The organism is Xylanibacter brevis P6B11 (assembly GCF_000621825.1).
Taxonomy (GTDB): domain Bacteria; phylum Bacteroidota; class Bacteroidia; order Bacteroidales; family Bacteroidaceae; genus Prevotella; species Prevotella brevis.
The window spans coordinates 173,015-230,685 of sequence record NZ_JHXG01000008.1 but is presented as its reverse complement, the minus strand read 5'-3'; the positions used below and the strand labels follow the sequence as shown (position 1 = coordinate 230,685).

At 46.6% G+C, this 57,671-nt stretch carries 44 protein-coding genes (2 of these 44 running past the window's edge); 15 read left to right on the top strand and 29 right to left on the bottom strand.

The window, feature by feature from the left end; translation table 11 throughout:
- The 4 genes from T496_RS0105105 to galE all read left to right on the top strand — a co-directional run.
- Window positions 1-1,326, top strand: the 3' portion of a protein-coding gene (locus T496_RS0105105) for a HAMP domain-containing histidine kinase (protein WP_027449793.1). The gene continues 588 nt to the left of window position 1, outside the view; the window shows 1,326 of its 1,914 coding nt (coding positions 589-1,914); its start codon lies beyond the left edge, outside the window; its stop codon occupies window positions 1,324-1,326.
- Window positions 1,327-1,493: 167 nt separating this feature from the next.
- Window positions 1,494-2,816: a PDC sensor domain-containing protein gene (locus tag T496_RS0105100; protein WP_027449792.1), complete on the top strand. Its 1,323-nt coding sequence runs from the start codon at window positions 1,494-1,496 to the stop codon at window positions 2,814-2,816.
- Entirely contained in the window at window positions 2,809-4,731 is a 1,923-nt protein-coding gene (locus T496_RS0105095) for a sensor histidine kinase (RefSeq protein WP_027449791.1), read from the top strand. Before T496_RS0105100 ends, T496_RS0105095 begins: the two co-directional genes overlap by 8 nt.
- A 158-nt stretch (window positions 4,732-4,889) precedes the next feature.
- Window positions 4,890-5,930 carry a UDP-glucose 4-epimerase GalE gene (gene galE, locus T496_RS0105090; protein ID WP_027449790.1) on the top strand — a complete coding sequence of 347 codons (1,041 nt, stop codon included), beginning with the start codon at window positions 4,890-4,892 and terminating at the stop codon, window positions 5,928-5,930.
- Window positions 5,931-6,037: 107 nt separating this feature from the next.
- Here galE and porD read toward each other — a convergent pair whose 3' ends face one another.
- The 4 genes from porD to dnaN form a co-directional block, all read right to left on the bottom strand.
- Window positions 6,038-6,967, bottom strand: a complete 930-nt coding sequence (porD, locus tag T496_RS0105085) for a type IX secretion system protein PorD (RefSeq protein ID WP_044110658.1) — start codon at window positions 6,965-6,967, stop codon at window positions 6,038-6,040.
- A gap of 12 nt (window positions 6,968-6,979) precedes the next feature.
- The gene (gene coaBC, locus T496_RS0105080) at window positions 6,980-8,212 is read right to left on the bottom strand and encodes a bifunctional phosphopantothenoylcysteine decarboxylase/phosphopantothenate--cysteine ligase CoaBC (protein ID WP_027449788.1); all 1,233 of its coding nucleotides are present in this window, start codon (window positions 8,210-8,212) and stop codon (window positions 6,980-6,982) included.
- Between the two features lie 10 nt (window positions 8,213-8,222).
- Complete coding sequence (locus T496_RS0105075) at window positions 8,223-9,083, bottom strand: 3'-5' exonuclease (protein WP_027449787.1); 861 nt, start codon at window positions 9,081-9,083, stop codon at window positions 8,223-8,225.
- A gap of 126 nt (window positions 9,084-9,209) precedes the next feature.
- A complete protein-coding gene (gene dnaN, locus T496_RS0105070; RefSeq protein ID WP_027449786.1) occupies window positions 9,210-10,334 on the bottom strand; it encodes a DNA polymerase III subunit beta in 1,125 nt (374 codons plus the stop codon).
- A gap of 163 nt (window positions 10,335-10,497) precedes the next feature.
- Between dnaN and T496_RS0105065 the strand changes: the two genes are divergently transcribed.
- Complete coding sequence (locus T496_RS0105065; RefSeq protein ID WP_027449785.1) at window positions 10,498-10,902, top strand: DUF3127 domain-containing protein; 405 nt, start codon at window positions 10,498-10,500, stop codon at window positions 10,900-10,902.
- 61 nt (window positions 10,903-10,963) lie between these two features.
- Here T496_RS0105065 and T496_RS0105060 read toward each other — a convergent pair whose 3' ends face one another.
- The 15 genes from T496_RS0105060 to ligA all read right to left on the bottom strand — a co-directional run bounded on the left by T496_RS0105060 (window position 10,964) and on the right by ligA (window position 34,076).
- Window positions 10,964-11,872, bottom strand: coding sequence for a putative 2-dehydropantoate 2-reductase (locus T496_RS0105060; protein ID WP_027449784.1), 909 nt, complete (start codon window positions 11,870-11,872; stop codon window positions 10,964-10,966).
- A 27-nt stretch (window positions 11,873-11,899) separates the two neighbouring features.
- Window positions 11,900-12,253, bottom strand: coding sequence for a hypothetical protein (locus T496_RS13510; protein ID WP_052342084.1), 354 nt, complete (start codon window positions 12,251-12,253; stop codon window positions 11,900-11,902).
- A 422-nt stretch (window positions 12,254-12,675) separates the two neighbouring features.
- The gene (locus T496_RS0105050; protein ID WP_231478006.1) at window positions 12,676-13,659 is read right to left on the bottom strand and encodes a zinc ribbon domain-containing protein; all 984 of its coding nucleotides are present in this window, start codon (window positions 13,657-13,659) and stop codon (window positions 12,676-12,678) included.
- Entirely contained in the window at window positions 13,652-15,511 is a 1,860-nt protein-coding gene (locus T496_RS0105045; RefSeq protein ID WP_027449782.1) for a peptidase U32 family protein, read from the bottom strand. Before T496_RS0105045 ends, T496_RS0105050 begins: the two co-directional genes overlap by 8 nt.
- Window positions 15,511-16,428: a homoserine O-acetyltransferase MetA gene (gene metA / locus T496_RS0105040; RefSeq protein ID WP_027449781.1), complete on the bottom strand. Its 918-nt coding sequence runs from the start codon at window positions 16,426-16,428 to the stop codon at window positions 15,511-15,513. Before metA ends, T496_RS0105045 begins: the two co-directional genes overlap by 1 nt.
- Window positions 16,429-16,444: 16 nt before the next feature.
- Entirely contained in the window at window positions 16,445-17,191 is a 747-nt protein-coding gene (locus T496_RS0105035; RefSeq protein ID WP_027449780.1) for a PP2C family protein-serine/threonine phosphatase, read from the bottom strand.
- A gap of 8 nt (window positions 17,192-17,199) precedes the next feature.
- Entirely contained in the window at window positions 17,200-17,805 is a 606-nt protein-coding gene (locus T496_RS0105030) for an FHA domain-containing protein (RefSeq protein ID WP_081778512.1), read from the bottom strand.
- The gene (locus T496_RS0105025) at window positions 17,802-21,116 is read right to left on the bottom strand and encodes an AAA family ATPase (RefSeq protein ID WP_044110657.1); all 3,315 of its coding nucleotides are present in this window, start codon (window positions 21,114-21,116) and stop codon (window positions 17,802-17,804) included. Before T496_RS0105025 ends, T496_RS0105030 begins: the two co-directional genes overlap by 4 nt.
- A gap of 2 nt (window positions 21,117-21,118) precedes the next feature.
- Window positions 21,119-24,235 carry a serine/threonine protein kinase gene (locus T496_RS0105020; protein WP_081783554.1) on the bottom strand — a complete coding sequence of 1,039 codons (3,117 nt, stop codon included), beginning with the start codon at window positions 24,233-24,235 and terminating at the stop codon, window positions 21,119-21,121.
- Complete coding sequence (locus T496_RS0105015) at window positions 24,232-25,149, bottom strand: double zinc ribbon domain-containing protein (RefSeq protein WP_027449776.1); 918 nt, start codon at window positions 25,147-25,149, stop codon at window positions 24,232-24,234. The genes T496_RS0105020 and T496_RS0105015 overlap by 4 nt, the downstream gene beginning before the upstream one ends.
- Window positions 25,150-25,275: 126 nt before the next feature.
- On the bottom strand, window positions 25,276-27,315 hold the full coding sequence (locus T496_RS0105010; RefSeq protein ID WP_027449775.1) for a M13 family metallopeptidase: 2,040 nt from the start codon (window positions 27,313-27,315) through the stop codon (window positions 25,276-25,278).
- A 28-nt stretch (window positions 27,316-27,343) separates the two neighbouring features.
- Window positions 27,344-29,308: a ribosomal protection-like ABC-F family protein gene (abc-f, locus tag T496_RS0105005; RefSeq protein WP_027449774.1), complete on the bottom strand. Its 1,965-nt coding sequence runs from the start codon at window positions 29,306-29,308 to the stop codon at window positions 27,344-27,346.
- A 1-nt stretch (window position 29,309) separates the two neighbouring features.
- Complete coding sequence (locus T496_RS0105000) at window positions 29,310-31,400, bottom strand: glycoside hydrolase family 43 protein (protein WP_027449773.1); 2,091 nt, start codon at window positions 31,398-31,400, stop codon at window positions 29,310-29,312.
- 16 nt (window positions 31,401-31,416) lie between these two features.
- A complete protein-coding gene (locus T496_RS0104995; RefSeq protein ID WP_027449772.1) occupies window positions 31,417-32,082 on the bottom strand; it encodes a B3/B4 domain-containing protein in 666 nt (221 codons plus the stop codon).
- Window positions 32,079-34,076, bottom strand: coding sequence for an NAD-dependent DNA ligase LigA (gene ligA / locus T496_RS13505; protein ID WP_044110656.1), 1,998 nt, complete (start codon window positions 34,074-34,076; stop codon window positions 32,079-32,081). The genes T496_RS0104995 and ligA overlap by 4 nt, the downstream gene beginning before the upstream one ends.
- 244 nt (window positions 34,077-34,320) lie before the next feature.
- On the opposite strand from ligA, the gene T496_RS0104980 reads away from it, so the two are divergent.
- The gene (locus tag T496_RS0104980) at window positions 34,321-35,175 is read left to right on the top strand and encodes a patatin-like phospholipase family protein (RefSeq protein ID WP_027449771.1); all 855 of its coding nucleotides are present in this window, start codon (window positions 34,321-34,323) and stop codon (window positions 35,173-35,175) included.
- A 2-nt stretch (window positions 35,176-35,177) separates the two neighbouring features.
- The gene (trmD, locus tag T496_RS0104975; protein WP_027449770.1) at window positions 35,178-35,858 is read left to right on the top strand and encodes a tRNA (guanosine(37)-N1)-methyltransferase TrmD; all 681 of its coding nucleotides are present in this window, start codon (window positions 35,178-35,180) and stop codon (window positions 35,856-35,858) included.
- Between the two features lie 99 nt (window positions 35,859-35,957).
- Here trmD and T496_RS0104970 read toward each other — a convergent pair whose 3' ends face one another.
- The 10 genes from T496_RS0104970 to T496_RS0104925 form a co-directional block, all read right to left on the bottom strand.
- Window positions 35,958-37,124 carry a DUF3078 domain-containing protein gene (locus T496_RS0104970; protein WP_027449769.1) on the bottom strand — a complete coding sequence of 389 codons (1,167 nt, stop codon included), beginning with the start codon at window positions 37,122-37,124 and terminating at the stop codon, window positions 35,958-35,960.
- Window positions 37,121-37,708, bottom strand: coding sequence for a sigma-70 family RNA polymerase sigma factor (locus T496_RS13500; protein ID WP_052342083.1), 588 nt, complete (start codon window positions 37,706-37,708; stop codon window positions 37,121-37,123). The genes T496_RS0104970 and T496_RS13500 overlap by 4 nt, the downstream gene beginning before the upstream one ends.
- Before the next feature lie 20 nt (window positions 37,709-37,728).
- Window positions 37,729-38,607: a glycoside hydrolase family 25 protein gene (locus T496_RS13495; RefSeq protein ID WP_044110024.1), complete on the bottom strand. Its 879-nt coding sequence runs from the start codon at window positions 38,605-38,607 to the stop codon at window positions 37,729-37,731.
- Window positions 38,608-40,245 carry a diphosphate--fructose-6-phosphate 1-phosphotransferase gene (locus T496_RS0104955; RefSeq protein WP_027449768.1) on the bottom strand — a complete coding sequence of 546 codons (1,638 nt, stop codon included), beginning with the start codon at window positions 40,243-40,245 and terminating at the stop codon, window positions 38,608-38,610. It abuts the gene before it with no gap.
- Window positions 40,246-40,360: 115 nt separating this feature from the next.
- Window positions 40,361-42,685, bottom strand: a complete 2,325-nt coding sequence (gene feoB, locus T496_RS0104950; RefSeq protein ID WP_027449767.1) for a ferrous iron transport protein B — start codon at window positions 42,683-42,685, stop codon at window positions 40,361-40,363.
- A gap of 202 nt (window positions 42,686-42,887) precedes the next feature.
- Window positions 42,888-43,946, bottom strand: a complete 1,059-nt coding sequence (locus T496_RS0104945) for a UDP-N-acetyl glucosamine 2-epimerase (protein WP_027449766.1) — start codon at window positions 43,944-43,946, stop codon at window positions 42,888-42,890.
- Between the two features lie 16 nt (window positions 43,947-43,962).
- On the bottom strand, window positions 43,963-45,090 hold the full coding sequence (locus tag T496_RS0104940) for a hypothetical protein (RefSeq protein WP_052342082.1): 1,128 nt from the start codon (window positions 45,088-45,090) through the stop codon (window positions 43,963-43,965).
- Between the two features lie 75 nt (window positions 45,091-45,165).
- Complete coding sequence (locus T496_RS0104935) at window positions 45,166-46,410, bottom strand: tetratricopeptide repeat protein (RefSeq protein WP_081783553.1); 1,245 nt, start codon at window positions 46,408-46,410, stop codon at window positions 45,166-45,168.
- A gap of 21 nt (window positions 46,411-46,431) precedes the next feature.
- The gene (gyrA, locus tag T496_RS0104930) at window positions 46,432-48,939 is read right to left on the bottom strand and encodes a DNA gyrase subunit A (protein ID WP_394331339.1); all 2,508 of its coding nucleotides are present in this window, start codon (window positions 48,937-48,939) and stop codon (window positions 46,432-46,434) included.
- Between the two features lie 202 nt (window positions 48,940-49,141).
- On the bottom strand, window positions 49,142-49,924 hold the full coding sequence (locus tag T496_RS0104925) for a DUF5715 family protein (protein ID WP_231478005.1): 783 nt from the start codon (window positions 49,922-49,924) through the stop codon (window positions 49,142-49,144).
- A 565-nt stretch (window positions 49,925-50,489) separates the two neighbouring features.
- On the opposite strand from T496_RS0104925, the gene T496_RS0104920 reads away from it, so the two are divergent.
- The 8 genes from T496_RS0104920 to prfA form a co-directional block, all read left to right on the top strand.
- Window positions 50,490-51,440: a PhoH family protein gene (locus T496_RS0104920; RefSeq protein WP_027449761.1), complete on the top strand. Its 951-nt coding sequence runs from the start codon at window positions 50,490-50,492 to the stop codon at window positions 51,438-51,440.
- Window positions 51,441-51,536: 96 nt separating this feature from the next.
- Window positions 51,537-52,493, top strand: coding sequence for a phosphoribosylaminoimidazolesuccinocarboxamide synthase (locus tag T496_RS0104915; RefSeq protein ID WP_027449760.1), 957 nt, complete (start codon window positions 51,537-51,539; stop codon window positions 52,491-52,493).
- Window positions 52,472-53,203 carry a bifunctional demethylmenaquinone methyltransferase/2-methoxy-6-polyprenyl-1,4-benzoquinol methylase UbiE gene (gene ubiE / locus T496_RS0104910; RefSeq protein ID WP_027449759.1) on the top strand — a complete coding sequence of 244 codons (732 nt, stop codon included), beginning with the start codon at window positions 52,472-52,474 and terminating at the stop codon, window positions 53,201-53,203. The genes T496_RS0104915 and ubiE overlap by 22 nt, the downstream gene beginning before the upstream one ends.
- Window positions 53,204-53,218: 15 nt before the next feature.
- Complete coding sequence (locus T496_RS0104905; protein WP_027449758.1) at window positions 53,219-53,968, top strand: shikimate dehydrogenase family protein; 750 nt, start codon at window positions 53,219-53,221, stop codon at window positions 53,966-53,968.
- Window positions 53,969-53,980: 12 nt separating this feature from the next.
- Entirely contained in the window at window positions 53,981-55,231 is a 1,251-nt protein-coding gene (locus tag T496_RS0104900) for a TPM domain-containing protein (RefSeq protein ID WP_081783552.1), read from the top strand.
- Window positions 55,232-55,257: 26 nt separating this feature from the next.
- Complete coding sequence (locus tag T496_RS0104895) at window positions 55,258-55,833, top strand: LemA family protein (protein WP_027449756.1); 576 nt, start codon at window positions 55,258-55,260, stop codon at window positions 55,831-55,833.
- 19 nt (window positions 55,834-55,852) lie between these two features.
- A complete protein-coding gene (locus T496_RS0104890) occupies window positions 55,853-57,016 on the top strand; it encodes an AIR synthase-related protein (RefSeq protein ID WP_027449755.1) in 1,164 nt (387 codons plus the stop codon).
- Window positions 57,017-57,114: 98 nt separating this feature from the next.
- A protein-coding gene (prfA, locus tag T496_RS0104885) for a peptide chain release factor 1 (protein WP_027449754.1) crosses the window boundary here: on the top strand, window positions 57,115-57,671 show its beginning. It continues 559 nt past the right edge of the window; the window shows 557 of its 1,116 coding nt (coding positions 1-557); it begins with the start codon at window positions 57,115-57,117; its stop codon lies beyond the right edge, outside the window.

The following is a 57,671-nucleotide window of genomic DNA, read 5'->3' as shown; positions in this document are numbered from 1 at the left end:
GACCTATCCATGAATCTGCTCTCGGAGAAGATTGCTAAGATCAAGCCCTATCCACACTCGTACTTCATGATACTCGACGAGGACGGACACTACCTCATACACCCCGACTCTACCCGACTGATGAACAAGACCATTTTCAGCGAAAAGACGCCTGAAAATGACGCCGATATCATCGCACTGGGACACGAAATGACCAAAGGGGCCACAGGGCGCATGAACATCGAGATAGACGGCGAAAAAGCACTGGTGTGCTATCAACCTGTGCCCGGCACCACGTGGACATTGGCCGTGGTGTGCCCCGAGCGCGACATACTAAAGAGCTACACACAGTTGAAACACATCGTGACACTGCTGCTGCTCGTGGGCCTCTTCATCACAGCACTGACCTGCCACCGTGTGGCCAAGCGCAGCATGCGACCACTAAAGAAAATGCTGAAGAAAGTCAACGAGATCACCAATGGCAACATGGAGGTGCACATCGGCAAGAGCAACCGCACAGACATCATTGGCGAACTGCAAAACAGCTACAGCAAGATGCTGAACTCGCTGAATTTCTATATGGGCAGCGTGCGCTATACCACCGAACAAACCGAAAAGCGCAACAAGGAACTGGAGAAGGCCACCGAAAAGGTGCTGGAGGCCGACCGCCAGAAGACAAAGTTCATACAGAACATGACACACCAGGTGCGCACGCCGCTGAACATCATCATGGGATTTGCACAGGTGCTCAACACTGAGACCAACCACAAACAGCCTACCATCACCCCCGATGAGATCAGAAAGATAGCCGACACGATGTATAAAAACTCGAAGTGCTTGATCCGCATGATGCTGATGCTCTTCGACAGTTCTGACACCGGCAAAGAGGCCCTGAAGAACACGACCATCGATGAGATGGTGAACCCCAACGAGATGTGCCACGAGATTATAGACTTTGTACGAAAGGTCTACGACTACGTGCCCATCGCTTTCAAGACCGAGTTGCCAGCCAAGTTCTATATCAAGGCCAACGAGATGAAACTGAGATACAGCGTGTCTGAGATGCTGCAGAACGCCATACGACACTCAGACGGAAAGAACATCCTAATGGACATACGCTTGGTGAATGAGCACGTGCAATTCATCGTGCAAGACACCGGCAAAGGCATCTCGGCAGACGACCAGCAGCGCATCTTCAAATTCTTCGACAAGGTGGACGAGTTCACCGATGGATTGGGCTTAGGTCTGCCGCTAATCAAGATGCACGCCAAACAAATGGGAGGCGACTTCTGGCTGGATACCAACTACACCGATGGGTGCCGTTTCATCCTCGAAATGCCCTTGTAGTCAGCGCAAAGCCACACACGCCAACACCATCGAAGAGAAAAATAATTGCCTTTTTATTTGGTAGAAAAGTAGAATCTTTGTATATTTGCCATTGAAATATGCAAAGAATTACTAACCTTGTGAAAAAAAACTTATCACTTAAGATAAGTGTGATAAGCGTGTTATCTATGGGTATACTGCTCATGGCATCACTAGTTTTGATTCTGCATTACTCAAAAAGAGAAGTCAGAAACGACACCATACAGAAGGCTTCTCAGACACTCGATGCCACCATCTCAAGCATAGACAACGTGATGCTGACAGTGGAACAAACCACTGGCAACATCTACATCGCCCTACAACCCTTCATTGACAACCCAGAGAAGGTGCGCGAATACGCACAGAAAATCGTGGACACCAATCCTTGCGTCATCAGTTGCAACATCACGTTCGACAAAGACTATCTGCAACAAGACTGGCTCAGCGTGCCCTTGCAGACAGGACTGCCTACATGGAAAAACCGCCGCACCGAGCGAGACGAAAACAAAGAACCCATCATCACCTATATCATGCCTATGACAGACCGTCAGGGCGTGATCACGGTGGACATGTCTCTCAATCTCCTGTCGAAAATCGTGCTGGAAGCCAAGCCCTCAGAACACTCGTACTGCATCCTCCTGGATAGCGACGGCTCATTTATCGTGCACCCCAACAACCAGTTACTGAACAACGAGACGGTATTCGACATCTACGAACATTCGGCAGACAAACATATCAGCGAGGCGGCCCACAAGATGGTGACGGGCGAAAGCGGATACATGCCCTTCAGCATCGACGGCACACGCTTTTTTGTATTCTACAAACCCTTTGAACGCAGCTATCTGCCACACCTCTACAACGACGATATGAACTGGAGCGCAGGCATCATCTATCCCGAAGAAGACATCTATGGCGAATACGACACGCTGAAAATCGAGACAATAGCCATCGCCATCATAGGACTTATCATGATGTTCCTCTTCTGCTACGCCATCATCAACCAACAATTGAAGCCGCTGCAGATGCTGACGGAGAGAGCCGAAAGTCTGGCAAAGGGAAAATACGACGAACCCATACCCGACACGCATCATCACGACGAGATAGGACGACTGCAAAGCAACTTCCAGCAAATGCAGAAACGACTGGCTATGCATACAGAAGAGGTGGAACAGCTGACCAACAACTATCGTAAACACGGTGAAGAACTGAGCGACGCCTACGACCGAGCTAAAAAGGCCGATCAAACAATGACGGACTTCATGCACAACATGACCAACCAGATGATTCCGCCGGCACACGCCATCTTCAACGACGTGAAAGAACTATCCGACTTCCGACAGAACAAGGGAAGTAAAAGCCTAGACGAAATGGCTAGCGACATAGAACACAACAGCCAAGTCATTACCGAACTGCTGAGTAACCTGCTCTATAAGTCGGACAACGACAGAAGAAAGGAGGCCCCCGATGAATAGAATACGCAAATCCTTCTCGGCCAAACTCTGCATCACACTGCTGCTGCTGGGTGTGCCTATCTTCTTGACCACACTTGGCGTGCTGTTCACCAAATCACACAACATGGTACGCAACGAGGCCATCGGACGCGCCAACAGTATCCTGTCGGCCACGGTGCAAAAACTGGAACGCCAGCTGATGGCCATCGAGACCGCCACACACGCCTATCAATGGATGGTGAAACGCCACTCGAACACCGACTCACTGCTGGCCATCACCAACCGCGTGGTAACACTGAACCCACGCGTGGACGGATGTTCCATCAGTGCTGAGCCCTATGAATACAGCAATTTTGGGAAATACATGTCCGTTTACACCATCAGGAAAAACGACACCATACAGTCGGTTTATGAAGAAGACTACGACTACCACAGCCAGAAATGGTACTCCTCTCCTAAGACAAAAGGGCCTCGCTGGGTGGCTTACTCCGATCAAGACGACACACTGGGATTGACACTCGACGGCATGATAGCATCCTACGGCATGCCGCTCTACGACAACGACAGCACCATTTGGGGCATCATCTCCAGCGACCTGTCGCTGCTCAGGTTGTCTATCATGATGCAGAAAGAGAAGCCCTACCCCAACTCCTACGTGATGATGATAGACGAGGACGGACGCTACTTCGTGCATCCCAACACGTGGCTGCTGTTCAAACACACCATCTTCGAGAATATCGACAAAGAAGAGCATGCCGACATCATTGCATTGGCCTACAAAATGACCAACGGCAAGGAAGGCAACATGAACGTGACTATCGACGGTGAGCGTTGCCTGGTGTGCTATAAGCCCGTGCCGGGCACCACATGGAGTCTCGCCATCGTTTGTCCAAACAACGAAATTCTGGCAGGCTATCACCAATTGACAGCCATCGTCATCGCACTGATTATCTTCGGGCTCATCATCATCATGACACTGAGCTACAAGACAGCATCCGAAGCCATGAAGCCCCTGCATGCATTGCTGGAGAAAACACAATGCATTGCCGACGGCAATATGGAGGTATTTGTGTCGAAGAGCAAGTCAACCGACATCATTGGCCAATTGCAAAACAGCTTCGCCACGATGGTGCAATCAATGAACATACACATGGGCATCGAACAATACACCATAGAACAAACCGCCAAACGAAACGAAGAACTGTCGAAAGCCATCGAACAAGCACAGGAGGCCGAAAAACAGAAAACCATCTTCATACAGAACGTGACACATCAGATACGCACGCCACTGAACATCATCGTAGGTTTCATTCAGGTGTTGAGCGATACGACCATCAACACAAGCGACACTCCCTTGAACGACGACATATCGGAAGAAGACGCCAAAAGCATCATCAACACCATGTTTCACAACGCCGTAATGCTCTATCGTATGGTATTAATGCTCTACGACAGCTCAGACACCGGTATGTCTCAAGAATTGATGACCACCGCACGTCATGAAACCGTGAACTGCTACACCTTGGCACAGGAAACAATCAAGTATATCTCACGTTCATTCCCAGAGTCTCACATCGACATTGTGATGAATGTGCCACAAAATCAGACCATTCGCACAAACCACCTGTTTATGATGCGCACCTTACGAGAGATTATCTATAACTCAGCAAAATACTCCGATGGTCAGCACATCAAATTGATTATAGAGCAAACCGACACCACCGTCAAATTCATCGTAGAAGACATCGGAAAAGGCATCAGCGAAGAAATACGCGAGCAGATGTTCAAGTTCTTCACCAAAGTTGACGTACTGTCCGAAGGTCTTGGACTGGGGCTGCCCCTTGCTAAGCGACATGCCCAGAACCTAGGTGGCGACCTGACACTCGACACCACCTATACCGAAGGATGCCGCTTCGTCATCGAAGTACCAAAATAGAAAAAAAGGCATTGGAAGTCTTATAAGCCACACATCATCCTCCCCACCGAGGGGAAGGCGGGGCACAGACTTCATATATCACCCAAAAATTTGGTGGAAAACAAAAGTTTTTGTACCTTTGCACTAAACTTAATAAACTATAGTTTTAGGAAACATACATGAAACAGACCATCCTCGTTACTGGCGGAACCGGATTCATCGGTAGCCACACCACCGTAGAGCTGCAAGAAGCAGGCTACGAAGTAGTTATCATCGACAACCTGTCGAACTCTAATGCTAATGTCGTTGACGGCATCGAAAAGATCACAGGCAAGCGCCCTGCCTTCGAGAAGGTAGATTGCTGCGATATGGAAGCACTGGAAGGCGTATTCAAGAAATACCCCAACATCGAGGGTATCATCCACTTTGCTGCATCGAAAGCCGTGGGCGAAAGCGTAGAGAAGCCCCTGCTCTACTATCGCAACAACTTGAGTAGCTTAATCAACCTGCTGGAACTGATGCCAAAGTACAACGTGAAGGGCATCATCTTCTCTTCATCATGCACCGTCTATGGTCAGCCTTCAGAAGAGAACCTGCCCGTGACAGAGAATGCTCCTATCCAAAAAGCGCTGTCACCCTACGGCAACACCAAGCAAATCAACGAGGAGATTATCCAAGACTATATTCACAGCGGCGCGCCCATCAAGAGCATCATCCTGCGCTACTTCAACCCCATCGGTGCACACCCATCAGCTCTGATCGGTGAACTGCCCAATGGAGTACCCATGAACCTCATTCCCTTTGTCACACAGACAGCTATCGGCATCCGCCAGCAGCTGAAGATCTTCGGCAACGACTATGGCACACCCGACGGCACCTGCATCCGCGACTACATCTACGTGGTTGACCTGGCTAAGGCACACGTTAAGGCTATGGAGCGCGTACTCGACAAGCCCGAGACAGACGCCGTAGAGGTGTTCAACATCGGTACCGGCAAGGGATTGTCAACACTTGAGGTTGTACAGGGCTTTGAGAAGGCCACTGGCGTGAAACTGAATTGGACCTATGCACCACGTCGCGAAGGTGACATCGAAAAGGTATGGGGCAATGTAGATAAGGCCAACAAGGTGCTTGGTTGGAAGGCCGACACCCCAACAGAAGAGGTACTGAAGACCGCTTGGCGCTGGCAGCAGAAGCTGCGCGAAGACGGCATTCAATAAAAGAAACAGTCGTCTATAAAAGGACACTGATTTTGTGTTTGTGTTGTGATGGGTCCCGATGAGAATCGAGACCCATTTTATTTTGTGTCAACACAAAAACGTCTGCCTTATTGCTTAATCTTCTCCCAAGAATTATTCTGAGAAGCATTGATACCAAAAAGGATATCATAGACACTTTCCTTCTCCTTCTGAGTGCCTTTACCCTTATAGATATTGGCCAACTCATCCTTCTTATAGTCGGTCCATATCTGAGGTAACAAGCTAAGAGGCTTGTTGTCGTGAGCCTTCTTTAAGCAGTTTGCAAGAGCAGTGGTCACATTGCCACGACCACGCTCTACGTTGGATGCCATTTCGTCGAGGCCCATACGATAGTAGTCGTACTGAAGTTGGCGGAAAGGCTTGAGCGCTTCGTCCAAATAATCGTTCACGATAGCAAAACGATTGCGTGAATCCTCAAACGACTTCCACCCAGTAAAGCCCAAATCCTGAGCATTATTAACCAAGTTCATACAGCGCTGCAGCACGTCGGTACCACCCATAGGCGAGAAGCTGTCGAGGTCGATGCCAATGATCAGGAAGGCATAGTAGCCCATCAGCGCCACCAACTGATTGTCGATCACCTCCTCGTTGAAGTTCAACTGGTCGAACTGAACAAAGTCGAAATCGAAGTTCTTGTCGCGGTTACTATAAAGCGTGGTGGTATATGCCGAATTATATACCGGTCGATTGGCTTGTATCATGGCCGTACAAGTAAAACGATTATTTGAGGCGTCATACTTGGTGACAGAGATATTGAACGAGCAATCAATACGCTCATTCTCCTGAAACTGAAGGTCTGTCCACTGGCGTTCGTTCATGAATTGCTCCAACGTCTGTTTCAGATTATCAAACACAGATTTATCTGTGCCCTGCACCTGCTGCGAGTTGATATTGATGCGCACCTGCAACTCCTGTGCCGCAGCTGGTACGGAGAGCAGAAACAAGGCAACGATGACGGAGCAGACAAATCTGAAAGACTGCAATATGAAGCACTTCATATACGAAACGAATTAGTGAATACGGTTACATAATTCATCAACGATATCGCTGGCCACAGCATTCTTAGGCTTACGATCGTAATCACGCTTGCCATCACGAGAGATGATAGACACCTGATTCTGGTCACTTTGGAAACAAGTGCCAGCATTACGAAGTGAATTAAGAACTATAAAATCCAGATTCTTCTTCTCAAGTTTGTGCTGAGCATTTTGTTGCTCATCGTTGGTTTCCAAAGCAAAACCTACCAGCACCTGATCAGGCTTCTTCATCTTACCTAACTGGGCAGCAATATCGGGATTGGGCACCAGATGTATATCCATTGTCTGCCCCACTCGCTTGATCTTCTGTTCGGCCACTACTGCAGGACGGAAATCGGCAACAGCAGCACACAGAATGGCTGCCTGACATGATGGGAATGACTCGGTAGCTGCCGCATACATCTGCTGACAACTCTCGACTGATACCACCTTAATACGAGGATGAGACGTTGTAAGCGACACAGGGCCTGAAACAAGAACGACCTCTGCACCTCTGTTGGCACACTCCTCAGCGAGGGCATAACCCATCTTTCCACTAGAGTAATTTCCAATAAAACGCACTGGATCTATCTTCTCATAAGTAGGACCTGCCGTAATAAGAATCTTCTTACCAGAAAGTTCTGCCGTATGCGTGGCACCAGAAGAGGCGGCATTAGAAGGTGTTGCAGAGAAATAATTATCAAGATATGAAACTATCTTCTCGGGATCCTCCATTCGTCCCTTACCCTCAAGACCGGAAGCCAAGAAACCACTCTGCGGTTCAATGATGTGGTTACCAAAACTTTTCAGCGTTTCCATATTCTGCTGAGTGGTGGGATGAGCATACATATCAAGATCCATAGCTGGAGCCACAAATACGGGAGCCTTCATCGACAGATATGTAGTTATCAGCATGTTGTCAGCTACGCCATGAGCCATCTTACCCAACGTAGAAGCTGTGCAAGGCGCAATAAGCATCGCATCGGCCCACAAGCCCAACTTCACGTGAGAGTTCCATGTTCCATCACGCTGAGAGAAGAACTCGCTGACCACAGGTTTCTGTGTCAAGGCTGACAAAGTGATAGGCGTGATAAACTCCTTTCCTGCCGGTGTGATAACCACCTGAACCTCGGCGCCACGCTTCACCAGTTCGCGAATGATGAGACACGACTTATAGGCCGCAATTGACCCAGTGATACCTAGAACTATTTTCTTTCCTTGTAACATGAACTATTGTCTAAATGGAACGCATGCGAATGCGCGTGAGTACCTGTTTGGTGTTATAGGTGAAGTCGCCACCCATAATCCAAGAGTAGTAGCCGGGATCATGCTGCAGAACATCGACCACGGTGCGTCCCTTGTACTTTCCGAAGTTGAAACACTCTACGAGTACAGGCTTTCCATCTTTGTCTAAGATGGTGTTTCCCTGGGCATCCTTAGCCTCGCCCCACACAACACGACCGGCGAAATCAACATTATTATTCGTCTTAGAATACTCTGCCAGACAATCCATATCGTTGGCAAGCACTCGTCCTTCGGTGTCCTCGCCTAACTCGCGCTGATGCTCCTCTGTGTAGTAGTCGAGCTGTCCCATCAGAACACGATAGGTAGCCTCGGTATCTTGATCGGCACGATGCGCTTCGAAGTCATCCTCCATGCGACGACCACAATAGAACTTATAAGCAGAAGCCAGGTTGCGACGTTCCATCTTCTTAAAAATGTTGCAAGCATCAATCAGGCGACATTTTGAAAAGTCGAAGTCGATGCCTGCACGCAGAAACTCCTCTGCCAGCAAAGGTATATCGAAATGATTTGAATTGAAACCTGCAAAGTCGCAACCCGTAAACTTATCGCTCAGGGTCTTTGCCACCTGCTTGAAGGTGGGCTTATCCTTAACATCATCATCCGAGATGCCAGTCAACTCGGTAATGACAGGCAGGATGTGGCACTCGGGATTGATCAGATAGTCGCCACGTTCCTCTTCGCCATTAGGCATCACCTTGATAAAGGAAATCTGGATGATGCGGTCCTTGACTAAATCAAGACCGGTCGTCTCCAAATCGAAGACTATCAATGGTTTTGTTAGATTCAGCTTCATTTTAAATAAGTCCCCTAAGATAGGGGATTAGGGGTCTGAACAAACGACAATCAGACACAATATATAACAAGAATATGGGGGTCTGCGTTTGTTCAGACCCCCATCCCCCTAACTTAGGGGGCTAGATTAATCATTTATCAACATAGGCATCATCAGCATCAAAACGTCCTGGTTCTCGGGCTGTTCGGAAGGAATAACCAAACCTGCGCGACTAGGATCTGCCAACTGTATGATGACCTGCTCGCAGTCGAAGTTATTCAGAATCTCAATGAATGAAGATCCCTTGAAACCAATGCTCATAGGCATGCCGTTGTAGTCGCACGACATTTTCTCTGTAGCTGTCTTCGAGAAGTCATAATCCTCGGCATCGAGCTGCAGCACGCCATTCTCCACGTGGAAGCGAATCAGATTGCTAGAGTCGTTAGAGAAAGGCTGTACGCGACGCAGAGCAGCCAGCAATCCCAGACGATCGACAGTGAGCTGATTGGGGTTGCTCTGAGGAATCACTGAGTTGTAATTAGGATAACGACCTTCAATCAGGCGGCACAGAATGACGCCATCCTCAAAATTGATCTCGGCATTACGCTCGTCGAAACGAATGACAACGTCTCCCCCCTGCTTGCCCAGCACGCCCTTCAGAAGCGAAGCTGGCTTCTTAGGCAGAATGAAAGCAGCAGGTTGGTCACTGCTAATGGTCATAATCTTATTGCGCACCAGCTTGTGGCCATCGCTAGCCACTACTGCCAAACAATCAGGTGTAAGGTCAAAATAGATACCATTCATCACTGGGCGCAACTCGTCTTGAGCTGTGGCAAAGATAGAACGGTTGATATTTTCTGCCAGTAAAGATGTGGGGATATTGATTGTAGTAGCGCTGTCGCTTACCTGTTGTGCCTGGGGGAATTCGTCAGCATTCTCAACGGGCAGCGAGAACATACCGTTCTGATAGCTGATCTTAGCCAATTTCTCTGTCTGATTAACATCGAAAGTGATAGGTTGTTCAGAGATACCCTTAACGGCCTCAAGCAGATCGTGGTTGCCCACGCAGAAGCGTCCGTCGCCATCGGTATCTACCAAGTCGAGCGAGGTCTTCATCATCACCTCGCTATCTGATGCCGTCAGGTTCAGTTTTCCATCAACAATTTCGAAGAGGAAATCACCCAGAATAGGCAAAGAGTTTTTACTATTGATTACTCTTGAAAGAGCTACCAGTCGGCTGCTCAATGCTGTACTTGATATGGTAAATCTCATACTATAAATAATAATGTTTGATGTTTACAGTTTCGGACTACAAAAATACAAAAAAAGTTAGTCAGTAGCAAAATAATTGCTAATTAATTGTGAGATTTCAATCTTTTTTAGTAATTTCGCAAACGAATTTGCAAAAAACCAATTAAAATAATCAACAATAGAAATGGATTTAACAGGAAAAGTGATTGCCATTCTTCAGGCAAACAGCGGTGTTTCTGCTCGTACAGGTAACTCTTGGATGAGCCAGGAGTACGTTATTGAAGTACCCGGACAATATCCTCGCAAAATGATGTTCCGCGTATTTGGCGAGGACCGCATCAAACAGTTCAACATTCAGGCTGGTGAGGAAATTACCGTATCGTTTGACATTGATGCTCACGAGTATAACGGACGCTGGTTCAACGAGATTCGTGCTTACAGCATACAGCGTGGTGCAGCCGGCCAGATTCCCGCCGCAACACCATTCGCACCTCAGGCAGCTCCCGGAGCTGACTCTGCAGCTACAGCTCCCTTCCCCCCTGCTCAGGAACCCGCAGGTGAAGGCACGGCTGATGACCTGCCCTTCTAATTGAAACTATAGTTCTATACGACAATATCGATAAAAGGAAGAGCCCTTTCGGTTCTTCCTTTTATCGTTGTGAATCTATGAATCGGAGTTCTGCCTCGAGCATTTCCAACTTTGGCAATCGGACGCCAGCCTTATGCGCTATTTCGATAGGTCGCGTATAAAGATACTGTATCTCCATAGGACGATGGAAATCGAAATCGAGTTTCATAGAGGGCGAATAGGGTGTCATCTCGTCGGTCATCTGTATCATCTTATCTACAAAGTCTTCACCGATGGCATTGATACCTAGTGCCATAGGGACGCTAATAACCTCCATCATCAAGTCGCGGATGAGTACACGCGTAGAAGGGTTCTTCAACAAGCAGTCGGTTTGCGTATTGAGGGCAACTGTCATGCCGTTGAACGGCATATTCCATACGGCTTTACGCCAACGGGCTTCAGTATAATCCACCACACCGGCTTTGATACCTGCCGAACAAAACTCCTCCACCAGGTTATTAAACATTTGTGCATTGCGACAAGAATAGTTGCCAAAGTTTATCTGTCCATAGCATTGATGATTGACCACACCCGGCTCCGTCTTAGCAGAACAAATAAAAGCCAGACCAGCAACGAGTTGTATGCCAGGAAAGGTTTGCTCAACATCTTGCTCCACACCAACGCCATTCTGTATAAGCACTACGACAGTATTTTCATGAAGCAATGGTGGCAACATCTCTGCTAGTAAATGATTATTAGTGGTCTTTAGTCCCACAATTACCACATCAACCTGGGGCATATCTGCCGTACGCTGATATACATTTACATGAGGTAAATGGAAAGAGCCGTCGCAAGACTGAACACGCAAACCATGTTCACGTACGAACTGATAGTCACTATGCAACAGAAAGTGAACATCCTGTCCACTATATGCTAATTTGGCGCCATAGTAACCACCAATGGCCCCTGTTCCTATGATTGCATATTTCATGATATTCTATAAGGAGATGCGCAAACGTTATTCTACGACCTTAGCAGCATCGGCATGTTTATCCTGTGCCTTCTCGTAAGCTTTACGAGCACTCTCGGCTTTATTAGAAGCTTTCTCAGCAGCCTTCTGAGCTTGTTCAGCTTTCTTGGCTGCCTTTTCAGCTGCCTTTTGTGCTGCTTGATACTTCTTCTGTGCCTTCAAAACTGCAGCCTTAGCCTTCACTTCTGCCTTGATGGCATTTTCTTTCTTCTTCTGTTCTTTGGCTGCCTGTTTCAGTTCCTTGGCAGTCATATTCGAAGCATCTTTAACTGTTACTACGTTTTGGGCCTGAACCGTGCAACATGCCACAGTCATCAGGATCAACATAAATAGTTTCTTCATAATGTTAATAGTAAAGTTTATATAAATACTCTTCGTCCAGTTTTGCTGGCTTTTCAAACATACGAAATTACATTCTGAATAAAAGTAAGTGCGTATTTCTGTTTGCAAAAATAAGCATTTACATCTGAATATGCAAATTAAAGTGTCTCTTTTTTATGCTTTGGAATTTCATGCAAACATCTTCACCTAGTTGGAGCGGCAAGCCATGCTGTCCGTTGAAGTTTCCAGAAGTATCATGACTTGAGAAGAGCTCTTTTCCAACCTAATAATGACACTTTACTGACATAAAAGCACCACTTCGGTAATTCACGACTTAAGTCGAAAGACGCTATAGTGCCACTATTAAGACGGAATAGTGGCACTATCGGCAAACAAAAGTGCCACTATTCAGAACAAATAGCGGCACTTTTAATTGGGATTATTTAGGTATTCATCGCACCACAATGCGGACAGACGCCCTTTTCTTGCAGTCCTGCACCACAACGGCCACAGAAGTACTTTGCCCTGCTGGTGTGAATATAGCACCTGATAGCATAAACATAATATACTACAAGCAATGGGTATCCTATATAATATAAGGTGGAGATGCTGAACACGACATAATCAATGGCACAAACTCCAGCCAAACCTAGGCAGTAGAAAAATGCTTCTGTGGTGGACAGATGTCTACGAATATCATCGAGCGTAGCTAAACCAATGAGCAGCATGGCCCAAACTGAAGCCAGGAAAAGTCCAAGGTGAAGAGGAACGGCAAAGGGATTGAGCGTGGGATGATAGTAGTAGTGGCGCCATGAATCGGGATCGGCTAATTGTATGGTACTATAGAATACGGCCGACGACGCCACCAGGAGTGCAAGAGCGGTGGGATAGAACGAACCTATGTCATTGAAATGCACCAAACGCGCACGTTTGCGATAAAGATGGCGAATAATGAACGTGGCTACCACCAAGGAAAGAAATGCCATAAAGATGAGCAGGTGGGTGTCGGAGAAGGAATCAATAAACTGCGAGATAGGATTATCTGGCTCCACTCCCTTCAGCAGCTCACTCTCGTGTGTCCACCCCATGGTCAGCTGGTCGCGAGCCACCTGAACCCACACAGAATCGATAGAATCTGAAGGCATTGTCATAATATCGGCTACAACCAAGCGATCACCTCTCTTCACAGAGAATGTATCTATCAGCATGCCACTCAGATACTCAGATGGCTGCTGATTGATAAGCTGCACAGAATCGGCCTTCACGAAGAAATTGTAGTTGCGTGTATAATGATGAGTTGTATAGAAGGAGATGGAGTCCAACTGATCGTCGGTCAACTCCCACGCATCAGAGGTTTCCACCTCTTGACGATAACAACTAGTGAACGTCAAAGATAGAACTAGAAGAAGATATACAACCTTACGCATCGGCATAAACATTCATTTGACATTGTACACAATCAAACTCCAATCGGAACTCACGGCCGTCGGACAAGCGTAATCGCAGGGGCTCTTTCCACTCGGGACGCTTACCACCATGCTTGACACAATATCCCATCGAGAATCGAATGCAATGACGACATTGCATCAGTTGGGCATCAGCAGGCTGACGGAGCTCGAAGGCTGGCTCCGGCTTTACACCGCGCTGTTCGTAGAACGAACGAGATAAACTGTTAGATACATTATAAGAGTAGCTACGCTTATAGGGCGGCGGTGGCAGCAAGGGCAGCTCTTTCAACGGTGTGGCAGCTGCTGTGTTCTCACTACGTTGTTGCAACAGGGTTACTGCCTGACGACGCAGATTGGCCAACAAACTACTTGGAATGAAATAGTTGAAGTCATCAGGCAATCGTACCTCTACACACTCATAGGGTGTGCCACCTAGTTTTTCCAGTTGTCGGACAATATTCTCACGTTGTGGTTTCTGTGCCACTTGGAGTTCTGCTTCGATAGTAGCCACCACTTCTTCTTTCGACAAAACATGACCGTTTTCATTAAAAGAAACGACTTCATCCATCGACAAAGAGAAGCCACTATCAGTCGCATGGAGCGACATCACCACAGGTATCTTGCGTTCGGCACTAGGCTTTGCCAAAAGGCGTTCCATCTGCTGATCATTACTACGATAGAGCGCACTTCCTGGCTTCAAGCCACGAGGCATCTTGAGCGGATATAGGCGGTTGCCTTCGGCACGGTTAACACGAAAGCCTTCCAACTCGCGCTGCTCGTTGATGAAACAGAGTCCATCACCATTGGCAAAGGCAGCAACACTTGCTACATTAAATGAATTGCCGCGCAGTTCCTTCACCTTCCCGACATATTCACCAAGTGCCTTGGGGGTATTTGGCGACCATACGGGTTGACGTTTGTCACCAAGGAAATAAGTAGTATAGCCACGATTGAACGTGCGGTTCAAGTCGGGGCGGAAAGTATAGGTACAGCGCCCTTTTGATGCTCGCTGATAGCGCTCAGGATGACGCGTCACCAACTGATTGAGGGCCTCACTATAGGCAGCCGTAACATTCTTGACATACGACAGATCCTTCAATCGACCTTCAATCTTAAACGACGTAGCACCTGCATCAGCCAAGGCCTCAAGGTTAGACAGTTGGTTCATATCCTTCAATGATAGCAAGTGGCGCTGATGCTCCCACTCCACCCCATTGGCATCGACCAAATCGAACTTCATCCTGCAAAACTGTGCACATGCGCCACGATTTGCACTGCGGTCGAAGCAGTACTGCGACGCATAGCAGAGACCTGAGTAACTTACACACAGGGCACCATGAACAAAAACTTCGAGTTCTGTGTCAGGCAACTTCTGATGAATGTTTTCTATATCGCGAAGCGACGACTCACGCGCCAGCACCACGCGACGAAAGCCAAGATCACTAAGCCACTGTACCTTCTCTACCGTTCGGTTGTCGGTCTGCGTAGAGGCATGTACAGCCACCTTAATTGCCTCATCGTGCATGATCTGCAACACGGCCATATCCTGTACCAGGATGGCATCAACACGAGCCTGCTCAAGACCATGCAGCAAAAGTCGAGTATCTTCGATTTCCTGGTCGAAAAGAATCGTATTGACCGTTACATAGACCTTGGCACCATACAAGTGAGCATATCGACAAAGTTCAGCAATGTCTTCCAAACTATTACCAGCAGCCACACGCGCGCCAAAACGACTAGCTCCAATATAAACGGCATCAGCGCCATGATCTATGGCGGCTTTTCCGTATTCCAGATTCTTGGCAGGAGCCAATAGTTCAAGTGCTCTCATTATTTAATTTGATTAATGTCGTATGGCGTCTCTTGATAGACGTAATAGTTGATCCAATTGTTATAGAAAAGATTGGCATGCGCACGCCATGTTACCAGAGGATCCTGCGAAGGATCATCATGGCGATAATAATTGCGAGGCAGATCTACATCATCACGTACGCCCAAGTCACGTTTATATTCATTATCAAGCGTATTGGGAGAATACTCCATGTGACCTGTGATGAAGAACTCACGGCCTCCACGTGCCATAACGATGCTGACACCACTATCTTCTGAGTTAGCCACCACATGCAGTTCCTCGTGCTTCTGAATGTCGGAGAGGTGAATCTCTGTATGTCGGCTGTGGGGCATCATGAACACATCATCGAAACCACGGAATATGGGAAGATGTGGTTCTAGAATATGCTGTTCGAAGATACCAAACATTTTCTTGGGCAGAGGATACTTTGGTACACCATAATAGTGATACAAACCTGCCTGAGCTGCCCAACATATATATAAGGTACTCGTCACGTGTGTGCGAGCCCAATTAAAGATTTCTGTTATCTCATCCCAATACCCTACTTCCTCAAATGGCATACCTTCTACTGGAGCACCAGTGATAATCATGCCGTCGAACTTCTCGTGGCGCAGTAGTTCAAAATCGCGATAGAACATCATCATATGTTCGATGGGGGTGTTCTTTGGCGTATGACTACGCAGTTTCATAAAGCTAACTTCAATCTGCAAAGGGGTATTTGATAGCAAACGAATCAGATCGGTTTCTGTCGTTATCTTCAAGGGCATCAGATTCAATATCACAATACGCAGCGGACGAATATCCTGTGCATGCGCCCTTGAGTTATCCATCACGAAAATATTTTCCTGCTTAAGTAGGTCTATGGCAGGAAGTCTATCTGGTAATTTAAGAGGCATAGTTTTTTACTTACTATTATATATCTTGTGTTCTTATGACGATGGCAGAGACATTGTCTATACCACCGGCATCTTCTGCAGCCATACACAAAGCATCTGCATCAAAACCATCGTTGAGTAGCTGAGCAATGCTCTCTTCGTTGACCATTTCCGAAAGGCCATCGCTGCAAAGAAGCAGGGTGTCACCATCGTGAAACTGCTTAGTGAAGTTTTCCATATCGATATAGCTGTGCTTATTGCCGCCACCAATACAGTTTGTCACATAGCCCGAATGCTGAGCAGAATTAAGTGTATGATCGGTGGTCAGTTGCTGTAGATGACCATCATGGAGCAAATACAAGCGACTATCACCACAGTTAATCCAATAAAACTGGCCCTGATAATATGCGAAAGCCACAAGAGTGGTTCCCATATCTGAACACTCTTTATTAGACAGGCCCTGCGAACTAATTTGTATGGAGATGCTACGCAACCAATCGTCAAAGAGTTTACGAAACTCCTCATCACTAAGTCCGGTAGGAATATCGCTGTAAAAGAACTGCAGATTATTTAGCACCTCTTTACTCGCAATATCTCCACCACTATAACCACCCATACCATCGGCTACAGAACAGAGGTAGCGATCGGTTTTTTCAAGGGTTACAATTTTTCTCACTTTGGCATTGCGCGCACACCAATCGCCAACAAGAACCATATCCTCATTCTTGCTTCTGACACAGCCTGTATGACTGGCAGCTGTTATAAACAAATGTCTCATGGTCATGTATTTAATTAATAAATCTTTACTTGTAAACTGACATTAGCAATAGTCAAAATATCATCGTTTTTCAATGACATCTCGACATCAGGCTGAAGCTGATGATCATTCAACTTTGTACCGTTAGACGAGTTACGGTCTGCTACACACCAGCCCATGCCAGGCTTATAACGCAACTGTGCATGAACGCCCGACACATACTTATGTTGCTTAAGAAGCTGGGCATAAGGACCTTCTCGACGACCAATTATAGCTCCATCCTCTGCTATGATACGTATGTTTAGCGAATCATTAAAAAGAACCATCTGCGGTACACCTGCCACTGGTCGTGACGATATGCCTGCAGCTGGTGCCACATAGGGATGAGCTCCAGCACCACCATTGTTCGATGGTATTGACATCGACATATAGCTAATAGACGTTGACGATGTAAAAAGACCATTGTTCGTAATGCGGCGCTGATATTCATCGGCTGATATCATCAGTCCACCACAGGCCGTACAACGACGTCCCATCCCCACTCTACCACAACGCTCACAGTAAGCCAAAGGCTGTCCGCACTGATCACAGTAGTGGGAATCATCATCTATTTCTTCCTTGCAATTTGGGCAAATAATCATCTTTCTTTAATATCTTCAGGTAAAATTAACTGATATGTTTCCTTTGTAATCTGCTCAGGCGACATCTGCGACACACGCATAGATAGCTGCTGAATGGTTTCATCTAGCATATTGCGCATTTCGCGCGCATTACCAAAGGTTTCGTCCTTTGACATCACCATGCGACTGATAATATCTAACGCCTTGAACTCTGCTGCTGGCGACAAGATGTACTGATCCTTCTCTGCCATCTTCTTGAAGATTTCCAGCAGCTCGTCATTCGTATAGTCATCGATGTGCAAACGGTGAGTGAAACGACTTGCAAGTCCTGCGTTCAACATCAAGAACTCGTCCATCTTGTTTTTATATCCTGCAGCAATGACCACAAATTTACCACGGTCATCCTCCATGCGCTTCATCAGTGTCTCAACGGCTTCCTTACCATATTGGTCGTTTTGGTCGCTCAGCGTGTAGGCCTCATCGATAAACAAGATACCACCCATCGCCTTGTCACACATGGCATTTACAATCTTAGGAGTTTCTCCCATATACTTTCCCACCAGTGTTGCTCGACTAGCTTCAACTACATGAGAAGTACTTAGGATATCCATAGCTTGGAGGATCTCACCCATCTTACGAGCAATAGAGGTCTTACCGGTACCAGGGTTACCTGTCAACACGAAGTTCATGGCCATCTGCTGCACCTTGCCAGCTCCCATAGCCGCACGCTGCTTCATGAACATGCTCTGCACGGCCAAGCGGCGAATGTTATCCTTAACAGAACGCATGCCGATAAACATATCCAACTCGTTGAGTACCTCGTCGAGCGGACGTGCTGCCTGACTCTGCGTCATTGGTAGATCCGCAATGGTCAACTTGAACATATCTTCCTCTTGGAAGCCAGGTGTGTTCATCTGCTGCACTAGGCGCTGACTTTGTTTCTCCACGGCCTCATTAAACACGCGGCGTGCCTCACGAGCGTTGCCGAAGTTCTTATCGCGTCGCAAGTATAGCTGTTCGAACATTCGCTGAATAGCACCTTGTGTCTCCTCGTCGATGGTGAATTGCTTCTCTGCAGCCAGATGTCCGAATATCTGTGTCAATTCCTCTGGCTTATAATCATCGAAGTGAATGGTCTGTGTGAATCGACTCTTCAAACCTGGGTTCGAATCAATAAAGTCGTGCATTTGGTCGGTATATCCAGCCACAATACAGATAAATTTGCCACGATCATCCTCCAAACGTTTCAACAAGGTATCAATGGCTTCTGAACCAAAGGTGTCGCCATCTGACGATTTAAGTGTATAAGCCTCATCTATAAACAGCACACCACCAATGGCAGAATCTATCAACTGATTAGTCTTAATGGCCGTCTGACCACTATAGCCAGCCACCAGTTTCGAACGGTCAGCTTCTACCAGCTGTCCGCGGGTCAGAATACCCAGCGAGCGGAACACATCAGCCATAATTCTGGCTACTGTGGTCTTACCCGTACCGGGATTACCCGTGAAGACATAGTGCTTTCCTTGGAAAGTATTGCCTTCGCCACGTTTCACCTGCAAATTCAGGTATGATGCCAAGTTTGTAATCTCCTTCTTAACAGCATCAAGACCCACCATACCTTCAAATTTCTTAAGGCACTCGGTGTAGTCAACCTCCTTAGGTGCTTCGTATGGGATATCCTCCTTACAGATGGTTATTAATTCTTCGTTTGACATCGTAATGATATCGCCCGTCTGCAATCGCTTAGCTTGACGTTTACAGATTTGGTCGAAGAGTGAACGCATCGTACGACCATTAGCAAAGTCCTTGTCACGCTGTTGGTACATATCGCTGATAACCTTGCGTGTCAGTTCCTCGGCCTCAGGGTTAAATATATACTGTTTATCCTTGGCAAAAACAGATAATATACTGAACAGTTCCTCGGGGGTATAGTCTTCAATATTGAGGAAGTAGGTGAAACGGCTGCGCATGCCCGGGTTCACACGGAACAGGTTCTCCATCTCGGTGCGATAGCCGGCAGCGATGACCACAAACTTGCCACGGTCGTCCTCCATGCGTTTCATCAGCGTCTCCAGAGCCTGTGCGCCTTGGTTGTCACGTTCTCCAGACTGACTGACCGGTGCCAACGTATAAGCTTCATCCACAAACAAGATTCCACCCATAGCCTTGTCACAGAGCTGGTTGACCACCTTGGGCGTCTCGCCCTGATACTGTGACACCATCTTTGAACGATCCACTTCGACAACATGTCCAGAATCGAGATAGCCAATTGATGCTAGAATCTCGCCCAACTTACGCGCTATGGTTGTCTTACCAGTACCAGGATTACCCGTCAAGACAATATGCATAGACATCTTGTCTTGCAGCCCTAAGCCACGCTCAACACGCTGCATATTGTTTTGAACAGAATAGGCAATCTCTTTGACGGTCTGTTTCACTTCGTCCATACCAATGAACGTATCAAGGTCGTGGAGGATATCATCTAATGACCGCTCTTCGGGCACATAACCCTTAATATCATCGCGCTCGACACAGGCAGCCTGAGCACCTCTACTTATAAACGAAGTAAAGATATCTTCGGCCGTCTTCATGGCTACATGCGCATTACCGAAAGTATCATCCTTAATCTTAATTTGATACTTAAAGAAACGCGTGAGGTGTTTTTCTGCCTCAACCGAGAACACACCGATACCATACTTAACACGCAGCTCCTGACGTGCGATGTCGCAAAGCTCTTGATAGCCTGGCGTTGGAAGTCTGAATGTGTACTTGAAACGGTTCTTTACCGCAGGATTACTCTCCAAAAAGTCATCTAATCCTTTAGGAAGGCCTGCCATTACCACAATAGGATCATCATTCCAATGATCCATCTCCACAAAGAGCTTGTCAAGCGGGTTCACCTGATTAGAATACTTATCTGGCAGCAGCTTCTGCACGTTGTCGAAGAATAAGATTCCTCCTTGTGCTTTCTGTATATTCTCGTCCCAATGATCAACGAAACGCTGGAAATCGACAGCATCTACCATTGTTAACTTGGGCGACTGTATAATCTTATGCTGACAGAAGTAGTCACAAATAGTGCTAGCAAGCATAGTCTTACCGGTACCTGTCTCACCAATGATGATTGCATTGACCGAAAGTCGCACACTGGCAATATCCTTACGAGTTCGTAAGAAGGAATAAGTGTCCACAATCGTCTTCAGCTGAGACTTCACCTCGTCAAGGCCAACCAGCTTGTCGAGTGCGTTCTGCACCACGAGCGGCTGTCCGCAGCGCTTACAGAACTTGGCGCTACTTCTATTTTCAGTTTGACAATGTTCGCACTTCATAGTTATTCGTTTCCTTCGCTTTCTGATGATTCATTATTCTCTGTAACCTCCCCTTCTTGTTGTTGTACTTCTTCAGATTCTGACTTTGTTTTAAAGTCGCCTGTACCAACAACATTCTCAAAATTGCTGATATACCCTTTACCAAGGTCCGGATTCTTCATATTCATCAGCGAGGGACTATACAATACAAACTCACCCACCAACAAAAGAATCATGATGGCCCATTGGATATAATGCAACACAGTCTCACCCGATAGTGAGTGTACCTGATCAGCCACATTATCCAACAAACCAAACTTTGAACCTTTATAACGATGGGATCGTGTTTTGAAGGTATAGTAAAGTGGGTCTATCAGCACCGACTTTAAATCTTCATGCTTCAAAACGTCGTTCACAAACTTCGCGTCAGTCTGTTGTGCCTTGCGGAAATCTGTGTAATGACACACCACCATATATCCACCCGTCAACAGTAACACTGCAACAGTGAAAAGCTGAGGGAATGATGTATATACAAATCTTAAAGTATAAATAGGTATAAGCACGGTCAAAGCTCCTACGATGCCCCACAAGGCTGCAATCGTTGAGCCATAACCATTAAAATAGGAACGCGTAGCCACTATAATAGCCGTCATACCGCCTACGGGTAATCCTATCGTAACATAAGGATGAGCCATCACATAGTCTTTGTTCGAGAAACCAACAAACAAAACCATGACAACCCATATAAAACAAACAATATAATAAATGGCCATGAACGTCTTCTCGCGTGATTGAGCACCATTCCATTCACGACGCACTTCTGCTATACGAGCCTTAGTATCTTCACGAGCCTTTGCAAAACGGCGATAATGGAACTGTTGTGGATCGATGCTTCCTATTGCCATCAACCAAGCCTCCAGTTCACGCTCATAGCTATACTCTTCCTGGAAGTCGCGAGTAGGATCTTCGTGGAAGAACACCGACAGCCACTGAGACAAGGCTCCATTACGTATCTCGGTGCGCATCTGTGGTACTTGGTTCGCATCCAACTGTTTTCCATCGGACAACAGAGTTCCATTTGGTAGCAGATAGGTTGGAATAACTCCTAACGAACGGCAGAAGCGGTACAGCGCAGTGCGAAGGTCGTAAGCACCTAAACGTTCACGGTTTTCTTCCGAGTTCATGTCAAAACAACGCTTAGCCTCGTTGAGCAGGTCATACCATCCATGAATCTCTGCAAAGAAATAGAATCGTCCATCTTCTGTATTAGAAAAAGCTGACATTTGGTTAGCTAGTTCATCTGCAGATACATGTTCCAATTGTTTCAACTGATTGGCCAGTATATCACCTACAGCTTGTGGCGTCTGAGCCTCACGCAGGTCATAGGCTGCAGTACGATCAGCGCTGTATAGTACCTTATAGGCCAAATCCATTGAGAATTCTTTACCCGCTGTCATTTTCATGACATTGTCACACTTAACCATGTCCTCATGAACATAAAGCCATGAAAGCAATCGACCGTCGCAAAGCGAGTGCCACTCGTCTTCAGTTGGTTCGGCATTGCCAAAGTATTGAACAATATCTTGTATATTAAGTGTTGACCGATGGGTCAGGAATGGAATATCAGGATCAATCTCCAGAACGAGTCGCATCAACGAAATGCGCGGCTCACAATCCTCATTGAAATAAGAGCGCAAGCGGTCCACATGACATTTCGTACGCGACTCCAACCAAATGAACACTGGATCATTTGCATTCTTCAAAATCAAAGAATACTCCTCACGATGAGATAACAGCGACAAAGCCACGCTATGCACATCCTCACATGCAACACCCTTTATATCGCGGTAAGGCTGTGATGAGTCCATGGTAAAAGCCGAAGCATAAAGTCCAGCACGCTGATCAGTGGGATAACGCTGAGTCACTATCTCATTGACTACTGCCGACAACTTGGTATTTCCGCATGCCTCGAGCCATTGCACGATACGCCCATTATAGAGATAGTTTTTACCAAGTTGTTCGTTCTCCAGCAACATTGGCACCAACTCATGTACATTCTCAGCCACCAAGTTGCGGTCAGGATCAACGATAAAGCTCTTATAGCGCAAGAAAGGAGAAGAGATGTCCACTGCTACATCCTCGCCTAGGAACCATCGCTCCACCTCATCGTATCCCCAGCGTGTCATCTTGTTGACAGACGTTAGACCTTGAATCAACTTCTTGACCTGATCAGGTAGCTCGTCCATACGCGGCAGACGTCCTTCATTCTTCTGGCGCATCATCAGTCGCTCATTAGAACTCATAGGGTTCTCACCAAGCCAAGCAGCAAAGAGTGTCATACCCAACGAATAGAAATCGGCAGCAGGAGTAATCTCCACTTCACCGTCTATCACGTCTGTATACATCTCTGGTGCAGCATAAATTGGCGTACGTGCTTGGGTTGTGCGAAACGTATTGCTGCCGTTGGTCTGCAATGAAGAGATACCAAAGTCACCCAACACAAGTTCCTGCTGAGACTCATCACGGAAAAAGAAGTTAGTGGGCTTAATATCTTTGTGCAGTATATTATTCTTATGACAATAGGCCAAAGCACCTGCAGCCTGCAATACGAGACGACGGAAACGATTAAAATTACCCTCTATACGAAGGTCTTTCAGTGTGCCGCCACGCAGATACTCCATCAACTCATAATTTCGGTTTTTACCTTCAACATAGGTCTTACCATAGTCAAAGAGCCGAACAATCATCTCGAAATGAAATGAGCGAATGGTCTGCAGCAATTTCTTATCAACATCAAAATTTGGATAATAGACCTTCAGCACAAACTCTTTGCCGTCTTTCTCAACCAGAAACACCTGAGCCTCACCTGAGTTATCGCTCAAGCACTTCACCTCGCGATAGCCCTCGCCTTTCAACATGAACACATGTCCAGCAAGCGACTCTTCGGATTCCTGAGGTGCAAACGACATGTCCGAGCGTCTCGTACTTTCGTAGTCTGGCTCGTCATTACTCTGAGCTGCCGCCATCATGGATGACGGCGCTTTTAAGGTTCTATCTCCAGCATAGTCGGCATCATTGCTCGCACTTGCTGTATTATCGATCATTCGGGTTGTTTTATCCCACTGATTGTCTGTCATCATTTGTCGTCTTTGATTTCCTGCTTAGAATTGTGTCCCAATACAATCCACTTACCTCCCATCTGAGGCTTTGCGCATCCACAAGGACTTGAGTGCATGGCATTCTTATAATTGCAGCGCCATGCCAAACGTACACCCGAGGGTTTCTGCGCCATAGCGAAATTGCGCACTTTAGCAGGTGATTGCTGGGGAGGAATCGACATTTGGTCAAGCATCTCGGCAATCTGTTCAAGCTTACGACGCTTCATCGCAGTCAGCTCCTCTTTACTCATGCGCTGATTTTTAGGCTCGGGTATAACTGGATTTTGGATACCATCGTCTTGCGCCAGCAAGCGCAATATTCTATCACGCAATTCCTGGCACTCCTTATCACGCAAAGCGTCACGCTCAGTGTTATATGGCAACCTCATTTCCAATTCGCTATATTCACGAGCCAACGACATTAACTCTTTATATTCTGGGATATCTTTTAATTGGGCGACAAGTTGACGAGCCTCTTCCGTAAGTGGCATTCCACACTGTTTGCAAAATGCGAAATCGTTCATCGTATGGCAAGTAGGACATACAATACCGCCTCTTGGCGAACCGCACTCAGGACAATAGCCCTCAAACTCAGAAAGGTGTGCGCCACAGAAGGAACACACATCGGTGCGTATATAGTGATGACACGCCTCACAATAGTCTGCTTCGGGATCAATCTGTGCGCCACAGTTTGGACAGATATCCATGCGCATCAGTGCTCCGCACGAAGCGCAATACATAGCATCGGGCTCGTTTATGGTTCCACATTTTGGACAAGGAACACCCTGAATGGTATTCTGCTGCATTTGCATTTGCATACCACCAGACGTTTCCCAACTCATAGATTGTTCACGCATGGGTCTTTCACCACCTTGCGTCTGATCGTTTGTAATCATGGTTTTTGTATCTTAGCTAAAATCTTCTGCAAAGATACGTAGTATATTTTATATTACCAAAAATAAAGTCCTTAAACTTTCAAAAAAATTCAAAGTTTAAGGACTTTACTTAATTTAAGTTTCTAATTACCACAGTTGCAAACGCTGCTCCTTTGGAATAAACATAGCGTCACCAGGCTTCACGCCAAAGACCTCGTACCATGCATCAATGTGTTTCAAAGCACCATTCACGCGCCATCTACCCAGTGAATGAGGGTCATTCTTTGTACGGTTTCTGATCTCAGCCTCAGTGATATTACCAGCCCATACACCTGCATAAGCTATAAAGAATCGCTGGTCTGGTGTAAGACCATCAATCACAGGAAGTGGATTATTCTTGGTTGCATTCTTAAATGCTGCATAAGCAACCTGCAAACCACCATGATCAGCTAAGTTCTCGCCCAATGTAAACTGGCCATTGGCATTCAGGTCGGGCAGCACCTTGATTGAAGAAAAGAAATTAGCATACTGATTGGCACGCTCCTTAAAGAGATCACCATCTTTCTCGGCCCACCAGTCGTTCATATTACCGTCTTTATCATATTGGCGACCCTGATCGTCAAATCCGTGAGTCATCTCATGACCAATCACCACACCAATGGCGCCATAGTTAAAGGCATCATCAGCTTCAGGATCGAAGAAGCAACCCTGCAAGATACCTGCTGGGAAACAAATCTCATTGGTAGTGGGATTATAATAGGCATTAACTGTCTGCGGGAACATATGCCAGTCATCGCGATCAACTGGTTTACCTGCAGAATGCTCTATCTGGTAGCTATTCCAGAACTTACGGCAAGCCAAGATATTATCGAAATAAGACTTATCAGGATCGATAGTCAGTTGACTCATATCAATCCACTTATCAGGATAACCGACTTTAACATAGAACGTGTTCAGCTTCAGCATTGCGTTCACCTTGGTAGCATCACTCATCCAATCCTGTGCTGCAATACGCTCACCAAGGGCAATCTGCAGATTCTTAATCAGACGAACCATACGCTCTTTAGACGAAGCGGGGAAGTACTTCTCGACATAAATACGACCCAGTGCCTGTCCCATCTGACTCTGCAACTGCTGGGTTGCACGACGCCACAAAGGATGATCTTCCTTTCGACCAGACATCACCTTTCCGAAGAACTCAAAGTTCTCCTGCTGTGTTTTGTCGTCCAGATAGTTTGATGCAGCAAGGATATACCCCCACTCCATATAGTCACGATATTCAGCAGCCTTCATTGTTCCCAACAGGGCATTAACACCGGCAAAGAATTCAGGCTGACCAACCACCAGTTCCTGACAATACTTAGAATCAAGTCCACTGGCATTTACCACTTTTTCTAATTTAAGATTTGGATAATTCTCATTGAACGTTTTTAATGACATTTTATGATAGTTCAACTGAGGATTACGCAAATCCGTCTTTGAACGTGACACCTTGGCTAGTGCAGTCTCAATTCGAATCACGTTGTTCATCTTCTTTCTGGCAGTAGACTTACTAAAGCCAAAAAGTTGGAACATTCTGGTTATATGATTCTTATAAGCCTCTCTAATTTTAACTGTCTCAGCATCATTCTCCAGGTAATAGCTCTTATCACCAAGTGAGATGCCACCCTGTGAAAGCTGCAGAATATTCTGAGCCGCATTCTTTTCGTCAGCGCCTATGTAAGCATTGAAAAATTCTGAATCACCATAAGGTGCCATAGAGAGTTGAACCTGAAAGAGTTGAGCCACGGTTTTTGCCTTCTCGAGTTGTTCAATAAGAGTCATGGCAGGTGTCACACCCTCCTTATTGCGACGCTCAGCATCCATTGCCAACTTGTACAGATCACTTAGCTTCTGCTCGATTGAGCCCTTCTTATAATTACCCTTTAACAACTCATCCAGAATACCATTCACACGTTTGTTATTCTCTTCACCGATCATGTCAAAAGAACCAAATCGTGAATAGGCGGCAGGCAGCGGATTCTTAGTCATCCAACCACCGCATGCATACTGATAGAAATCGTCTACAGGTTTCACACTCTTATCCATATTCCCGGGATCAATACCAGAGCTTAGAGAGCCCTGTGCGCTACATGTCATAGACATTAGCGTCAATGTCATCATAGTAAATAAACTTTTAAATTCCATGTTTTTTAAAAATATAAATAATAACTCTTTATGATTGATTAGCTTGTAATTGTTCTAGTTCTTCAGAGAGTCTTTCCCAGCGCTCCACCTCTTCGTCCAATCCTTTCTTAATATCGGTATATTCCGTAACTAGAGTCATATCGGCGGCGTTCTTGGGATCACACAAAAGAGTATCTAATTCCTTTAGGCGCTGCTCAAACTTACTGATTTTCTTTTCACTATCTTCCACGGCACGTTCGGCTTTCTTTAATTGTTTTTGCAGTTCCTTATGTGCTGCATACGAAACGGACTTTACTGTTGTCGATGGAATCTCGGTGGTCTTCGCTGTTTCCTTAGTTTTCTTTCCTTTTTCAAAATAAGCGTCTATTGTGTCGCCCTTTGCCTCAGTCTGAAGATCCTTTGATCGCAAGAAATCATAAATACCGCCCAAGTGTTCACGCACCTTACCACCGCCAAACTCATAGACCTTATCCACTAAGCCATCTAGGAACTCTCTATCGTGACTAACCACAATAGCCGTACCATCAAATGCCTTGATTGCTTCTTTCAAAACATCTTTTGAGGCCATATCCAAGTGATTGGTAGGCTCATCAAGAATAAGCAGATTGACAGGTTCAAGTAAGAGGCGAATCATAGCTAGACGACTACGCTCACCACCACTCAACACCTTTACGCGCTTATCACCAGCCTCACCACCAAACATGAAGGCGCCCAGTATATCGTTAATCTTGAGACGAACTTCACCCTTAGCCACATAATCAATGGTCTGGAACACCGTCAACGATTCATCCAGTAACTGTGCTTGGTTCTGAGCAAAATAACCGATTTGCACATTATGCCCCACCTTCAAGTTTCCTTCAAAGGGAATCTCGCCCATGATACATTTCACAAGCGTTGATTTACCCTCTCCGTTCTTACCTACAAAAGCCACCTTTTCCCCACGTTTTATTGTGAGATTAACATGGTCAAAGACCACGTGGTCATATGCTTTTTTTACGTCCTCACAAATGACGGGATAGTCACCACTGCGTAGGCAGGGGGGGAACTTCAAGTGTAAGGCCGAATTATCGACCTCATCTATCTCAATAGGGACTATTTTTTCTAGCTGTTTCACCTTCTGCTGCACCTGTACAGCTTTAGTTGCCTGGTAACGGAAACGCTCAATGAAGGCTTTCATTTCACTGATTTCCTTCTGTTGGTTTTCGTAGGCACGCATCTGCTGTTCACGACGTTCCTTGCGCAGCGTGACGTACTCGTTATACTTTACACGATAATCTACTACTTTACCACAAGAAATCTCTAGCGTACGGTTCGTGACATTATTAATAAAGGCACGGTCGTGACTAACCAGCACAACTGCACTCGACGACTGAGTGAGGAATTGTTCCAGCCACTGGATAGAATTAATATCCAGATGGTTAGTTGGCTCATCAAGCAACAACACATCAGGACGTCGAAGCAGTATCTTGGCCAATTCTATACGCATTCGCCAACCACCCGAGAACTCACGCGTAGGACGATCTAAATCCGAACGCTCAAAGCCAAGTCCCATCAGCGTTCGTTCTATCTCAGCCTCGTATCCCTCGGCCCCCAACATTTGATAGCGCTCATGTTCACTGGAAAATTTCTCAACGAGCGCCATGTATTCTTCGCTCTCATAATCAGTGCGTTCGTTGAGTTGTTTTTCCATACGTTCTATACGAGCTGCTATTTTCTGAATGTCGGCAAAGGCTTTCTGAGCCTCTTCCCTAACAGTCGTATTATCCTGAAGCACCATGACCTGAGGCAGATATCCAATGGTAGTATCTGTAGGTACACTAACCTGTCCTGCCGTGGGATGTTCCAGCCCACACAGCATTTTCAACATGGTCGATTTACCTGCACCATTCTTACCCACCAAGGCAATGCGGTCGCGATCGTTGACCACAAAACTTACATCTGAAAACAATGGCTTGACGCCAAATTCTACTTTTAAATTCTCAACAGAAATCATTTTATTCCACTATTTCCCAGTGCAACACAGCCCCATTCTTGCGAGCTGGATCTGCACCTTTATAATCCATACTATAAGGACTACCTGTAGTAGGACTCTTGCCTATATACTGATGATTGCGCACAGAAAACAGCATAAAGTCGCCATTCAGGTAATCTTGCCAAAGGAACACTTCTGCATCATCTGCATGATGCGTGAAGCGCACATCACCAGGTAGGCCCTCGCCATAGACCTTGATATATCGGCCATCCACGCACTGCAACAACACCTGACCTTGCCCCTTATCAACAAGGCGAAAGCGCGTGTTTAGACTCTTGTCGCTCATACGGGTATCATAGAGAACGCCGTGAGGTGTGCAAATGGCAGGAAGCCCCGTAGACTTGTTGATAATACGAAACGTCTTACCAAAAGGAATATTCTCACTACGGTCAGCACAAGGCTCCTCTACAATAAAGTTATCAAACTCTGCATAGCCACCATTCTTCTCATCTTTATTGAAAGCAAAGAGGGCATGACGTGATCCCTGAAAAGAGATGAGCTGATAGCTGAGGGGCATCACACGACCAAGGGTCTGGAAATGAAGTCCATCCACACTATAAGCATACTGTGCCCTATCATCGTCATACTCACCATTGCAACGCAACCATATTTTTTCCTGAGGCAACGAAACAACTTTATCTACAGTATCGTTGGTCAACTGCTCAAAACAGCGCAGAATCATTTTTCCATTTTCTTTCACCACGCCAATCCACGAACAAGGCACATTGATATTTCCAAGACCACAAACATCTCCTTCCTTCAGTCCCTTTACAAACAGTTCTACGGTAGTCACGGACTTAGGCCCAATGACGCGCTGTGTCAGCGTATTGCGCGCCCACATCAGTTGTTCTGCGGGCATCGACTGTAAGCGCAGACGGCCGTTCTTCAACTGCCATTTACTATCGTCTGGATTGTGGTTCCACTGCCACACACGTCCTAATGTCTTGCCATTAAAATTCTCGTTTCTATCATAGGGAGCGCAAACCTTCGTGGACACCTCGGAACGAGTACCAGGCTTGAACCACGTGCGAGGTGCACGTCCTAAATTACCCTCCAAGCCTACCATTGGCCACCCATCCTTCCATGTCATAGGCATCAGGCAAACGGTGCGACCTATCGAGTGAAAGTCTTGCATAAACAGTGCCCACCACGAGCCATCTGCAGCCTGTACGATGCCACCCTGATGAGCATTGGAACAGGCAGTAGCATTTTGATCCACAGGTCCCAACTTAAACTTTGTACCATCATGACCTATACGATATTTCTCACCACCTGGTACTTGCGTGAGCGAGGCAGCATGATAACCATAGGTCTCATCGGCCGTAATGACACGTGTCTCATAGGGGCCCCATATACTCTTTGAACGCGAGCAAAGGGTGCGTCCATTGGGTTTGTAGTCGGTAGAGATGAGATAATACATTCCATCAATCTTGTACATATGATGCCCTTCACCCACGCCATTACCTTCAGGAATAATAACGCGCTCGGTTCCCTCTACAGGCCCACTCATATCGGGTTTCAATTCTGTACATTTCACCATTCCATATCCATGGATAGCATAAACCTTTCCATCATCATCGAACAGTACACCAAGGTCGTAGATATTGCCTTTCATATTATGATGCGTCCATGGGCCACGTATATCCTTAGCCGTGTAGCATTGCAAGCCCTTGCCATTAACGTTTGAGAAAACGTAAAACTGACCATTGGCATAGCGGATACAAGGAGCCCAAATACCCTGACCATAAATCTCTTTATGGTTTTTTAATGAGAATGCATCATCGTCAAAATCAAAGCGATCGAAACAGTACGATATATTTTCCCAGTTCACCAAATCCTTTGAGTGCAGGATGACAAGTCCAGGCACTGCGTGCATTGTTGTACCGGCTAAATAGTAATCATCACCAACACGCAAAATATCTGGGTCGCTGAACTCATCGTAGAACAGCGGATTTGTAAATGTTCCATTCCCATTATCAGCCGTCCACGACTGGGCATGAACAGACATCGTCATCACAGCCCCTAGCAAGAGGCAAATAGTAGTTTTCTTCATTGTCTTAGTCGATTAATTATTTGTAAATAGTAACTGAGCCGCCATCACTGTCGGCATAACGTTTAAGTAGTTCTTGTATATAGCGGGCATTATCAGCCACGCGCTGTTCGTTGCCATCGTAGCCATTGATAAGCACCAGCAGATGAGTAGTTTCAATGGTCATCTTCGTTCGTTCATGGTCACTGGTTGGTGTGCCGAATCCCCCTACCTCATCGCGATAGACAGGCAGACCAGCAATATTCAAAACTCCACGACCAATACCTTCATAGGGTTCACCATCACGCCCTACCCCCAGCGTTATCGTCTGACCAACCAGTTTGTCAGCATCGAAGCCGCCAATGCTATAGCCAAACTTTATGCTGGCCAAGTTTACCAAGTCAACCAAGGTATCAATTTGATAAAGGTCTTTACCTTGCAGCAGACGGCGCATCAGCTGTTCACTAGCAGGACGATAGCGGGAGGGATCTTTTCCGCAGGCCTTATAGACTCGTCGGGTAGCAGCAATTCCAGGCAATTCTTTCAAAAGTTCATTTGACAGAGTCTGAGTTACCTCAGCCTGCAAGACTTTTATTTCATCCCACAGGGCTTCACAATATGCTGTATTCTTCACCTGTGCCTCAACTGCTGCTCCTACGAACTCTGGGCATACAGATGCTATCTCTTTGGATACAATGATCTTCATTTTAGCAATTCAAGGAACTCATCCTCGTTTAATATCTTGATACCAAGTTTCTGCGCCTTTTCCAACTTCGATGGGCCCATATTCTCACCTGCCAGAATGAACGAGGTCTTTCCGCTGATGCTGCCTACGTTCTTTCCGCCATTCTGCTCAATGATGAGTTTATACTCGTCGCGCGAATGATGAGCAAACACGCCACTTATCACCACGCTCTGCCCTGCGAGTTTATCGCTGGTTTGAGCCGTTTGGCTAGCTTGCAATTCCATCTGTAACCCATACGAACGCAGGCGGCTGACAATCTCCAGATTCTTTTCATCATGGAAGAAACCGATGATGCTCTTTGCCATCACCTCGCCGATACCTTCCACTTCTTGAAGTTCGTCTAAACCAGCAGCCATCAGTGCATCCATTGACTTGAAATGACGGGCTAACAGACGAGCAGAAGTCTCGCCAACAAAACGAATGCCCAGCGCAAAGACGACACGTTCGAAGGGCACCTCCTTAGATTTCAAGATTCCATTCACGATGCGCTGTGCTGACTTCGTTCTACTGCCATCGCCATTGATTTGTTGCACATCTATCAAATAGAGATCAGCCACGTTTTTCACCAATCCTCGACGATAGTATTCATCAATGGTCTCAGGACCTAAAGAATCTATGTTCATGGCTTTACGTGCTATGAAGTGCTCAATACGACCTTTAATCTGCGGCGGGCAACCAGTATCATTCGGGCAATACCATGCTGCCTCTCCCTCATAGCGCACTAGCGGTGTGCCACATTCAGGACAGCGTTTAACAAACTGAACTGGCATGGCGATGATTGGGCGCTGTTCTACATCGACTCCCACAATCTTGGGGATTATTTCGCCACCCTTCTCTACATAGACAGCATCGCCAATATGAAGGTCAAAGCTCTTGATAAAATCCTCATTATTCAGCGTTGCTCGTTTCACTGTTGTACCTGCCAGTTGCACAGGCTCCATATTAGCAACAGGCGTCACAGCACCAGTACGTCCCACCTGATAGGTTACTTCCAGCAAACGAGTACAAGCTCGTTCTGCCTTGAACTTATATGCGATGGCCCATCGAGGGCTCTTGGCTGTATAGCCCAACGAACGCTGTTGACGCAGAGAGTTCACCTTCAGCACAATGCCATCGGTAGCCACAGGCAGATTCTTGCGCTCAGTGTCCCAATAGTTAATGAAGTCTAGAATTTCTTCTACCGTCTTCACCTTACGCATACCCTCTGATATCTTAAATCCCCAGGAACGAGCCGTCTGTAGATTTTCGAAATGTCCTTCATCTGGCAAATTTTCGCCCAGGAGATAGTAAAGATATGCATCTAAGCCACGCTTAGCCACCACCCTCGAATCTAGGCTCTTCAGTGTTCCACTTGCAGCATTACGTGGATTTGCGAACAAAGGTTCCTCAGCAGCTTCACGTTCGCGATTCAATCGTTCAAATGAAGACCATGGCATTAGAATCTCGCCACGAATTTCAAACTCACGGGGATAGCCACTGCCAGGCAATATCAGCGGAATACAGGAAATCGTTCTCACGTTTTGCGTCACATCGTCGCCCTGCACACCATCACCACGCGTGACAGCTTGCGTCAGTCGCCCATCTACATAAGTCAACGAGATGCTCAATCCGTCGTACTTCATTTCGCAGCAAACCTCAAAATCCTCGCCTCCAAGTCCCTTGCGAACACTCTCATACCACTCACGAACATCTTGTTCACTATAGGTATTTGCCAGCGATAACATAGGATATTTGTGCGCCACCTGATGGAATTCTGACTGCAGGTCGCTGCCAACACGCTGAGTGGGCGAATTAGCATCGAAGAGTTCTGGGTGTTTAGCCTCCAACTCCTGCAACTCGTGCATCATGAAATCAAATTCCTGATCACTGATTTCCGGCTGGTTCAGTACATAATATTTATAATTGTGTTCATGCAACTGCTGCCGCAATTCCATGATACGCTGTGTATCGTCCATTGCTTTCCCGTTTAGTATTTGGTTGCAAAGGTACTAAAAAAGGAGAGCAGAACAAAATAAAATCATCTATTTTTGGCAGTTGCAACTACAAAAACAGTTACTTTAAGACCACAGAACAGCCACTATTAGATTATAAAACAAGTACTTTAAGATGGCAAAACAGCAGAACCTCTTCAGAATGAAGACATATTTGCACATTCTAATTTGCATGATTCGAAAATATATATTACCTTTGCATTAAAATATGAGCAAAACAGGACTTGTACTGGAAGGTGGAGCCATGAGAGGACTCTTCACTGCAGGCATCATCGATGTGATGATGCGCCACGAAGTATGGCCCGATGGTTTGATTGGCGTATCAGCAGGTGCTGCATTCGGTTGCAACATGAAGTCGCGACAGATAGGACGCGCCATCCGCTACAACATGCGCTTTGCCAAGGACAAGCGTTACAGCGGCATTGGCTCATGGCTAAAGACTGGCAACTACTTCAACGCTGAGTTTGACTACCACACGGTGCCCACTCGCTATGACATCTTCGACGACAAGTCTTTCAACGAGAACCCCATGGAATTCTATGCTGTATGCACAGACGTAGAATCAGGATTTCCCGTTTACAAGCGTCTAGACGAGGTAACTGATAATACTTACGACTGGATACGGGCATCAGCATCTATGCCACTAGCATCAAAGGTTGTTGAATTAGAAGGTATTAAACTATTGGATGGTGGTGTGAGCGATTCCATACCATTGGAATATTTTGAAAAGTTGGGCTACCGACGCAACGTTGTAGTGCTAACCCAACCCGATGGGTTCGTAAAGCAACCTAACTCACTGATGCCCATCATGCGCATTGCACTTAGAAAATATCCGAACATGATTAAAGCTATGGAGCTGCGCCACGAAATGTACAATGGGCAATTGGCCTACGTTCGTCAGGCTGAGGCAGCAGGCAGATGCTTGGTGATTCGTCCGGAAGTCAAGATTCCCATCGGTCACATATCACACGACCCACATGAAATGAAAGAGGTTTATGATATGGGCACACGCACTGGAGAACAATATATTGAAAGAATAAAGGCATTTTATCAAAAGGAATAAACATGAGAATAGATATCATCTCCGTACTACCAGAGATGCTAGAAGGTTTTGTCCACGAGTCAATTTTGGCACGTGCAGAGAAGAAAGGACTAGCAGAGATCAAGCTACACAATCTTAGAGATTACACATTAGACAAGTGGCGCCGTGTTGACGACTATCCCTATGGTGGCAGTGCAGGCATGGTGATGCAGTGTGAACCTATAGACCGATGTATCACTGCACTGAAAGCCGAGCGCGACTACGACGAGGTTATCTTCACCTCACCCGACGGTGAACGTTTTGACCAGCATATGGCCAACGAGCTGTCATTGAAAGGAAACTTGATTATCCTTGCCGGTCATTACAAAGGTATCGATCAGCGTGTACGCGACCATCTGATAACAAAGGAAATATCTATTGGTGATTTTGTGTTGACAGGAGGCGAACTAGTGGCTGCGATGATTGCCGATGCTATTGTACGCGTAGTACCTGGTGTGATTGGTGATGAGCAGAGCGCCCTATCCGACTGTTTTCAGGATGACCTGTTAGCAGCCCCTATCTATACACGTCCTGCCGATTATAAAGGTTGGAAAGTGCCCGAAATACTGCTGAGCGGTAATGAAGCAAAAATAAGAAACTGGGAATTGGAACAGGCTATGGAACGCACCCGTCGTTTACGCCCTGACCTACTTGAGGAGAAATAATAGTTACCTCCCCCATAAGTTCAAACGTACTAAGAATAATAGAGTCTATATAAAAAAAAGCGTATCCTCAGGATTTCTTGAGGATACGCTTTTTATCAATTAGAAATTATATGAGAATCCTAGTGAAGAATACTCTTTGAACTGCCAGTAGCCTAACTTCTCATCGCGCTCACGATTGTCATCGAAGCGTGGGAAGAGGAATAGGTTGGCTGAAATGTATTTAGACACACGCAATGCAAAGGTATTTTCCCATTCAAGTTCCTCGCGGTGGAAACTAGAGAAGCTATACAGACGTGTCTTCCATGTCACCACATCATTGATTCGCCATTCTATAGATGCAGTGAGCTGCGAACCGAAGTCAGTCAACGAATGTGTATGACGGTCTAGCTTCACACCGAAATTGCCAGCCAGGTCAGCACGATCCACATAACGGTAGTTGATGGCAAGTGGCGACATATTGACAGTGCCAGTAATACGTCCTTTCAACCAATTTACCTTGTAATCCAAACCAAGACCGACACTGAGGTTGAACGGCGACATAAAGTCTGAGTAGGTTTTCTTATCATTGGCACGATAACCCTGAGTAAACTGAGTATATGCCAGCAACTGCATGGTATAGTACCAACGTTTAGCAGCTTGAAGACCCACCTTTCCTGTATAACGAATCAGGTCCTCGTGAGCTTTGAACTTATGCAAGCTATCGCTTCGTGAAGTCTGCATACCAAGTTTGAGTTCCAATTTGTTCTCCCACTTGAATTTCTGCTTATTATCATAGTTAGCCTCCAACGTCAGACTACCCACAGCCGAATAGTTACTTTCACCACCCTTATACCAGTTGCCGCTGACATAGTTCTGCATAAACTGAAGATAGCTATCTCCACGGAATTTCCAGAAATTAGGTTTGCTCACATCCACCTGTACAGTTTCAACCTCAGGAGCAGATGGCATGGGCTCAGCCTGTTCTACAACAGTGGCTGTCTGAACAATCTCCTTATCAATAATGTCTTGTCGTAGAGTTCCTGCATGTTGCTGTTCGGTCTCAGTGATTCTCACCAGATCAGGACGTTTTAAATAGACATTCATCAGCGCTTGATTGATGGCTTGACTCACCTCATCAGAGTCTTTAGAAGCAATAGAGAGCTGACTGCCAGAAACGCCATGAAAGAATGTTAGAGGAGTGAAAAGCCTGTAGTACTTGCCATTGGGTTTAGCGGCATGGACATTCAGCGAACAAAGCGCCAATGCAATTATCAAGAGATTTTTCATAGGTTGCTGAGATAATTTTTATAATGTTTCTTAATCTGGCGAATGGCATAATCGCGAATCTGTCTGACGCGTTCACGCTTAATATTCATATCTTCCGCAATCTCGGCCATGGTGAGGTGATCCTGTGTGATACCGAAATAGGCATCCACCACCATCCGCGAGCGATCGTCTAGTTTGTCGAGTGCATACTCCACAGCATCCGCCGTGTTAGCATTATACACGCGTTCATCAGCAAGAGGCGAGTTAGGATTCACAAGTACAGACAGCAGACTAACATTAGCCTTAGAGCCAAGAGGAGCATCTACCGAACGGCGCATGCCTTTACCATTACTCTCAACTTTTGTCAGTTCTTCTTCGTGCTTCAAGGATTTTTCTATCTGCTGACGAATAAAGACTACTGCATAATTGACAAAGGGCACACCCCTTTCTGGGTCAAACTTCTGGGCGGCTTTGATCAACCCGATGTTTCCTTCACTGATAAGATCATCAATATCAAGACCACGACCTTGATACTGACGAGCTGTGGTGACTACAAATCCCTGGTTTTGTTCAACCAACTTATTGATATCATTCGTCTTTCCCATATACCTTCTAAAATTAGTTTTTATTCGTCTTTATAAGCATCTACTCCAATGGTCTCCTGGCTGCCGATGGTTAGCTGGCGCAGTTCATAATAAGAACCGTTATAGATATTCAAATCCACTTTTCCTTTGATGCCAGGCAGTTGTCCCATATCTGTATGCTGCCAGAACTTCCATGGCCCCTTGTAGCTGACACTATCCACATAGTAGTGAGCTATCCAATAGGGATATTGGTCGAAGATACTGTCGTTTAGATAGTCCTGTTTGAAACGATAGTATGTATAAAGAATTGGCTTGACACCATAGTGTTTCTCTACGATGCGCAACCAATTGAGCACGTCGTGCTTAAATTGCTGTTTACTTCTGTTTTGAGGCTTATGTTCCACGTCAAGTACAGGGGGCAAATCGCCCTTTTTCAAATTCACATTTTTGATAAAGAAGCGGGCTTGAGCAGCAGCATCAGAGTGCATGCTGTAGAAATGATAGGCACCCCTCGTAAAGCCATATTCATGTGCCTTCAAAAAATTGCGTTTAAACTTAGGATCCAAACGGTCGGTTCCCTCGGTGGCCTTAATCATGACAAATCGAATGGGACACTCGTCAATCGTTCCGCGATTGCGCAGCAGTTCCCAATCTATCGTGCCTTGATAATGACTGACATCGATGCCGTGAATATTATAGCCAGCAGGATAGTCAATCTCACCATAGATAGCCTTCCAACGGATGCCGTAGGGCGACACGAAGAAATACCAGAATCCCCAGATATAGAGACCCATCATAGCAACACCTCCGAGCACCCACGTCCATCCCGGTAAACGATGACGCAGCAAGGCAAAGAAACCTTGACGTCTCTTCGTCTTGCTGCGTTTGTGATTATACTTTGATCTCTTTTTTGCAGGCATTTACTTGCTCTGCTCCAAAGCCAGAGTACGTGTAGGCTGGTCGCAAACCTCAGTGGGACCCCAGTACTGAATTGGACCAGGATAGATATAAGCAGTTTCACGAGCCCACTTTTCGCGGCTAGCTGCGAATGTCTTGAAGGGCTTGCCATCAAGTTCCACAAGAGCCTTGCGAATAACAGGTTTCATCTCACCGTTACGACGCTCCATGTTCATCATCATGGTGATGGGCACACCACCGGCTTTCCACTCAGCAGCAGGTGCTGTAGTGTTCTTAACGATAGCCATATAGCCAGTCTTGCCAGCTGCAATCAGCTGAGCTGCACTGGTACCCAGAGCATAGCAATAGTCAGCATCGAAGTTAGATGGAGCAGCGCAACGTCCCTCATATCCGAAGAAGTGGTGCTGAGCAGAGAACTTGCCAACATACTTACCCTCAGCCTTCATGGCGTCGAGCTTCTTAGCAACCATCTCAGAGAGCAGTTTCTCTGTCTCGATGAGAGAAACCTGTACGTTTCCGTGAGGGTCACGGTCGAGAGCCAACTGACGGGCTACGCCCTCGGGAAGGCTGTTGAACACTGCGAGGTTCTCGGCAGTAAGGTGACTCTTAGCGAAGTCAACCTGCTCGTCGCGGCTGATATTCTTTGCTTCGGGCAATGCCAAAACATCGTTAAGCTGAGCAATCAGCTTCTTGATGGCAGGGATAAACTCAATCAGACCCTCAGGAATGATCACGGTACCGAAGTTATTGCCGTCCTTAGCACGAGCAGCAACGGTCTCTGCGATATAGCTTACTACATCGTCGAGGCTCATCTGCTTAGCCTCAACCTCCTCAGAAACGAGGCAGATGTTAGGCTGAGTCTGCAGGGCGCACTCCAATGCGATGTGAGAAGCCGAACGACCCATCACCTTGATGAAGTGCCAGTATTTACGTGCAGAATTACAGTCGCGCTCAATGTTACCAATGAGCTCAGAGTATGTCTTACATGCAGTATCAAAACCGAATGAAGTCTCAATCTGATCGTTCTTCAGGTCACCATCGATAGTCTTAGGACAGCCGATTACCTGTACGCCATAGTTCTTGGCTGCATAGTACTCTGCCAATACACAAGCGTTGGTATTAGAGTCATCACCACCGATAATAACAATGGCCTTGATTCCCAACTCGCGAATGATCTCAAGACCCTTCTCGAATTGATCTACCTTCTCAAGCTTGGTACGACCAGAACCGATCATATCAAAACCACCAGTATTGCGATACTCATCAATGATGTCTGCAGTAAGTTCCATGTAGTTGTGGTCAACAAGACCGCCAGGACCCAGGATAAAACCGAACAGGCGGTTCTCTGGATTCAACTTCTTAACAGCATCAAAGAGACCGGTAATCACGTTGTGACCACCAGGAGCCTGACCACCGCTGAGGATGATACCAACGTTCATTTTCTCGTGAGCTGTCTCCTGTCCAGGAACGAACTCTACGAGAGGCATGCCATAGGTATTGGGGAAGAGAGCCTTAATCTCTTCCTGATTGTCAACACTCTGAGTGGGAGCACCTTCCTGCACCTTTACTGCACCCTGAAGTCCCAGAGGCAGTTTGGGCTGGTAAGCAGCTCTTGCAATCTGCAATGCACTTTTTTCCATAATCTTTTTCTTACTTATATTTTAATGAATAAAATGTTCTATTGAAATTCGACTGCAAAGGTAATCAATTTCAGTGAGAAAACTATCATGCGCGTGCATTTTTTTGTATTCTTTTTCAAACGAAGAGAAGACCTATCTGATATGCCAGCATAGAAACGACCCAAGCTAGTATCGTCGTGTATAGAGCCATAAAACCAGCCCATCTCCATGACCCTGTTTCATGCTTCACTGCTACGACGGTGGCAATACAGGGGAAATAGATAAGCACAAAGAGCAAATAGCTATAAGCTGCAAGGGGAGAAACCGCATCCAGTCCGCCCAAAATTCCGATGGTCGATGCCACAATTTCCTTGGCACCAACACCGGCCAACAGCGACACATCCATCTGCCAGTTGAACCCTTGAAGATAGAATACTGGAGCAATAAAACGACCTAATGCGCCAATAAAACTGCTAGACATATCAGCAGCCACGCCATTAGGACCAAAATAGCCTAATGCCCATACAATGATAGAAGCCACCAAGATGATACCACCCATTTTCTTGAGGTATTCTTTTCCTTTCTCCCACGTATGACGTCCAATAGCCTTTGCTGTAGGCCAACGGTATGGAGGCAGTTCCATCACGAACGGGGTGTCCTCACCTTTGACGAGGAAGCGTGAAAACAACTTGCTCATCACCACGGCGATAAAGATACCAATGGCATAGAGACTAAGCATAATCCACGACTGATACTCCACAGCAAAGAAAGTTCCTATTATCATAATATAAATAGGCAAACGCGCCGAGCACGACATAAGCGGAATAATCATCATCGTAATGATGCGCGAACGACGACTCTCAATGGTGCGGGTTGCCATGACAGCCGGCACATTGCAACCGAAGCCCATAATGAGGGGAATGAACGATTTACCGTGTAGTCCCATGACATGCATCAGACGGTCCATAATAAAAGCAGCACGAGCCATATAGCCAGAATCTTCCATCAACGAGATGAAGAAATAGAGAATCAATATCTGTGGCAGGAAGACGATAACGGCTCCCACACCCCCTATTACGCCATCAACCAGCATTGACCGCAACGGGCCTTCACTCATGGTCTGCCCCACCCAATCGCTGGCCCACTCTACCATCTGATCAATCCAATCCATGGGATACTGGCCCAGCACAAAGGTGGTTTGGAACATCACAAAAAGGATGAAGAAGAAAATGGGCAATCCCAAAAAGCGGTTGGACATCACACGGTCTATGAGGTGCGTTGTACGATAGGTGTCTTCTTTCTCGCCAGTACGAAACTTTGATTCAGTAAGTGCGCCATTGATGAAGCCATACTTCGCATCCATAATAGCCGTTTCCGCGTCGGTTCCTGTTTCTTCTTTAATACGTGTATCGGCCTTATCACGTGCAGCCAGCAACAAGCGGCGCTGTGTCTTTTTGCTCTCACCTTCCAAGTGATTGCCAACATACTGCAGCACATCACTGTCGTGTTCCAGTAATTTAATGGCCAGGTAGCGTGTAGAATAGCGCTGACGGATATGCTCGTCGGCCTTCAGATAGGCCTGAATATCGCTAATACCGTTTTCCAATTCATGACCATAGTTGATATGAATATGACGCGAAGGTCCCAAGTTACCTTCGTACACTTGGATGACAGCCTTAAAAAGTTCCTTGACCCCCATGCCACTCTTAAAGGAAGTTGGAATCATGGGGACTCCAAAAAGATGAGAGAGTGTGTCGATATCCAGACTATCGCCACGACGTTCGAATTCGTCGTACATATTGAGCGCTCCCACCATAGGTACATTCATATCCACCAATTGAGTGGTGAGGTAGAGATTACGCTCTAGATTTGACGCATCAATAACGTTGATAACTACATCAGGCATGGCCTCTGCCAAGTGTTTTCTGACGTACAATTCTTCGGGTGAATAGCATGAGAGCGAATAAGTACCAGGCAGGTCGGTAAGTTCAAACTCGTAGCCGTACATCTCGGTCTTAGCTACGGTTGCATCTACGGTAACGCCACTATAGTTACCCACATGGGCATGGGCTCCGCTGGCATAGTTAAACAGAGAGGTCTTGCCACAGTTGGGATTACCCACTAGCGCCACATTCAAATGACGGCGTTTTCGGAGCGCCTCGTGATGGACATCACGTCGTTCCTCACTGACGCTTTCCTGACTTTCGCTAACAGAACTGGCAACGGCAACTGGCAATTGGTCTTGAACCACTTCTATCTGTTCGGCTTCATGGCGGCGCAGGCTTACCTCGTAGCCCATCACTTTATACTTCACGGGATCTTGCAAAGGTGCGTTCAGAAGAACCTCGACGGTTTTCCCCTTTACAAAACCCATTTCTATAATACGCTTACGGAAGCCACCGTGTCCCAATACCTTTACAATAACACCCTTTTCGCCTGTATTCAGTTCTGATAATCTCATAGTTCTATTCTCTTTCGGTTTGCAAAGTTACAAATATTTTCCAAAAGATCAATATAGAAATATAAGTTTCAACACGAGATACCTAAAAATGAGTAATCATGAAAATGGTGGCATATCAAAAGAAATAAGAAAATAAAAAGAGCTCCCACAGACTTTGATAATCCAAAATCAGGGGAGCTCTTTATTTGAAACGTTTCACGCGTTATACTTCAGTTAAGATTCTAACAATGCGCTCAGCCGTACGTCCATCCCAACGATCGGGCAATGCACTCTTCTTCCAATTGCCAGCTATCATCTTGCTGACCTCCTCTTGCAGACGATCAGCATCTTCGCCCACCAGTACGTTAGAACCCACGGTAACTGTTTCCTGGTGTTCGGTATAACTATTCAGCGTGATACATGGCACACCATTGAAGGTAGCTTCCTCCGAGACATTACCACTATCGGTGATAATACCGCGGGCATGGGCTGTAAGCCAGCCAAACTCCAAATAGCTCAGCGAATCGATAATTTGAATACAGTTAGACACCGAGGCCACAACCTTGGCTGCCTGACCGCGCAGAGGTGCTATGATAGGCATATCGCCAGCCGACTGCACGAGCGCATCAAGCATTTTCTTCAGATTATCCTGATCAGCCATCAAGGCCTTGCGGTTCAGCGTAAACACCAGATAAGCACCCTCTTGAACATTGAGAGCCGGACGACGCAGACGGTCGTGGTTGAAACGGAGCGAGTCCATCAGTATATTACCAACCATATAGGTTTGGCCTATATCCCCCTGTTCACGAGTTGCTACACTGTTGCTCTTCACGCCTGCTGTGAAAAGATAGTCGCTCAATGCGTCAATCACCAGACGATTAATCTCTTTAGGCATGTTGATGTCAAACGAACGAGTGCCTGCCACCAGATGAGCCAAGCGCACGCCTCGCTTTTTGGTAACAATGGCAGCAGCCATCGTTGAGGCCAAATCATCGACCACAATAACCACATCGGGATGATGCTGATCCAGATACTGATCGAACTCGGCCATGACACGACTTGTTATCTCGTTCAGTTTGACACTGTCCACATTCAGATAGATTGTGGGACGTGGCATCTGCAAATCCTCAAAAAGCGTGGGTTCAAGTGTGGGATCATCCTCACAACCAGTGTAGATCAGCTGATAGCTTGCTGCCCCACTCTTTTCTATGGCACGAATGAGTGGTGCCACCTTAACAAAATTTGGACGTGCACCAGCTACGATGCAGATTTGTTTCTTCATAACTATTCAAGGTTATTTATTTTTTCAACAACTCGTCAATCTCGTCAAACTGACGTCCCATATTCAAATTGAGATAGATGCGATAAAGGGCAGGTGCCCACTTGCTCTTCTCATCGGGACACATCTTGCGGTAGGTCTCCATATAGGTGCGAGCACTCTGATAGTGCTGACTAGCAGTCTTTTTATCATTGTCCTCACTAGCCATCATAGCAATGTTCATATGAGCCGTTCCGGCATTGAAGTAGACCTCAGACAGACTGTCGTTCAACTGTATCAGGCGCTGACACACCTCTATACAAGCCTCGTTGCGCTCAAGACGCAGCAGAGCAGAAGACTTAGCAAAGAGGAATAGCTGACTGCTGTCGTTCACTGCGATGGCACTATCTGCTGCAGCCAACGCCTTTTCATGTTGTCCCAGACGGGTATATTCATCTATTAGACGAGGAAAGAAGTAAGCGAACTGAGGAAAACGGCGGAAGCCCTCCTGAAGAGTGGTCAGATAAAGGTCGCGGTCGTTTTGCCACAGGTAAGCCTCGGCTACATACTGCAGTGTGAACGCAGCACGTGAAGAGTCTAGAAGAGCCGTGTTCTGATAACGTAGAGTCAACTCAGGGTCGTGCTGCTTGTAGGCACTGAACGTGGCCCAATAGGCAGCCTCAGGCATTCTCTTGTCGCGGGTATTATAATCATAGCCAGTGAAAAGAGGTTGCTTCCTACAGTCGATGTAGGTCTGAAAGAATTTGTAGGCATCTTTCCAATTGCCTTTCCGCACATGAAACACGCCACCATTAAAGAGGTTGGAGCGCTGTGCATCCATCTGCGAAGCATGACGCTTACGATATGAAGGTGCCACACGTCCCTTCTTATCAGGACGGGCATCAATACTGTCAAGCGTCTCAAGGACCGTGAACATGCGGTTTACATTGCCGAAAAAGGCCGCTGTGTCCAAGGACTGTTTTAGATAAAATTTTTCGTTACCCTGATTGTATTTTCCGCGCACTGCGTCGTACAACGTCAAATAGACCTTCTCGTTGGCCCTATTTGCCGTGTCTTTGAGCAGATTCATCATCAGCTGATCTGCTCCGTCATAGTTGCCGCTCTTGATATAAGACCGTGCCTGACTGAGCTCTTTTTTCTGAGCCATCAGGCACGGTGTTATTGATAGTAAGAGAAGCAACGTCGAAATGATTTGCTTCATCATTTAGTGTGTTTCTATTCTTTACTTGTTCAGTGCTTCCATCTCGGCAGCTTCTTTATCCATCTTCAAGGCATAGTAAACCTGCCAGAGGGGATAAGCCCAATTGCACTTCTCGCGCAGTGGGTCGAGTTCACGTGCCTTCTCCAGATAAACCTTAGATACAGCGAGTACCTCTTTTACCTTCTCGAAGTTAGCCACAGTGATAGTACCGGTACGCTTGTCGGCCAACTCATCCTGCAAAGCACGTGCCTTTGAGTTGTAGCAGACACCCAGGTTGAAGTTACCCTCGATATAAGCGGGATCAATCTCGATGGTCTTCTTATAGTCCTCGATAGCGGCATCCCACTTCTCGTCCTGCATGTCGGCATAGCCCTTCAGGAACCAAGCGGTCTTGTTGTTTGCATCAGCAGCAATCTCCTCTTCAGCGAAAGCACGCATCTCTTCATTTCCTGCCTTAGCATAGAACTCAACCAGCAGGTTGAAGTAGCGCTGCTCAGCGGGTTCAGCCTTGTGCAAATCCTTCAGGTGGTTGATGAATGCCAGTGTGTCGGCAGCAGTCTTGCAGTTCTCCTTCTGAGAGAAGAGCAGAATCTCCTTGGCCTCATCAGCCTTAGCAGGATCCTGAGCTGTGAGACGAGCATAACGCTCGGCTTTCACATAATCCTTATTCTGATAAGAAAGGAATGCTGCATAGTAGGCAATGTCATAGAAGAAAGGATCCTGGGGGAAGTCCTTCACGCCCTCAAAGATAGAGGTGTTACGCATGTTCAGATAGAGTTCCCAGTCCTTAAGAGCCTCATCCTGATCCTTCTGGTTGTAGAAGAACTGACCAGCCTGTACCAGAGCGATACCGTGGTTCTTGAAACGACCCTGTGAAGCACTGCGATACTTCAGCTTCACCTTACCCTTAGCATCGGGCAACTGGTCGAACTCATCGCACTTCAGAGCTGCCTCCCAGGTAGCAACAGCAGCCTTATACATACCGAGGGTATCATAGGGGGTATTCTGTTTGGTCAGCTGGTTTTGGGCATCAATGGTTTGAATAGCCATATACTTATCATAGCAGATATCCGACTGCAACTTCCAAGCTGCCTCTTTATCAAGGGTTTCGTCGGATGTGAGAGCTGGTGCCAACTTAGCTATAGCAGCATCAAAGTCCTTACTAGAGAGGAGCTTCTTAGCCTCTTTTACTACGGCATCCTGAGCAAAGGCTGTGGTGGCAGCTGCTGCCATCAGGGCCATCGTCATTAACTTTTTCATCATCATAATAATTATTAGTTAAATGGTTTATTCATTATTATTATCTGGTGTCTCCTGTGTCTCAGAAACTTCAGAGGCATCAACATCCTCTACGTCTTCCTCAATCAGGTCGTCTTCAGACTTCTGCACCTTGCAAACGCTGGCGATGGTGTCGTTCTTCTTCGTAAGATTGATCAGGCGAACGCCCTGTGTGGCACGACCCATGACACGAACCTCACTGACGTTCAGACGAATCAGGATACCACTCTTATTAATGATCATCAGGTCATTCTCGTCGGTCACCACCTTGATGGCTACCAAACGACCAGTCTTCTCGGTGATGGCAAGAGTCTTAACACCCTTGGTGCCACGGTTAGTGATGCGATAATCCTCGATGTCCGAACGCTTACCGTAACCATTCTCCGAAACAACCATAATGGTCTCTGTCTGGGGATCGTTGACACATACCATGCCTACTACCTCATCATCGCCATCATCAAGACGCATACCGATAACACCTGTTGACACACGTCCCATGGTACGAACAGTGTTCTCGTTGAAACGAACAGCACGTCCGTTGCGGTTGGCCAGGATAATCTCGTTGTTACCATTGGTCAGACGCACGCTGACAACCTGGTCGCCTTCGTTGATGTTGATAGCAATCACACCGGCAGAACGTACATTCTTATACTGGTTCAGACAGGTCTTCTTGACGATACCCTGCTTGGTAGCAAACATCACGTAGTGACTGTTCAGGAATTCCTCATCGTCGAACTTGCTGATGCGCAGTACGGCATTGATAGCATCGTCGGGCTCAATGTTCAGCATATTCTGGATAGCACGGCCCTTCGAGTTCTTGTCACCCTCGGGAATCTCATAGCACTTCTGCCAGTAGCAACGACCCTTCTGAGTGAAGAACAGCAATGTGTTGTGCATGGTGGCAGGATAGATATACTCGGTGAAGTCATTGTCACGATGACGGGCTGCCTTAGCACCTACTCCACCACGACTCTGCTCATGGAACTCGCTCAATGGAGTGCGCTTAATATAACCCATATGACTGATGGTAATCACAACGGGATCATTGGGATAGAAGTCCTCTGCGTTGAACTCATGATCGAAAGGAATGATCTCGGTCTTACGCTCATCGCCATACTTTTCCTTCACCTCCAGCAGGTCGTTCTTCATCACCTCCTTACAACGCTCGGGGTTGTTCAGGATTTCCTCCAAGTCGGCAATCAGCTTCATCAGCTCGTCATACTCCTGATGCAACTGATCAACACGCAAGCCGGTGAGCTGGCTCAAGCGCATATCTACGATAGCCTTTGACTGCAGCTCGTCCAGATCGAAGCGCTTCTCCAAGTTGCGCTGAGCATCTGAAGGAGTTGCTGACTGACGGATGATATGTACAACCTCGTCGATATTGTTAACGGCGATGATCAAGCCTTCGAGGATATGAGCACGCTCCTGAGCTTTCTTCAAGTCGAACTTCGTACGACGAATGGTCACCTCATGACGATGCTCAATGAAGTAGCGCACGCACTCTTTCAGCGACAGCAACTTTGGACGCATCTTGCCATGAGTGCCAGGAATGGGCACCAAAGCAATGTTGTTCACAGAGAAGGAACTCTGCAGGGCTGTCATCTTAAACAACTTATTCAGTATAACATTGGCATTAGCATCGCGCTTGCAATCAACCACGATACGCATACCCTGACGACCAGACTCATCGTTGACGTTCGAGATACCCTCAATCTTATGCTGGTTGGCCAGATCGGCAATATATGCCACGAGATCAGCCTTGTTTACACCGTAAGGAATCTCGGTCACAACGATCTTGTCGTGCATTTCGCCGCTTTCAATCTCGGCCTTGGCACGCATCACGATACGACCACGACCGGTCTCATAGGCATCCTTTACGCCCTGCAGACCATAGATATATGCACCTGTAGGGAAGTCGGGACCTGGGATATACTGCATCAGTCCCTCAGTGTCGATATCGGGATTGTCGATATAAGCACAGCAACCATCGATGACCTCACCTAGATTATGAGTAGGCATATTGGTAGCCATACCAACGGCGATACCATTACCACCGTTGACCAAAAGGTTGGGCACCTTGGTAGGCATTACGCTAGGCTCATCGAGGGTGTTATCGAAGTTGGGATCCATATCCACGGTATCCTTCTCCAGGTCATCCATGATATGCTCACCCATCTTTGAAAGGCGGCACTCTGTGTAACGCATGGCTGCAGGCGAGTCACCGTCAACAGAACCGAAGTTACCTTGGCCGTCAACAAGTGTATAACGCATGTTCCATTCCTGTCCCATACGTACCAAGGCTCCATATACAGACGAGTCGCCGTGGGGGTGATACTTACCAAGCACCTCACCTACGACACGTGCACATTTCTTATGTGGTTTATCACTGGTATTTCCAATTCCCAACATACCGTAGAGGATACGGCGGTGAACTGGCTTGAATCCGTCACGAACATCAGGAAGGGCACGAGCCACAATAACCGACATGGAGTAGTCGATATAAGACGACTTCATCTCTTCCTCGATGTTAATCTTTAAAATTCTGTCGTTGTCAAAAGTCTGATCCACTTTTTATCAAATTTTACTTATTTATTTTTAGGCTAAAATCAACGAGAAGGGCATTTTAAGGCCCGCTGACGCGTTTTGCCTACTTACTTTCAGCGAACAAAGGTACAACTTTTTCTTGAATACAAGAAAGTTTTAAGCAATTTTAAGGCTATCTGACCGTAATATGAAAACACGGTTGCTTACGTTCGTATTTCACATAGCAACGTCCTTGCTGACGCAAATCATTAAGTACCTCACTGAGCACCTGCTTGTAGCGAGCCTCTCCATAGTCTGGCTTCGGACACACTTCTGGGTCGCCAACCTTAGCAAAAAGGTTGTAATTAATATCAAAGGTGGTGCCATAAAGGTGACACGACTGTTCGGTGGCATTACCATTGTGGCGGCGCAAGCGCTTGACATCGTATTCAGAACGCAGCACACTGGTCACTACGGCATAATGCAAAGGCAGTCCTTTGGCCTGAAGACTATCCATAAAACTGCGCCCTATATCCTCCAGGAGAAGTGCAGCATGGGGTACAAGATAAGGAATACTGGATGTGAGTGGCTTAATAATATAATAAGGTGAAGAACCTATATAGACCAACTCGCACTTGCGTCTTTCTGCATCCACACGATCTTTCACTGGCGAAACGCCCCAGCGATGGGCGGATATCAGCTGCACATGATTACTATCGGGAAAGGCTTTATCGAAGTTAGCAACACCTTTTATGCGATGAGGCTTCGACCAGTCTATAGCAGACGGAGCCGAAGATATGCTAGGCGACTGAGCGTTTAACTGCTCTTGAGCATCCTGACTTTCCTGCACATCGACAATTTTCTGATTTGCTATTGAGTCATCATCAGCCAGACATACTTGTTCTTCAGCATTAGTTTGGGTGGTCGAATCACCTATAAAAGCGCATCGAAACAACGCCAAAACAATGACTGTCACACCAAACCACTGTATATATCTTTTGCTATTCCTATGAGTTTTTCTTCTGCTATTCATTACCTTGTAGAATTTGAGCGCAAAGTTAATAAAAAACAATGAAACAAAAGAAAAACCAAGAAGAATTATCTCGGCATACCATAAAGAATTTCATGATCGATCAATGTCAAAAGGCAAATAATAAATCTGGCTCTATAAAAGTGGCACTTTAAGCACACAATAGTTACCCTTTTAAAGTGCAAAAGTGCCACTTTTGAGTTGCAATAGTGGCACTTTTGATCTCAATCTAGAGTCTAGAAGAGTCATTTCTAGACCCTAGAACTGGTTGATGCAGACCCTAGAACAGCTCATTCTAGGGTCTAGAAACAGACTTTCTAGGGTCTGCATTCAAATCAAGAGCTTTTCTTTTGAATTATAAAAGCGCCAGTATTACGCAATAGTAGCTACACTTTGACCACCCAAAACAGCACCTATACCAATGCGTTTGAACAAGAATATTTTAGCTTTATGTTTGCAAGAGTCAACGAAAGTTATTAACTTTGCACGCAAATTCTAAACATTTACAACCTTGACAGAGAAGCATATTGTTTTAGAGGACATTGATCCAGTAGTCTTTTACGGCGTCGGCAACGCTCATTTGCAAATGTTGAAAGCGCTCTATCCGAAACTGCGCATTGTGGCACGCGACAACGTGTTGCGCATCATGGGCGATGAAGAACAAATGGCATCATTCGAAGAGAGTGCCGAGAAAATCAGACTTCACGTACTGCGCTTTAACTCACTGAAAGAAGAAGACATTATCGACATTGTAAAAGGCAAAAGAACACGCGACGAAATACCTGAAGGCGTGGTCGTTTACGCCCTGTCTGGCAGAGCCATCAAGGCCAGAAGCGAGAACCAACAGAAACTGATTAACGCCTACAACGAGAACGATATGGTCTTTGCCGTTGGACCTGCAGGAACAGGTAAGACTTACCTATCAATCGCACTGGCTGTCAAGGCATTAAAAGATAAGGCAGCAAAGAAGATTATACTCAGTCGCCCTGCCGTTGAAGCCGGAGAGAAACTAGGATTCCTGCCAGGCGACATGAAAGACAAAATTGATCCCTATCTGCAACCTCTCTACGACGCACTGGAAGACATGATACCGCAAGTAAAATTGCAGGACATGATGGAAAAGCGCGTTATTCAAATAGCGCCTCTAGCCTTTATGCGTGGACGCACTCTCAACGATGCCATTGTGATCCTCGACGAGGCCCAGAATACCACCCCTGCACAGATCCGTATGTTCTTGACACGCATGGGATGGAACACCAAGATGATTATCACTGGCGATATGACCCAGATAGACCTCCCCCACTCTCAGAAGAGCGGTCTCATCGAAGCCCTACATATTCTGAACGGTGTGGAAGGCATCGGAGTGGTCAATCTCGACCAGAAAGACATCGTACGACATAAACTGGTGACCAGAATTGTGAACGCCTATGAAGCCTTCGACAAGGAATCTAAAGGCGAATGATACGATTTTTCACTATATATAGTGATGGAATCCATAATTTTTTGTAACTTTGCAAGCAATTTATTGAGACAATAGGTAACTAAATTAGGTAAAAAAATGAAAGCGTTAACAAGTACTGACTTCCATTTCGATGGACAAAAGAGTGTTTATCACGGAAAAGTTCGCGATGTTTATGACATCAACGACGACCTTATGATTATGGTTGCAACCGACCGTATCTCGGCTTTCGATGTGGTGCTCCCCAAGGGTATCCCTTTCAAAGGTCAGGTGCTGAACCAGATTGCAGCTAAGTTCCTGGATGCCACTACCGACATCTGTCCCAACTGGAAGTTGGCCACTCCCGACCCCATGGTGACCGTAGGTCTCAAGTGTGAAGGCTTCCGCGTTGAGATGATCATCCGTTCTATCCTTACAGGTTCTGCATGGCGCGAGTACAAGAATGGCTGTCGCGAGTTGTGCGGCGTGAAGTTGCCCGACGGCATGCGCGAGAACGAACGTTTCCCTGAGCCCATCATCACTCCAACAACCAAGGCTGACGAGGGTCACGACATGAACATCTCTAAGGAAGAAATCATTGCCCAGGGCATCGTTTCAGCCGAAGACTATGCCATCATGGAGGACTACACACGCAAGCTTTTTGCTCGCGGACAGCAGATTGCAGCCAAGCAGGGCTTGATTTTGGTTGACACCAAATACGAATTTGGTAAGAGAGACGGCAAGGTATATCTCATCGACGAGATCCACACCCCCGACTCAAGCCGTTACTTCTATGCCGATGGCTACGAGGAGAAGCTGGAGAAAGGTGAGCCTCAGCGTCAGCTCTCAAAGGAGTTTGTGCGCCAGTGGCTGATTGAGCATAACTTCATGAACGAGCCTGGACAGCAGATGCCCGAGATTACCGACGAGTATGCAGAGAGCGTTTCTGAGCGCTACATCGAGCTCTTCGAGCACATCGTAGGCGAGAAGTTCGACCGTGCTGCAGAGACTGGCGACATCGCTCAGCGCATCGAAAAGAACGTAACTGAATGGTTATGTACCAACAAGAAACGATAAAACCCTATCACGAGGGAGAAAAAACTACACAGGTAGAGGCGATGTTCGACAACATTGCCCCTACCTATGATACTTTAAACCACCGCCTGTCATGGGATATAGACAGAGGTTGGCGTAAGAAAGCCATCAAGACGCTGGCCCCCCACCACCCTCAATCTATCCTTGACATTGCCACTGGAACAGGAGACTTCGCCATACTATCGGCACTCATGTTGAAGCCCGCCAAACTGATTGGCACAGACATCAGCGAGGGCATGATGAAAATTGGCAAGGAGAAAGTGGAACGGATGGGGCTCAGTCAAATCATCTCGTTTGAAAAAGAAGACTGTCTGCACCTCAGCTATGAGGACAACTCATTTGATGCTGTCACTGCAGCCTTCGGCATCCGCAATTTTGCCGACCTGGACAAAGGTCTCAAGGAGATGTGCCGCGTATTGAAACCTGGCGGACACCTGTGCATCGTAGAACTGACAACACCAGTGAGTTTCCCCATGAAACAGCTGTTCCACATCTACTCGCACTCTGTGCTACCCTTCTACGGACGTTTAATCTCCAAAGACACCAATGCCTACTCTTACTTGATAAAAACGATTGAGGCTTTTCCGCAAGGCGAGCGCATGGTGGACATTCTGCAACAGGCTGGATTTGCCAATGCCTCCTTCAGGCGACTCACATTCGGCATTTGCACACTATACACAGCAACTAAGTAAAACAAGACAACAATCATGGATAAGTACGGACTTATAGGTTACCCCTTGGGACATTCGTTCTCTATCAGTTACCACAACCAGCGGTTTGCTGACGAAGGTATCAACGCCAAGTATTTCAACTTCGAAATCCCTACCATCGACGATTTGGCGGAAGTTCTGAATTCCAATCCCGACCTTAAAGGCCTTAATGTGACCATCCCCTACAAAGAAAAGGTCATGGAGTTCCTGGACTATATCAGTCCTGAGGCACGTGCCATCGGTGCCGTCAACGTGATACGAATCCTGCACGAAGGAAAGAAGACCATCCTGAAAGGCTACAACTCGGATGTGATAGGCTTCACTCAAAGCATCGAGCCTCTTTTGGAGAACTACCACTCGAAAGCACTTATCCTGGGCACTGGCGGTGCCTCAAAGGCAATTGCTTATGGCCTGAAATCACTTGGTCTGGAGTCCGTCTTTGTTAGCAGATATCAGCGTCCTGACACTATTCAATACGAAAACATCACACCCGATGTAGTCAAGGAATACAACGTCATTGTGAATTGCACGCCACTAGGCATGTATCCCAAAACCGACGAATGTCCTGATCTGCCATACGAGGCCCTGGACGAGCACAACATCCTCTATGACCTGATCTACAACCCCGACGAAACACTCTTCATGAAAAAAGGCGCAGAAAGAGGTGCCACCGTGAAGAATGGTTTGGAGATGCTGCTACTGCAGGCCTTTGCCAGCTGGGAGTTCTGGACAGGACGCGAAAAATAGAATAATTGAACGATGGAAGAAGTTTGGAGTGTCTTTTGGATTTATACCAGCACGTTCGCTGTTGCCATTTTAGGTTGCTATATGGCCGACCTGAAAACGGGCACTAATGTTGCTGCCTTAATAAAGCAAAAGAAACAAGAGCTTCTTCTCTGCGCTTCACGTTTCAACAGCAAAGTAAAATCGCTGGAGAGATCGTATAAACTGGAGTTAGACTCCCATTTTCATCAACCGACCATTTTCAGCCGACTTACTAATTCATCCAAGGAAGACATCAGACGCAGTTATGAAGCTCAGTACATGAGAGACAGGGCTGATTTCGTGCTCCAGGTGAAAGAAGTATTAAGTGGTTGGGATGCTCAAAATGTTGTCAATCGCTCCATCTCAAAAACATGGAAGCTTGTCATTGTCGTAGGACTTATCGCCCAGATGGCGGCATGTAGCTACAGCATCATCAATACGGAGATAGCACAAGAAGCCAACAAGCCGGTTGATGAGGCATGGACAGCACAAAGCATACCCATGCCACACATGACCGATGGCAGCAGATATGTATCAAACCCAGATGGCATCATCTCGCCACAAACAGAGGCTTTGATGAACAAGCAACTGAAGAAGTTGGATGACGAACTGGGCATTGAGTCGGCCGTTATCATTGTCAAGCATCTGAAAGACCAGGATATATTCCGCTTTGCACAGGATATATTTGATATATATAAGGTAGGGAAAGAGGACCGAGGACTGGTTTTTGTTTTAGCCTATCAGGACCATTTGATGCGAACCCATACAGGTCGCTCGCTGGAAGCCGATTTAACAGACATAGAGTGTTTCCAGCTTCAGGAACGCTACATCATACCCAGCATGAAGGCCGAGCAACCTGATAGCGGCATGCTCTATTGGTCGGAAGCCGTTTACAATCTACTGCAAAAGAAGGAACTGCCCAACATGGGCATACTGAGGGAGCAATACAAGGAGGCAGAGTCAGATCCCATATCGATTATCTTTACGCTCTACTTCGTATTGTTTTCCGGATGGCTCATACTGTATTACATCCTTCAAGCGCGTCATGGCTGGAACATCAAGAGCTATGCATACCACCACATACTGGCAAACCCCTTTGTCAAACAAACAAGCCAGATCGTTTTCATCCCAGGTAGTGGACGAGGAGGCTTTGGCGGAGGTGGATTCAGTGGAGGTGGTGGCTTCAGCGGAGGTGGCTTCAGCGGAGGAAGCTCTGGTGGCGGTGGCGCCACATCAAGTTGGTAAATAAATCATCTTAAATAATAACAATTATGAAAAAGAATTATGTTATTCTCATCATCGTTGCCGCAGCAGCACTAATGCTCTTTGCATGGGTAAAAGGAACATACAACGGCATGGTCTCTGCAGAAGAACAGGCTACTACAGAGTTGGCATACATCCAGTCTGCCTATCAGCGCAGAGCCGACTTGATTCCCAGCCTCGTTGAGGTGGTAAAAGGCTATGCCGCACACGAAAAGGAAACACTTGAGGGCGTAGTAAATGCGCGCTCGAAGGCCACCAGCATCACCCTTGATGCAGATAACATCAAAGCATATCAGCAGGCACAGGGCGAACTGTCGAGTGCGCTGAGTCGCCTGCTGGCCGTTCACGAGGCTTATCCTGACCTGAAGGCCAACGACAACTTCCGCGAACTACAGATACAACTGGAGGGAACTGAGAACCGCATCAACGAAGCCCGCAACAAGTACAACAATGCTGTTCAGGCATACAATATAAACATCCGTCGTTTCCCCAACAATATCTTTGCCGGTATGTTTGGTTTTGAGAAGATGGACAAATTTGAAGCTGCCGCAGGGGCAGAAAAAGCACCAGAAGTTAAATTCTAAATCATCATCAATAGATTCAATGAACAATCGCTACATGCAACGCGGAGTGAGTGCCGCAAAAGAGGACGTACACAACGCTATCAAGAACATTGATAAGGGTATTTTTCCTCAAGCTTTCTGCAAGATTATCCCAGATATTCTGGGTGGTGACCCCGAGTACTGTAACATCATGCATGCCGATGGCGCTGGCACCAAGTCTTCGCTGGCATATATGTATTGGAAGGAGACGGGCGACCTGTCCGTATGGAAAGGCATTGCACAGGATGCCATCGTGATGAACACCGATGACCTGCTCTGCGTAGGTGCCGTAGATAATATCCTCGTGTCTTCCACCATCGGACGCAACAAGATGCTGGTACCTGGCGAGGTTATTTCGGCTATTATCAATGGTACCGACGAATTGCTTTCGGAACTGCGCGAGATGGGCATTGGCATCTACCCCACTGGTGGTGAGACAGCTGATGTAGGCGACCTGGTACGCACAATCATCGTAGATTCTACGGTGACTTGCCGCATGAAACGCAGCGACGTCATCGACAACGCCAACATCCGTCCTGGTGACGTCATCGTGGGTCTCTCTTCAACCGGTCAGGCTACTTACGAGAAGCGCTACAACGGTGGTATGGGCAGCAATGGCCTTACCTCGGCTCGTCATGATGTGTTTGCAAAATATCTGGCAGAAAACTACCCCGAGAGTTTTGACCATGCAGTACCCGACGAACTGGTTTACAGTGGTAAGTATAAGCTCACAGACAGCGTAGAGGGTTCGCCTGTCAATGCAGGTCAGCTGGTTCTCTCACCTACCCGCACTTATGCGCCTGTGATCAAGAAGTTGCTCGACGAACTGCGTCCTGAGATTCACGGTATGGTGCACTGCACTGGTGGTGCACAAACTAAGGTACTGCACTTTGTCAACGACAACTGTCGCGTCATCAAGGACAACATGTTCCCCGTTCCCCCACTTTTCCGTGCTATCCACGAATGCTCAGGCACCGACTGGAAGGAAATGTATCAGGTATTCAACATGGGTCACCGCATGGAGATCTACGTACGTCCTGAGGTTGCAGACAAGGTCATCGAGATTTCAAAGTCATTCAACATCGATGCACAGGTTGTAGGTCATATCGAAGAGGGTAAGAAGAGCCTTACCATCAAGAGTGAATTCGGAGAATTTAATTACTAAATAGGAAAACTCCTTAATAATAAAGAAAGTAGGCTAGCCTTTGGTTAGTCTGCTTTTTTTTCGTAACTTTGCACCCAAATTAAAGTTTAAAGATAAAAATGGCAGAAACAACAAACAGCATTTTGCAAAAGCTGGACGGACTGGAAAGTCGATTCGAAGAGGTATCTACTCTGATTACTGACCCTGCAGTGATTGCAGACCAACAGCGATTCGTGAAACTGACGAAGGAGTACAAAGACCTGGGCGACATTATGGATGCACGCAAGCGCTACATCAACTGTCTGAACAGCATCAAGGAGGCAAAGGACATACTGGCCAATGAAGACGACCCCGAGATGAAAGAGATGGCTCGCGAAGAGCTTTCTACCAACGAGGCGTTACAGCCACAACTTGAGGAGGAGATTAAGATTGCACTGATTCCAAAGGATCCGGAAGATGCCAAAAACGTTCAGATGGAGATTCGCGCAGGAACCGGTGGCGACGAAGCCTGCCTATTCGCTGGCGACCTGTTTAAGATGTACAAGAACTACTGCGAGGCCAAGGGTTGGCAACTCAGCGTCACCGACTTCAACGAAGGCGCTGTGGGTGGCTACAAGGAAATTGACTTCGCCGTGAGTGGTGCCGACGTTTATGGTACCCTGAAATACGAATCGGG

Bases quoted from the DNA above. Each gene is read 5' to 3' on its own strand.
- T496_RS0105095 (WP_027449791.1), top strand. From the start codon at position 2,809: ATGAATAGAATACGCAAATCCTTCTCGGCCAAACTCTGCATCACACTG.
- metA (WP_027449781.1), bottom strand. From the start codon at position 16,428: ATGCCTCTTAAATTACCAGATAGACTTCCTGCCATAGACCTACTTAAG.
- feoB (WP_027449767.1), bottom strand. From the start codon at position 42,685: ATGAGATTATCAGAACTGAATACAGGCGAAAAGGGTGTTATTGTAAAG.
- T496_RS0105010 (WP_027449775.1), bottom strand. From the start codon at position 27,315: ATGGAATTTAAAAGTTTATTTACTATGATGACATTGACGCTAATGTCT.
- gyrA (WP_394331339.1), bottom strand. From the start codon at position 48,939: ATGAAGTCGTCTTATATCGACTACTCCATGTCGGTTATTGTGGCTCGT.
- T496_RS0105100 (WP_027449792.1), top strand. From the start codon at position 1,494: ATGGGTATACTGCTCATGGCATCACTAGTTTTGATTCTGCATTACTCA.
- galE (WP_027449790.1), top strand. From the start codon at position 4,890: ATGAAACAGACCATCCTCGTTACTGGCGGAACCGGATTCATCGGTAGC.
- T496_RS13500 (WP_052342083.1), bottom strand. From the start codon at position 37,708: ATGGGAAAGACGAATGATATCAATAAGTTGGTTGAACAAAACCAGGGA.
- T496_RS0104895 (WP_027449756.1), top strand. From the start codon at position 55,258: ATGAAAAAGAATTATGTTATTCTCATCATCGTTGCCGCAGCAGCACTA.
- dnaN (WP_027449786.1), bottom strand. From the start codon at position 10,334: ATGAGATTTACCATATCAAGTACAGCATTGAGCAGCCGACTGGTAGCT.
- T496_RS13495 (WP_044110024.1), bottom strand. From the start codon at position 38,607: ATGCCTGCAAAAAAGAGATCAAAGTATAATCACAAACGCAGCAAGACG.
- T496_RS0104980 (WP_027449771.1), top strand. From the start codon at position 34,321: ATGAGCAAAACAGGACTTGTACTGGAAGGTGGAGCCATGAGAGGACTC.
- T496_RS0105020 (WP_081783554.1), bottom strand. From the start codon at position 24,235: ATGATGACAGACAATCAGTGGGATAAAACAACCCGAATGATCGATAAT.
- ligA (WP_044110656.1), bottom strand. From the start codon at position 34,076: ATGGACGATACACAGCGTATCATGGAATTGCGGCAGCAGTTGCATGAA.
- coaBC (WP_027449788.1), bottom strand. From the start codon at position 8,212: ATGTTACAAGGAAAGAAAATAGTTCTAGGTATCACTGGGTCAATTGCG.
- T496_RS0104905 (WP_027449758.1), top strand. From the start codon at position 53,219: ATGGATAAGTACGGACTTATAGGTTACCCCTTGGGACATTCGTTCTCT.
- T496_RS0104890 (WP_027449755.1), top strand. From the start codon at position 55,853: ATGAACAATCGCTACATGCAACGCGGAGTGAGTGCCGCAAAAGAGGAC.
- T496_RS0105075 (WP_027449787.1), bottom strand. From the start codon at position 9,083: ATGAAGCTGAATCTAACAAAACCATTGATAGTCTTCGATTTGGAGACG.
- T496_RS0105050 (WP_231478006.1), bottom strand. From the start codon at position 13,659: ATGCGTAAGGTTGTATATCTTCTTCTAGTTCTATCTTTGACGTTCACT.
- T496_RS0105015 (WP_027449776.1), bottom strand. From the start codon at position 25,149: ATGATTACAAACGATCAGACGCAAGGTGGTGAAAGACCCATGCGTGAA.
- T496_RS0105025 (WP_044110657.1), bottom strand. From the start codon at position 21,116: ATGAAGTGCGAACATTGTCAAACTGAAAATAGAAGTAGCGCCAAGTTC.
- T496_RS0104970 (WP_027449769.1), bottom strand. From the start codon at position 37,124: ATGAAAAATCTCTTGATAATTGCATTGGCGCTTTGTTCGCTGAATGTC.
- T496_RS0105060 (WP_027449784.1), bottom strand. From the start codon at position 11,872: ATGAAATATGCAATCATAGGAACAGGGGCCATTGGTGGTTACTATGGC.
- T496_RS0105030 (WP_081778512.1), bottom strand. From the start codon at position 17,805: ATGATTATTTGCCCAAATTGCAAGGAAGAAATAGATGATGATTCCCAC.
- T496_RS0104945 (WP_027449766.1), bottom strand. From the start codon at position 43,946: ATGAAGAAACAAATCTGCATCGTAGCTGGTGCACGTCCAAATTTTGTT.
- porD (WP_044110658.1), bottom strand. From the start codon at position 6,967: ATGAAGTGCTTCATATTGCAGTCTTTCAGATTTGTCTGCTCCGTCATC.
- T496_RS13510 (WP_052342084.1), bottom strand. From the start codon at position 12,253: ATGAAGAAACTATTTATGTTGATCCTGATGACTGTGGCATGTTGCACG.
- T496_RS0105065 (WP_027449785.1), top strand. From the start codon at position 10,498: ATGGATTTAACAGGAAAAGTGATTGCCATTCTTCAGGCAAACAGCGGT.
- abc-f (WP_027449774.1), bottom strand. From the start codon at position 29,308: ATGATTTCTGTTGAGAATTTAAAAGTAGAATTTGGCGTCAAGCCATTG.
- T496_RS0104900 (WP_081783552.1), top strand. From the start codon at position 53,981: ATGGAAGAAGTTTGGAGTGTCTTTTGGATTTATACCAGCACGTTCGCT.
- T496_RS0104915 (WP_027449760.1), top strand. From the start codon at position 51,537: ATGAAAGCGTTAACAAGTACTGACTTCCATTTCGATGGACAAAAGAGT.
- T496_RS0105000 (WP_027449773.1), bottom strand. From the start codon at position 31,400: ATGAAGAAAACTACTATTTGCCTCTTGCTAGGGGCTGTGATGACGATG.
- T496_RS0104995 (WP_027449772.1), bottom strand. From the start codon at position 32,082: ATGAAGATCATTGTATCCAAAGAGATAGCATCTGTATGCCCAGAGTTC.
- ubiE (WP_027449759.1), top strand. From the start codon at position 52,472: ATGTACCAACAAGAAACGATAAAACCCTATCACGAGGGAGAAAAAACT.
- T496_RS0104940 (WP_052342082.1), bottom strand. From the start codon at position 45,090: ATGGCTCAGAAAAAAGAGCTCAGTCAGGCACGGTCTTATATCAAGAGC.
- T496_RS0105045 (WP_027449782.1), bottom strand. From the start codon at position 15,511: ATGAGAGCACTTGAACTATTGGCTCCTGCCAAGAATCTGGAATACGGA.
- T496_RS0105035 (WP_027449780.1), bottom strand. From the start codon at position 17,191: ATGACCATGAGACATTTGTTTATAACAGCTGCCAGTCATACAGGCTGT.
- T496_RS0104935 (WP_081783553.1), bottom strand. From the start codon at position 46,410: ATGATGATGAAAAAGTTAATGACGATGGCCCTGATGGCAGCAGCTGCC.
- T496_RS0104955 (WP_027449768.1), bottom strand. From the start codon at position 40,245: ATGGAAAAAAGTGCATTGCAGATTGCAAGAGCTGCTTACCAGCCCAAA.
- trmD (WP_027449770.1), top strand. From the start codon at position 35,178: ATGAGAATAGATATCATCTCCGTACTACCAGAGATGCTAGAAGGTTTT.